This window comes from Phocaeicola massiliensis B84634 = Timone 84634 = DSM 17679 = JCM 13223 (assembly GCF_000382445.1).
Lineage (GTDB): Bacteria > Bacteroidota > Bacteroidia > Bacteroidales > Bacteroidaceae > Phocaeicola > Phocaeicola massiliensis.
Window position 1 is genome coordinate 2,007,697 of the sequence record NZ_KB905472.1, and the last position, 57,671, is coordinate 2,065,367.

Sequence of the window (57,671 nt, forward strand, 5' to 3'; positions counted from 1 at the left end):
CGTTTATTCCCGTATAAAAGAAGTTTACAATCCATAGAACCTTCATCCTTCACGCTACTTGGCTGGTTCAGACTCTCGTCCATTGACCAATATTCCTCACTGCTGCCTCCCGTAGGAGTTTGGACCGTGTCTCAGTTCCAATGTGGGGGACCTTCCTCTCAGAACCCCTATCCATCGAAGACTAGGTGGGCCGTTACCCCGCCTACTATCTAATGGAACGCATCCCCATCTTACACCGGTAAACCTTTAATCATGCGAAAATGCTTACTCATGATAACATCTTGTATTAATCTCCCTTTCAGAAGGCTGTCCAAGAGTGTAAGGCAGGTTGGATACGCGTTACTCACCCGTGCGCCGGTCGCCATCGGCCTTAGCAAGCTAAGACCATGCTGCCCCTCGACTTGCATGTGTTAAGCCTGTAGCTAGCGTTCATCCTGAGCCAGGATCAAACTCTTCATTGTAAAAATATTATTTTTCAACACTTAAGTTGATAATCTGCTCAAGAACCAAATCTATCAATAATCTATAATTGACGGTTTCTGTTTTCCTACACATTATATATTATATAACATGCAGACTTGTACTACTTGTTTGTTTATCTATAATCGTTTCAAAGAACTCTTCTTTATGTGCTTTCGTTTGAAAAGCGGGTGCAAAGGTAAGAGATTTATTTTTAACCACCAAATGTTTTCGAAAGTTTTTTTGAACTTTTTTTTCAGGCGGCTGGTTGCATGCTCCAAAAGGTCTTATCCCTTCTCGCTCCCTTAGCCCGGCTAAGGTAAGATATCGGGTGCAGAATCCTTTATAAGGAAGAAACTCTCCTACGCTTGTCTCACCAAGTCAGTCACACACTGTTTCAGTGCCGCATCTCTCTCGATTGCGGATGCAAAAGTACACGGTTTCAACATAACTGCCAAACATATCATCTGATTTTTCTTACACTTTTTTGAAACTTGTTTGTAACATGCTGATTTACAACAATACAGAATAAAGACTTTTTGAAAACAACAAAACTGGAAGGAAATCGAATATACATTATTATATTAAAAGCGCGTATACGAACACAAGAAAAGTCTTAAATATACTCACGGTTTAATCCTGTTTTATAGAAAGAATAAACTAAAAAAACAGGCACCACACGATAACTTATTATAGTATTTATATTACCTTTGAAACCATAAAACAAATAATCCAATAATATTAATTTAATTATGACCATACATCATCTTGCTATCTGGACCTTTAGGCTAGAAGAGTTAAAAACATTCTATACCACCTATTTTAAAGGGAAAAGTAATGAAAAGTATATTAATCCTCAAAAGGGATTCGAGTCTTATTTTATTTCTTTTAACGGAGGTGCTACTTTGGAGCTGATGAGCCGCACAGATATCCAACATGCCCCTATAGAGGAAAACAGACAAGGGCTAACTCATTTTGCCTTTTCCTTCGACAGCAAAGAAGAAGTACTCCAAACCACGGAATTACTCCGTACCAAAGGATATATCATTGCAAGCGAGCCCCGAACATCGGGTGACGGATATTTTGAAAGTGTAATACTAGACCCGGATGGAAATCGGATAGAATGTGTTTACAAGTAGTAAAAAGAGCATTCTAAAAGTTTTTGGACAGGGAAAGTGTGCCAAAACAAAATCCAACTTACTAATGAATACTATTCAAGCACGGATGATACGAAAAAAGTAAATTTATTCGTATGAATCCATGCCTGAGAATCGTGATTACTTAAAATAATATAGAAAGATTGCAATACCTTCCAATGCCTTTTTAGGCTGGTCTTTAATCTCGATAGTAAATTTGATTTCAGCTTTTGCTACCCCACGCAGGTTCTGCAAAGAGTGCAAGCTTGCTCTCATACGGATACTTTGTCCCGACAAGACAGCCTGGCCGAACTTCATCTTATCCATTCCATAGTTAATCATCATCTTCAAATTATTCACTTCTATAATCTGATTCCACATGTGCGGAAGCAAAGAAAGGGTAAGATAACCATGTACAATCGTGCTATGATAAGGACTTTCCACCTTCGCACGTTCTGTATCCACGTGAATCCACTGATGATCCAATGTTGCATCGGCAAAAAGGTTAATACGTTCTTGAGAAACTTCCACATAGTCAGAAACACCTATTTCCTGTCCCACTAATTTCTCAAAATCTTCATACGAATTAATTATTACTTTATCCATTATTCTTTATTTATAAGGTTAATTCTTTAACATAAGGGCAAAAATAGTAAAAATAACACTACCTTTGTCTTCATTCTTCATTAAAAATAAAATAAAGTGGATAGAATTCAATTTTATGAAATAATATACAGCATTGTCAAGGAGATTCCTGTCGGCTATGTCATGACTTACGGACAAATCGCTTATCTGGCAGGAGAACCCCAATATGCACGCATGGTAGGTTGGGCCATGTTTCATGCCCCCAAAGAATGGTACCTCCCCTGCCATCGTGTTGTTAACAGCCAAGGAAGATTGGTTCCAGGATGGCAAGAACAAAAAGCATTGTTAGAGAAAGAAGGAGTTACTCTCAAAGCCAACGGCTGTGTAAACATGAAACTTCATCAATGGCAACCGGCAGACCATGAATAGTCCTTATTCACAACGGCAATAGGTATTGGCTCCACACCGGCATCTAGGCAAAAGCTGCTCACTCAGTTCATCCCGGTAGAACTCATACAGTTGTCTGTGCATCAAATCATATACTTCAGCCACCTGTTGTTCCACCAAGTCCTCGTCATTATAATAAGCTTGAAAAGGATCATTATACAAAAAATGCTTCCAATTTCTCACCACATTATCAAAATCTTTCCTGCTTTCTTCCGCTTCCCGACAAAGTGTTACCACATAATCCCAAGGCTGATGACAATACAGCTCCACATCCACAGGCTTTTTGTGGGACAAATGATACCCATTTTGTTCCATCACACTGAAAACAGTATCAGGAATACCATTTCCCGGCAACACTCCTGCCGTAAAGACTTTCATTCCTCTTCCAAAAGAAGTCAATATTTCCATAGCCATTCTGCTACGACAAGCATCATTATTACTGACTATCAATATATTCATCATAACACTCTCTACTTTATGCTTACTATTACATATATTATAACAATTCCCGTGCCATAAATGTTCGTACCGTATGTGTCTTCCTGTGAAAGAAATACATTTCGAACGGCCAATAAGTCATATAGCTGTTACCTATAAACACAATTTTCATCTCCATATCCCACTATCTTTTTACCAACTTGCGTGGATCACCACTCCAAGAGCATCCCAAACAAAACACCTCATTCATATCAAAACCTTCTGTCGATACATCCTCATACTTAGGAATAACCTCCCCTTTATCAGATACATAAACCAACAATCTCTCCCCTGTAGCATTCTTCACATACATACCGGATATCTTGCACTGCGGACACAATAATTTCCTCATTCTGTTCATCTTTATTTAACTTTTATACATCACTTCATTACCCACTCGAGCAGGTAATACAAAAATAAACAAAGAAAGGATGCATATTGATTATTCCAATTTAATTTTTGTTATCTCGACACAAATACTCATCTTTGCACCCAAAATAGAAAATAACGAAATACAGATATGCTGCATCATTTCACCCGCTCCATTGCTCACATTGCATTGCCGGACAAGTTTACCTATCCTTTTCATTACACCCCTCACCCCCTGTGTGTGATGGCGGCTGATGAAGTACAAGTCTATTTACAGCATCAGGCTCAATGGCAAGATGAATTGCAGCAAGGCAAAATGTTCGGCGTACTGATTGTGCAAACCACAGAGGGCGAAATCGGTTATCTGGCTGCTTTCTCAGGCATTCTGGCCGGAAAAAATATCCATCCTTATTTTGTTCCTCCCATCTACGATTTACTCCAACCGGACGGATTCTTCAAGAAAGAAGAAGAACATATCTCCGCTATCAACCACCGCATACGTGAGCTGGAAGAGGATACCTCTTATCAGAAATGCCGGCAAGCATTGGAAGAAGAAACAGCACGATGCAGCCGACTCCTTTCACAAGCCAAAGCCAAACTGAAGGCTGCCAAAGAACTGCGCGACTGCCGCCGTCAGACGGAACAACTGAGTGAATCCGAACAGGCTGCCATGATCCGAGAAAGCCAGTTTCAAAAGGCCGAACTGAAGCGTTTGGAACGTAGTTTGAAAGAACACCTATCCTCCTTGCAAAAAGAAACGGACACATACGTTTCTCAAATAGAAGCATTAAAGAATGAACGCAAAAGCCGTTCCGCCACTTTGCAACAGCAATTGTTTGAACAATTCCGCTTGCTGAACGCCCGCGGAGAAGTGAAAGATCTGTGCAGCATCTTTGCGCACACCGTCCATAAGATTCCCCCAGCAGGCGCCGGCGAATGTGCCGCTCCTAAGCTATTGCAATACGCCTATTTCCACCATTACCGCCCTGTGGCTATGGCAGAATTTTGGTGGGGCGATTCCCCAAAAGCGGAGATACGGCATCACGGTCACTATTATCCGGCTTGCAAAGGAAAGTGCGAACCCATCCTGGGTCACATGCTTCAAGGGCTGGAAGTAGAAGAAAATCCATTGCTGGAAGACAATCACCGGACAACGGTGCTCGATATAATCTATGAAGACGATTATCTATTGATAGTCAATAAGCCTGCGGGTATGTTATCCGTGCCCGGAAAAGAAACAGCCGATTCCGTTTACAGTCGCATACGCCACCTGTACCCGGATGCCACCGGTCCGTTGGTAGTCCATCGCTTGGACATGGCCACCTCAGGTCTTCTGCTCATTGCCAAGACGAAAGAGGTACATCAAAATCTGCAAGCCCAGTTCAGCAACCGCAGTATCAAAAAACGCTATACCGCTCTTCTGGAAGGCATAGTGTCTGATGAGGAAGGAACGATTGATCTTCCCTTATGCCTAAATCCTTTAGATCGTCCCCATCAAATAGTGGATAAAGAACATGGAAAGCCTGCCATCACACGTTACCGGGTGCTTGCCCGAACAGAATCGCAAACACTTGTCGCCTTTTACCCACTCACCGGGCGCACTCACCAACTGCGAGTTCATTCGGCACATTCCCTCGGACTACACTGCCCTATCAAAGGCGACGAACTCTACGGCAGCAAGGCCGACAGACTTTATCTGCACGCAGAGTCTCTGGAGTTTACCCATCCTGTCAGCAAGGAAAAAGTAACTATCGAGGTGAAAGCCGACTTTACGCAACAGTGGCTACCCCAACCGAAGGCGGAACAATCCGTTTGATTTTTCCATATACATAGATAAAGGCAGGAATCAAGAACAAGTCGGCAAAAACCCATGCAGTCGGATCACCGAAACAAACAGCAAAATATCCCCATGCCGGTACTGCAAACAGACTGACCAGCGTGCGGGCAATCATTTCCGATACCCCCGAAAGCATGGCAAGATTAGTGTATCCGGCTCCCTGAATGGTATAGCGCAGAATGCAAAGCAGTCCCAATACTGGAAAGAAGATTACCGATATATGCAAAAACAGTTCCGTATCTTTCAGAATCTCCAGTTCGGATGCTTCTACAAATAGCAAGGCAAAGGTCTTTGCTCCCAACAGGAGTACCACAAACACAAAAGCGCAGTAAACCAACATCATCCATCCGCTAGCCTTGATACCCGCCCAGATTCGCTCAGGCTTTCCTGCCCCATAGTTCTGCCCGCTATACGTTGCCATTGCGATACCCAGACTCTCCAACGGACACATACAGAACATCTTGATACGCATGGCCGCCGTGAATGCCGCTACACATGCTGTACCTAATGCATTGTTAGCGCTTTGAAGCATGATGCTGCCAATGGCGGTTATGGAGAACTGCAACCCCATCGGCACACCGATATATAATAAGGTACGAGCCAGTGACGTTTGAAACTTACGTTCGGCAACAGTAGTTTTCAGTATTTCAAACTTACGCATCATATAGAAGTAACACAATCCCGCCGACACTCCTTGTGAAATGACCGTAGCAATGGCAGCACCTGTTACTCCCCAATCCAAAACAAGGATACAAAACAAATCAAGCAACACATTCAGTACTGTGGAAAACAACAGAAACCAAAAAGGTGTTTTACTATCGCCCAATGCCCTGATAATACTGGATAATAAGTTATAAAAGAACGTGCAGGGCACTCCTATAAAAGTCACAAGCAGATAATAATACGCATTTCGGAAAATTGTTTCAGGAGTACGCATCACCTTCAGAATATCTGCACAGAATAGACTGGTAACAATCGCTATCACAACCGACATTACTACGGCTAGTTGCAGACTGACCGACACCAGCCGCCGCATCGTGCCGTAATCCCTCGCACCGAACTTCTGTGCCACCGGAATGCCGAATCCCCCACAGCAGCCGTTGCAAAAGCCAAGAATCAGAAAAACCACCGAAGTACCGGCTCCCACAGCAGCCAAATCATTTATACCCAAAAACTGTCCGACAATCGCAGCATCCACCAATGAATAAGTCTGCTGAAGCAAATTTCCCAATAATAACGGCAGTGCAAAATTAAAAATCAAAGGAAACGGCCGCCCTGATGTCATCTCTTTAGAAGTTGCCATAAAGTATAAGTATTGTAAATCGTGCGTAAAGATAGATGATATTCCACAATTATATGTATTTTTGTAACCACATTTAAACAGACAACCTCAATTACATGACACATATCAAGAGCCGCATCACCCGCGAAAAGAAAATAGTAGAACTGATGATTCGCCTCTATTGCAAAAGGAAGGAAAGAAACCGGGAGTTGTGCCCCGCTTGTCAGGATTTACTAAAATATGCCCATGCCCGTCTGGAGCATTGTCCTTTCGGAGAAAAAAAATCCACCTGCCGTTTATGTACCGTCCACTGCTACAAGCCCGAAATGCGACAACGAATGCAAAGCGTAATGCGTTATGCAGGTCCCCGCATGCTTCTTTATCACCCCATTGCGGCTATCCGACATTTGATGGAAGAAACAGGCCATCTCTTCTTTACTCACACAAACTAGCTCAAGATATTTCATATTAGCAATCATTTTATTAATTTTGCAGCGAAATTAAGTTTACCACAAAAGCAAGACTAGATTTTCTTTATTTGAATGACAGGACGATTGTGGATTTTTTCTACACATGTAGCACCAATTCCACATTTTATTCATCGGCTGTTCAATGCCTAAACCTCTGATTATGAATAAAGAAAAATACTGAGTAGTCCCGTGGCACGCTGCTTGTAGTTCTGTTTGTGGCATCTTAACATTAACAAATTAAGGTATGAGACATTTTTTTACACACAAAGAAATCAAGCTGAAAAAAAAGAGAACAGCAATTGCAGTCATAGGTATTGGACTAGTATTAGGTATTTATTTTATAGTATCGCGTCGGCCGGCGCACCAACAGGAAACCCCGGTAGTAGCCATAGAACCGGTCACACGTGAAGACGTTGAAATCTATGGTGAGTATGTAGGTCGTATACGTGCCCAACAGTTTGTCGAAGTACGTGCCCGTGTAGAAGGTTACCTCGAACAGATGCTTTTTGCCGAAGGAACTTATGTCACAAAAAATCAAGTACTTTTTGTTATTAATCAGGAACAATATCGTGCCAAAGCCGACAAAGCACGTGCTCAGTTGAAGAAGGATGAAGCACAGGCATTGAAAGCCAAACGTGACTTGGAGCGTATCCGCCCGCTATATGAGCAGAACGCTGCCAGCCAGTTGGATTTGGATAATGCCATCGCTGCTTTTGAAACGGCCGAAGCCTCTGTTGCCATGAGTCAGGCAGACCTCGACCAAGCCGAGCAGGAGTTAGGCTATACCATCGTCCGTTCTCCGCTGGCAGGTCACATCAGTGAACGCCATGTCGACCTCGGAACACTGGTCGGTCCGGGTGCCAAATCTCTTTTGGCCACTGTCGTAAAGAGTGACACAGTACTTGTGGATTTCAGCATGACCGCTCTCGACTATCTGAAGAGTAAAGAGCGCAACGTAGAGCTCGGCCGTAAAGACTCTACCCGTTCATGGCAGCCCAATATCACTATCACACTGGCCGACAACACCGTCTATCCTTTCAAGGGACTGGTAGACTTTGCCGAACCGCAGGTAGACCCCCGTACCGGTACATTCTCCGTTCGTGCCGAGATGCCCAACCCCGAACGTGTACTGCTTCCGGGACAGTTTACCAAAGTAAAACTTCTGCTTGACGTAAGAGAAAATGCCGATGTCGTTCCTCTGAAATCTGTTATTATCGAAAAAGGCGGAGCCTATATTTATGTCATGCGCAAAGACTCCACTGTAGAGAGACGTTTTGTCGAACTCGGCCCCGAATTCCAAAACAATGTAGTGGTAGAAAGAGGTATCGCTGCCGGGGAAATGATTGTTACCGAAGGATACCACAAATTAAATCCGGGCATGAAAGTCAAAGTCAGTGATGCCGCAGAAGACAAAAAGCCGGAAGAAACCCTGTAAAAGAAGGGAAGTTACACATTCCAAATAAAAAAACATTATGAAAGTAAGTTTCTTTATAGACAGACCCGTATTCTCGGCTGTCATCTCTATATTGATTGTCATCGTGGGTATCATCGGACTTACGATGCTCCCCATCGACCAATACCCGCAAATCACTCCGCCGGTGGTCAAAATCAGCGCCTCTTATCCGGGTGCAAGCGCCCTGACCGTATCGCAGGCGGTTGCCACTCCCATCGAACAGGAGCTGAACGGTACCCCGGGCATGCTTTACATGGAGTCAAACAGTTCTAACTCGGGAGGTTTCTCGGCTACCGTCACTTTCGATATCTCAGCCGATCCCGACTTGGCAGCCGTAGAAATCCAGAATCGTATCAAGCTGGCCGAATCGCGCCTTCCTGCCGAAGTGATTCAAAACGGCATCTCGGTGGAAAAACAGGCAGCCAGCCAGTTGATGACCATCTGCCTCACCTCGACCGACCCTAAGTTTGACGAAATCTACCTGAGTAACTTCGCTACCCTGAATGTGCTTGACCTGATCCGTCGTATTCCCGGTGTGGGACGTGTATCAAACATCGGTAGCCGTTACTATGCCATGCAGATTTGGGTACAGCCCGACAAGCTGGCTAACTTCGGTCTGACCGTAGCCGACCTGCAAAATGCCTTGAAAGACCAGAACCGCGAATCGGCAGCCGGTGTATTGGGACAACAGCCTGTACAAGGCTTGGATGTTACCATCCCCATCACCACACAAGGTCGTCTGTCCACCGTCAGCCAGTTTGAGGAAATCGTTGTCCGCGCCAATGCCGACGGTTCCATCATCCGTTTGCGCGATGTAGCACGCATCTCGCTCGAAGCACAGTCCTACAACACGGAAAGTGCCATCAACAATGGAAATGCTGCCGTATTAGGCATCTATATGCTGCCGGGAGCCAATGCCATGGAAGTAGCCCAGAAAGTAAAAGAGGCAATGGAAGAAATCAGCAGCAACTTCCCCGAAGGGATGAGCTATGAAATTCCTTTCGATATGACCACCTATATTTCAGAGTCTATCCACGAGGTATACAAGACCTTGTTCGAGGCCCTGATACTGGTTATCGCCGTGGTATTCCTCTCTTTGCAGAACTGGCGTGCAACAGTCATCCCGCTGGTTGCCGTGCCTATCTCGCTGATCGGTACTTTCGGCTTTATGCTGATCTTTGGCTTCTCGCTGAACATACTTACTTTGCTGGGGCTGGTACTTGCCATCGGTATTGTGGTAGACGATGCCATCGTGGTGGTGGAAAACGTGGAACGCATCATGGAAGAAGAGCACCTGTCTCCCTATGAGGCCACCAAGAAAGCAATGGAAGGACTGACAGGCGCCATCATCGCCACTTCACTGGTATTGGCTGCGGTATTCGTCCCGGTCAGCTTCTTGGGAGGTATCACCGGACAGCTCTACCGCCAGTTCACCGTGACCATCGTTGTGTCCGTATTGCTCTCTACCGTAGTGGCGCTGACCCTGAGCCCGGTGATGTGTTCGCTCATCATGAAGGCTAAGGACCCCAACAAGAAACCGAATGTCGTGTTCCGCCGCATCAACCACTGGCTGGCTGTCGGCAACCATAAATATGTGAAAATCATTTCACGCCTTGTGAAGCATCCGCGCCGGGTACTCAGCAGTTTTGGTGTTGTGCTCATCGCCATCCTGCTCATCCACCGCATCATCCCCACCAGCTTCCTCCCCATCGAGGATCAGGGATATTTTAAGATAGAGTTGGAATTACCCGAAGGAGCTACACTGGAGCGCACCCGCATCGTAACGGAACGTGCTGTAGACTACCTGATGCAACAACCTGCCGTAGAATATGTGCAGAGTGTGGCAGGAAGCAGTCCCCGTGTGGGAAGCAGCCAGGCACGCAGCGAACTCACAGTCATCCTGAAACCGTGGGAAGAACGCGGCGAGCAGACCATTGACGAAGTCATGGCACAAGTCAAGAAAAGCCTGAACGAGTATCCCGAGTGCAAGGTTTACCTCTCCACTCCTCCGGTGATTCCCGGTCTGGGTAGCTCGGGCGGTTTCGAGATGCAGCTTGAAGCCCGCGGAGAAGCAACCTTCGAAAATCTGGTAAATGCGGCGGATACGCTGATGTACTACGCTTCCAAGCGCAAAGAGCTGTCGGGATTGTCATCTGCCCTCCAAGCAGATATTCCCCAACTCTACTTCGATGTAGACCGTGATAAAGTGAAATTTTCGGGTGTGCCATTGGCAGATGTATTCTCCACCATGAAGGCATACACAGGTTCTGTATACGTCAATGACTTTAACATGTTCAACCGTATCTACCGTGTGTACATCCAGGCAGAAGCTCCCTACCGCGAGCATAAAGAGAACATCAACCTGTTCTTTGTGCGCGGTGCAGACAATGCCATGATACCGCTGACCTCACTGGGTACTACTTCTTACACCACGGGTCCGGGTAGCATCAAGCGTTTCAATATGTTCAACAGTGCCGTGATTCAGGGCCAGGCTGCCGACGGATACAGTTCCGGTCAGGCTATGGAAATCATGGAACAAATTGCCCGCGAACACCTTCCCGACAATATCGGAGTGGAATGGAGCGGACTTTCCTTCCAGGAAAAACAAGCAGGCGGGCAAACAGGTCTGGTACTGACACTGGTATTCATGTTCGTATTCCTGTTCCTTGCCGCCCTATACGAAAGCTGGATGGTTCCGGTTGCCGTATTGCTCTCCCTTCCGGTAGCTGCCTTGGGCGCTTACCTCGGCGTATGGGGATGCGGACTGGAAAATGATGTTTACTTCCAAATCGGATTGGTGATGCTGGTAGGACTTGCAGCCAAAAACGCCATCCTGATTGTGGAATTTGCCAAGGAACAAGTAGACCGCGGCGTTGATGTGGTTCAGGCAGCCATGCATGCTTCCGAACTCCGTTTCCGCCCTATCCTGATGACTTCACTGGCATTCATCCTCGGTATGTTGCCGATGGTTATCGCCAGCGGTCCGGGTTCTGCCAGCCGCCAAGCCATCGGTACGGGTGTATTCTTCGGAATGATTTGCGCCGTAACAGTGGGTATCTTGCTGGTACCGTTCTTCTTTGTCCTGATTTATAAGATGAAAGCAAAAATGAAACGCTAATAATTGAAGAGTTATGAAATTGAAATCTACATTATTATATATAACTGCGGCAACACTCACATTCAGTTCCTGCCAGATAGGGAAACACTATACGCGTCCCGAACTGAACTTGCCGGAGCAACTGGACTCTACCCAACAAGATACGCTCACCATTGCCGAAATGCAGTGGTGGGAAATCTATACCGATACCACACTCCAAAATCTGATAGACAAGACACTGGAGCACAACAAAGATATCAAGATGGCTGCCGCCCGTGTCAAAGAACTGGCTGCCATGAAACGAATTGACTTTGCCAATCTCTTTCCGCAACTGAACGGAAGTGTGTACACTCAGAAGGAGGCTTCCAATTATGGAGGCGACAAATACAGCAACGACCCCGAGACAGGAGCCAAAGCCACTGTCAGCTGGGAAGTGGACTTGTGGGGTAACCTCCGCTGGGCAAAAGACAAAAGTATGGCTGACTTTTTGGGAAGCATAGAGGCACAGCGTGCACTGAAGATGAGCCTGATAGCAGAAGTAGCTCAGGCTTACTTCGAACTGGTGGCACTCGATAATGAGCTGGCTATTGTCAAGCAAACCTTAAATGCGCGTGAAGAAGGTGTCCGCCTCGCCAAAATCCGTTTTGAAGGCGGTCTCACTTCCGAAACGTCCTACCAGCAGGCACAGGTGGAATATGCCCGTACTGCCACATTGGTCCCCGACCTGGAACGCAAAATCTCCATCAAGGAAAACGACATTGCTTTTCTGGCAGGCGAATATCCCAAACAGATAGAACGTTCCATCATGCCCGATGAAGTGAAGTTGCCTGAAAGTCTTCCCATCGGATTACCGTCCACTTTGCTGGAACGCCGTCCCGATGTGCGTCAGGCAGAGCAAAGGCTGATAGCTGCCAATGCCGCTGTAGGCATCGCCTATACCAATATGTTTCCGAAATTGTCGCTCACTGCTCAATACGGGCTGGAAAGCGGAGAGATGTCCGACTTGCTGAAATCACCCATCCACTACCTGAGTGCCAATCTGCTCGGTCCCATCTTTGCCATGGGTAAGAACCGCGCCATCGTAAAGGCTAAAAAGGCCGCTTATGAACAAGAGTGTTACAATTATGAGAAATCCGTACTGACTGCTTTCAAGGATGCCCGTAATGCGATTGTCGACTTCAACAAGATAAAGGAAATCTATGAATCACGGTTGCAGTTGGAACGCTCTTCCAAAACAAACATGGAACTGGCGCAATTACAATATATCAACGGAGTAATCGGCTATCTGGATGTGCTCGATGCGCAGCGTAGTTATTTTGACGCACAGATTGGCTTGAGCAATGCCGTCAGAGACAAACAAATCACCATGGTGAGACTATATAAAGCTTTGGGAGGAGGATGGCAATAAGCCATCCTTCTTTCATTTTTATGCTGCTTTACAAACAGTTTACCACATCTTTTTCCCGCTCTTTGGGAGTCACCGTCAGCTTCACCAGTTTTTCTCCTCTCCATTCTGCTTCCACGGTGGTCTGCCCCGGAGCATGCAGTTTGAAGTGCACATCCCATCCGCGAGGCCATGCCGGAAAAAGCAAAATCTTTCCATTCACCTCCTGCAACAGCATCTCCTGCATCCCCATCATACCGGCATTCCCTTCATTCAAATCAGGCGTCCACGCGTCATTAGTCTGTCGGAAAGCCGGGAAACGATAAGGACCGTCGGAGAGTCTTTTCAAAGTCAGCTCGGACGCCTGTTCCGTCAGTCCCAGGCAGGCAGCCCACACATTGTCCAGCTTCTCCCCGGTCTGCGCACGACACTTCTGCACATCCCTGTCAAACAGATACGTATTACGGGCTGTTTCCAATCCTTCCCTGCCCACTCCGTATATTCTCCACGGAAAGACAGGGAGCAACTGGGGCGTACCTGCCTCACCTGTCCGTTCCCACACCTCAGCCGGAAGAATCCTCTCTTTTCCTTCCTCCGTCCGCAAAGGAATGGAAGGAATACGCGCCAGCATATCGGGTTTACGTCCGTAGGCCTCCAGCACCGAACAGAGTGCGGCAATGGTCGACGACGGATTATATGCCATCTTATAGGTTGCCCCTGCCGAAGCCGGATACAGAACCAGCTTGCCTTTTCCGTCCAAATCGCTGTATCCCCGGCGGGCAGCCGTGCCGCGATAATAAACATCAAAGAAGTTCAGCGAACTCTCTATCAGGGGAATGTAGCGGCTGATGTCCATACTGTCATAGCTTACAGCGTCCAGCACCATGCGGCACGTCTCCAGCACACCGTCCCATTCATACTCCGAAGAAGGATGATATTCCCTCCCTTTATCAAAGCCTTCGGGACGGTTCAGTCCGTACGCCGCCGGATTCACCAAGCCGAAGTTTTCCGTCTCTTCACTGAAACAAGCCCCGGAATATCCCCAATACACCTGCGAACGGAGTTGCGCCGTGGGCAGCAGACGGCGATAACACTCAAACAGGGGTTTCATCAGGTCGGTATCTCCGTTTTTCAGCATCGGCCAATATACCAGTGCCATCTCGTGTGCCGTCAGCGTACCCGCCCCTCCCCTTCGGTAGTCGGGTGTGAGTTGCGATTCACCTCCCATTGTCGAAGGATCGAACGTAAACAGCCCTCCGTCGGGCTTCGCCGGCCATTGTCCGAATGCATTACAAGCTGCCATATAGCGATACAAATCATAGTTGCGTGCCGCACGAGCCGCTTCTCCTTCCGCCCGCACGAAACTGCGCTGCCAGAACTCATTCCACCATCGGCGGCTCGCCTCTTTGTCCTTTGCCGCATGCAGTTCCTTTTCCGTTTTCTCCAGTCCGGCTTCCCAATCGGACACAACAGGAGTCTGTACCGCATGCAAGGTGATTCTGAAAGACTGTCTGTTGGCAGGTTTCCTGCTTTTATATGTCCATGCCTCATACTCCGTTCCGCAGTAATGCCCCCGGCGTGTGCCGCTGAATATCAAATCACCCGCAATGCGGCCTCCGAATATCAGATTTCTCAACGGGTTATATAAATGAAAAGCCTCGCTTTCCAGGCCTTGCTGCTTTATGACAGCATCGACAACGGTATGCGAGGCATTTCGATGAAAAAAAGTCAGGTTCTCTTCTCCTACCAGGATGGAATCGTGTGTGGTGACCACCGTTCCGGGCCACTCTCCCGCATAAGAACATTGTAGTCCTTCCTCGCGACTCATCACCCGGTCTGCCGTTCTCCAACTTTCATAACTGACACGCATGGAGGTCACTTCCTTGGTTTCCACCTCCACATGCACCACAGGATGGAACACATCCGCCCAAATATGCATCTGCCCCACCGGAGTAGTGACGGACACATATCCGTCTTCCAGATGAAGCGTCTGGCGGAAATCACTCCTGCCGGCAAACGGATTGGGGGTAAGCCGGATACGGAAACGTCCCTGCTTCAGCAGCGTGTTGTTCTCATCAAACGAACCGCTGCGACACAAATAGAAGAAGACATCATCATCCTCTACCCACACATTCATACCGATATCTCCTCCGCCACAAGGCATGGAGCCGGATGAATTCCGGCTCTGACTGTTCCATACCACATCGGCAGGCTGTCCCCACAAGGCCGTACTTCCGAGGAGCCAGACAAACAATAACGTAAAAAAAACCTTCATATCTTATTTTTATTTATCTCCTAGTATACCGCAGAAGCGATAATCTGGATAAAGAGTATCAGCACCACCATGGCAATCGGATATACCGTAGCGTATGCCACACTCGGAATATTGCTGTCCACCATCGAATCGGCGGCGGCAAGTCCCGGTGTACTCGTCATACCGCCCGTAATGGTACCCAACAAGTCCAACAGACTGATGTTAAACACCAATCGTCCCACCAAAACGGCTACCAACATAGGTACAAGGGTAATGGCTGCTCCCACTCCGAACAGCAGCATACCGCTTTCTTCAAACGTAGCCACGAGGTTCTTTCCTGCCGATGTTCCCACTTCTGCCAGGAACAGCAGTAAACCCAATTGGCGCAATAACTGGTTGGCAGGTCCGGACATCGACCACAAGACAGGTCCTGTCTTACCTACGGCACTCAGCACCAATGCCACCATCAACACGCCTCCCGTCAATCCCGGAGAAAAAGAAAGCCCGCCGGGGAAAGAAAGATTCAGTTTGCCGAACAACACGCCCAGCACGATACCCATGGCAATAGGGAAAAAGTCCGTATCGGACAGCTGCTTGGCATTGTTACCAAGCAAGCGTGCCACGCCTCTCAGTCCTTCCTTCTCGCCTACCACCATCAGTTTGTCACCAAACTTCAGTTCCAGTTCGGGCGACGGAGAAAGATCGATACCGCTTCGGCGAATACGAGTTACCGTACAACTGAAATTTCGTTGCAGGTTCAAATCGCCCAACTGCTTGTTTATCATATCTTTCTTAGTCAGTAACAATGACTCTATCTCTTGTGTATGGTCCAGCGGCAACTCCCCTTCCCGGCGTTCGCCCACCAGCACCGCAAACTGCTGCAACGACTCTTCGCTGCCCACCGCCTGCACATAATCTCCTTCCTGCAACAGCGTTCCGGCTGTCGGCATCAGAATTTTTTCTTCATGCTTCACACGTGACACCACTGCCCCTGTCATGGCACGCGCATTGATCTGTGCCAGCGTGCGTCCGAATACGGCACGGTTTGTCACACGGAAGATGCAAGTACCCAGCTCGGGGAAACTGCCGCGACGCTCCGCTTCCAGCCTGCGCGCCTCCTTGTCCAAATCCACATGCATAATCTTCGGCAACAACTTCACAAACAAAATCACACCGATGACACCAAACGGATAAGCGATACCATAGGCAATGGAAGCCAAAGGCGAATTTGTGCTGTCGATAGCCACCGCAAGTCCCGGAGTACTGGTCAATGCCCCCGCTATCAGGCCCACCACACTGGGCGTATCTATGTCAAACGCATATTTCAGTCCCACTGCCGTCAGTCCGGCCGACAGAATAATGAGTACGGTCAGGATAATCAGTGTCTTTCCCTTACTCCTGAAAGAATCGAAAAATCCCGGGCCTGCCTGTATACCAATCGTAAAGATAAACAACACCAGACCGAAGTTTCCTAACTCCTTGGGAATAATCACACCGAAATGTCCGAACAACAACGCGATGAAAATAACGGCCGACACATCCAGCGACAGCCCTTTAATCTTGATTCTTCCCAACATAAAGCCCAACGCCACAATGAGGAAGAGCGAAAAATAAGAGGATTTTAATAGGTCTATTAACATGTTTTTATATGGTTAGTTTCTAATTGCAAAGATAAGTAAAAAAGCAAATGCCTTCCAAGCGTTTATTCATGAATAAATTGAATTTCGATGAAATAAAAACACCGTTCTCTTTTATAATACAAGACTTTTTCTATATTTTTCAAGTACTAAAGAATATTTTTTAATATTATCCAAACATTAACATTTATATAAAAAAACTAAATCAAAAATTTGATTATTGTATTATTAATATGTAATTTTGCCCCCGTAAAGAAAGTTATACCAACGGTAAAGTCAGAATCTCCGAGGCATCTTTCGACAAAAACTATTATCTAACATCATGTAAAAGCCACCCGAACGACCTTCAAGAAACATTACGGAAAAGGATTTTAAAAGAGTGAAATTATGATACAGATTCAAAGATTTAACAAAGCCTTAAAATCGGCAGTCATTATTGGGGATTTAGCTATTCTGAATATCCTTTTCGTCTCATTGTACTTCATATGGACGACACATTCAGAACAAAAAGTATTTGACGGAACATTGCCTCAGATTTTGGTTCTTTTCAGTTTGTGCTATTTTGCCTGCACCATTTCGAGAGGCATCATCCTGCACCGTCGCGGCGTACGTGCCGACCAGGTTGTGCAACACAGCCTGCTCAATATGTTTTATTTCATATTGCTGTCCATGACTACTTTCACGCTGGCAGATTTCGGTCAATACTCCCATTCCTTTTTTATCCTTTTTTATCTGTTGTTCACCCTTTGTCTCATTTGCTACCGGCTGACTTTCCGTTCCTGCGTCAAAATATACAGAAAACACGGAGGCAACTCACGCACGGCAGTCTATATGGGAAGTACAGAAAATATGACGGAACTTTATCATGAGATGACCAACGACCCCACCAGCGGATATCGTGTAATCGGTTATTTCGATTCCGTACCCAACGAAAATTTCCCGGCCTCCTGTCCTTATCTGGGCAAGCCCGAAGAAACCATCGACTACTTGAAACAGCATCATGTGGAGCAGCTTTATTGCAGTCTTCCATCCTCGATGGGCAATTGCATTCTGCCGGTCATCAATTATTGCGAAAACAATCTGGTACATTTCTACAGTGTACCCAATGTGCGCAACTACCTTCACCACCGCATGAGCTTCGGTCTGATAGGCAGTGTGCCTATCCTGCGGTTGCACGAAGAGCCTCTCAGCAGTTTTGAAAACAGGCTGGTAAAGCGCACCTTCGACTTCTTTTTCTCACTCTTATTCCTCTGCACCCTGTTCCCTGTCATTTTCCTGATAGTCAGCGCAGTGATTAAGATTACCTCGCCGGGCCCCATCTTCTTCAAACAAAAAAGAAACGGACTGAACGGCAAAGAATTCTGGTGTTACAAATTCCGTTCGATGAAAGTGAACAAAGATGCGGACAAGATACAGGCTACGCTAAACGACCCCCGCAAGACAAAGTTCGGCAACTTTATGCGCAAGACCAACATTGACGAGCTTCCCCAATTCATCAACGTGCTGCTGGGCGATATGTCCATTGTCGGTCCCCGCCCCCACATGCTGAAACATACGGCAGAATACTCGCAGCTTATCAATAAATATATGGTGCGCCACTTTATCAAACCGGGCATCACAGGCTGGGCACAAGTGACAGGTTTCCGTGGGGAGACCCGCGAACTGAGTCAAATGGAAGGACGTGTAAAAGCAGACATCTGGTACATGGAACACTGGACATTCATGCTCGACCTCTACATCATCTATAAAACCGTGGCAAATGCGCTTCACAAAGACAAACAAGCTTATTAACCAAAAGACAAAATATAAAAAAACGAATAGACAAATGAAAAAAACGAATTATGCCTTGCTGGTTCTTCTTGCCCTCGTATTGGCAAGCTGTTCCGCCTACAAACAAGTTCCATACTTGCAAGCATCCGAGTATCTGGACACTTCCGGCCAGAATCCCCCCCTCTATGATGCCCGCATCATGCCCAAGGACTTGCTGACCATCACAGTCAATACTACGGATCCGGAAACAGCAGCACCATTCAACCTGATCGTAGCCACTACCCTCAGTAATCAAAACAAGAACCTGACAAACCAGCCCGTATTGCAGCAATATCTGGTAGACAACAAAGGCAATATCGACTTCCCCGTACTGGGCATCCTGCACATCGGCGGACTGACCAAAAGCGAAGCCGAGAACCTCATCAGAGAGAAACTGAAAACCTACATCACGGAGGTGCCCATCGTCAATGTACGCATGGCCAACTATAAAATTTCCGTCATGGGAGAAGTGACCAACCCCGGCAGCTTCGTTATCAGCAACGAGAAAGTAAACCTGTTTGAGGCACTCGCCATGGCAGGCGATATGACCATTTACGGACAACGCGATAACGTGAAACTCATCCGTGAAGATGCACAGGGACACCGTGAAATCATCCCCCTGAACCTGAACGACGCAAGCATTATACTGTCTCCTTATTATTACTTGCAGCAGAACGATGTGATTTACGTCACTCCCAATAAGACCAAGGCCAAAAACGCCGGCATCAGTAACAGTACCACCATCTGGTTCTCCGTAGTGGGTACACTCGTGTCGCTTGCCAGCCTTATTGTTACTATTTCCCGATAAAACAACCCGATTTCATTATGAAAGAAAATTTATACGACGAACTTTATACCGAACAAGAAGAACAGGTAGACTACAAAGCCCTCTTCTTCAAATACCTCATCCACTGGAAATGGTTTGTTGCCAGTATTGTGGTATGCCTGATAGGAGGATGGATTTATCTGCACTACACCACACCGGTGTACAGCATTACCGGCTCTGTCATTATCAAAGACAACAAGAAAAACAACAGTGTCAGCACCGGACTGGCCGATTTGGAAGATCTCGGTTTTTACTCGTCTACCAACAACTTCGACAATGAAGTGGAAGTGCTGCACTCACGCACCCTGCTGAAAAAAGTAGTGGAGGAACTGGACCTGTATATCAACTACAGAACCCGTGAGAACCTCCGCCCTGTAGAGCTTTACAAAGACACACCGGTAAAAGTGTGGCTCACCCCCGAAGAGGCAGAAAAACTGCCCAATGGCGCAGCAGTGCTTGAAGTGGTACTGAAACCCGGAGGAAAGCTGAGTGTCAGCACGGAAATAGACGAACAGGAATTCAAACAGGATTTCAACAAACTTCCTGCCCTGCTCACTACCCCTTACGGTACGTTCAGCTTTACTCCCGGCGACTCGGCAATCGTTGAAAAGGAACAGGAAATCACCGTCACCGTGGCAGCTCCGCGCATCATGGCAAACGGATATGCCAATGCGCTTTCCGTGGAACCGACCTCCAAGACCACAACCATTGCCCAAATCACTTTACAGAATACCAGTCCCCAACGCGGCGTAGACTTCATCAACAAGCTGATAGAAATCTATAACCGTGATGCCAACGACGATAAGAACGAAGTGGCAAGCAAGACTGCCGAATTCATCGACGAGCGTATCAAAATCATCAACGGAGAGCTGGGAACCACCGAAAAAGAGCTGGAAACCTTCAAGCGAGATGCCGGACTGACCGACCTGAAGAGTGACGCTCAACTGGCACTCAGCGAAAACTCCGAATACGAAAAGAAACGTGCCGAAAACAGCACCCAGCTCCGTCTGGTGCAATTCCTGTCAGAGTATGCCAATAACCCCGACCATGCCTACGAGGTATTGCCGGTCAACGTGGGTCTGACAGACACCGGCCTGACCGAACTCATCAACCGCTACAACGAAATGCTGCTGGAGCGCAAACGTCTCCTCCGCACCTCATCGGAAAGCAACCCCGTGGTGGTGAACCTGGACGCCAGCATCCGTGCCATGCGCAGCAACGTGCAGACCACCATCCTGAGTGTGCAGAAAGGATTGATGATTACCAAAGCCGACCTTGAACGCCAGGCAGGAAAATACGCCGGACGAATCACCAGCGCACCGGGTCAGGAACGCCAGTTGGTGAGCATCTCGCGCCAACAGGAAATCAAGGCGGGACTGTACCTCATGCTGTTGCAGAAACGCGAAGAGAACGCCATTACGCTGGCTTCTACCGCCAACAACGCCCGTATCGTGGACGAAGCACAGGCAGGGCTGTTCCCCGTCTCTCCCAAAGGCAAACTCATCTACCTGATTGCCTTCGTCTTGGGAATCGCCATCCCGGTGGGCATCATTTATATCATCGAACTGCTGAGATACAAGATAGAAGACCGTTCGGACGTAGAGAAACTGACTACCGTACCCATCATCGGCGATATTCCCGCATCAGACAATATGCCGAAAGAAGGTTCGGTGGTGGTACGCGAAAATCAGAACGATATGATGGCCGAAACCTTCCGCAATGTCCGTACCAACGTGCAGTATATGTTGGGCAGCAATCAGAAGGTGGTGTTAATCACTTCTACCACCAGTGGCGAAGGAAAATCATTTGTGGCTGCCAACCTTGCCATCAGCTTTGCCCTGCTGGGCAAGAAAGTGGTCATCGTGGGGCTGGATATCCGCAAGCCGGAACTGAACAAAGCCTTCCAGATGTCGCATAAGGAAGACGGTATCACCCGTTACCTTGCCGACCCGGAACACACCGACCTGATGTCGTTGCTGCAACAGTCCAATGTCACCCCCAACCTGTACATCCTGCCCGGCGGTGCCATCCCTCCCAACCCGACCGAACTGGTGGCACGCGACTCGCTGGTACAGGCTGTCGACCGGTTGAAAAAGGAATTCGACTATGTGATACTCGATACCGCTCCCATCGGTATGGTGACCGACACCCAACTGATTTCGCGCGTGGCAGACATGAGTATTTACGTATGCCGTGCCGGTTATACACCCAAAGCAGGCTATCTGTTCATCAACGAACTGAGAGACCATAAGAAGTTGCCCAACCTGTGCACCATCATCAATGATGTAAACATCAAAACCGGAAAGTACGGATACGGCACGTATGGCAAATACGGCTATGGTAGAACCTATGGCTACGGTTACGGATACGATGAAAAAAGTAAATAAATAATACTTCATTTTTTAGTTACATAATAGACAACTAGAAATCCCTTCCCCAAAATGTTAATTATTTAACACAAAGGGAAGGGATTTTCATTTATCTACGGATAAATCATATAAATATTTTACTCATACAATTTACTTGTCACCTCAAAACAGGGACATTCCTTCACCCACTCTTCGGGGCTGATGCGTCCGTCGCCGTTGCGGTCGGGACTCAAATCCCGGTGTCCGCACACCCGGCAGCCGGGATAATCCATCAACAACGTTCGGATAAGCACCCTCAAAGAGTGTTTCTGCCATTCGGTACGCGTATCTGCGGGACGATAACGGACATCCAGTCCGCCTTCATAACAAATACCGATGCTGTACGCATTGTAGCCCAGCGCATGTGCTCCCGGCTTCTCTAGGGGGCGCGTATTCTTAATATCCCCATTCTTGCGGATATAGAAATGATAACCCGCCCCATTGAATCCGCGATGCCGATGACACACCTCCAAGTCGTTTTCAGTAAAGTCCCTGTCCGCACGTGTGGCGGAACAGTGGACTACAATCAGGTTAATCTCTCTCATTCTTTCTTCTCTTGGCTCTGAGGAGCAGCATGATGCACTCCAGAATCTTAATAATCAAGTTTTTCATATTTCCTCCTTTTTAAAACAATTAAAACTCTATTCCGAAACTTTTTTTAGGGATGTGCCAAAACGTTTATAATGCTATCATTTCATCGGTAGAGACGAGGTTCGCCTACTCCAAACAGCTTGTTTGTGTATTACTCCCAAGGTCGTGACCGTTGGTAAGGGCAGGCAACCCCTCCCCCTACAGTTGACGATTTGACAGACCGGTTCAGTTTTGACACACCCTCAGAGGTTAGCCCTCGTTTACACCGGAGACTTCCTCTTCAGGCTTCTTCTCCTCCTTCTTAGGCAGCTTGTTCACCTTGCTGAACGACAGCGCCGTCAGCATGCCGCTCAACGCCAGTCCGGGACGGAAATTGATACGCGCCTTGTTAATCATGGAAACATCATACTTGTCTTCCGAATCGGCCCCCTTGCCGCTCACACCAATCTGAAACGTGCCCAAATCCGCCAGACGCACAATCTCGCCTGCACTCAGCGCCTCCACAATCACATCTTCCAACGCCGTGAGCACTGCCGCCACATCAGCACGTGTCACGGTACAGGTTCTCTGAATTCGTTCCGACATCTCGCGGACTGTGACATCGCCGCTGGCCTGAGCCTGGGCATAGAAACGTACTCCCGCTTCGGGTTCCTGCGGGTTTTTACGGGGTACGACCGAATAAGATACTGACTTTGACATAATCTTCTAATTTTTAATGATTTATACTTATAACTTCGAAATCTCAAGCACCGGTTACTCTGTGATTACATGACAAAGATACGACGGTGAGAGAAGCCATTGTCGGGCTTCGTCGGAATTGGTGGAGAAAGGTAACGAATGGTCTTGAAAACTTGCTTTCAGCAAGAGTATTTGAGAAACATCAACCTCACTCTTAAAAAAACAGACTGCACCGAATGCCTTTTCCATATAAATCATTATCTTTGTCCGTTATAGAAACACAGAAAAACATAATGGGAAAGTTTATCAATCCGTTCACCGATTACGGCTTCAAGAAAATATTCGGTCAGGAAGTATCCAAGGAGTTGCTAATCGAGTTCTTAAATGATTTGTTGGAGGGCGAACGGGTGATAACCGACCTTACCTTTCTGAACAATGAGCAGTTGCCGATCTATCCGGAAGAGCGTATTGCCATCTACGACATCTTCTGCACCACGGACACGGGTGAGAAAATAATTGTGGAGATGCAAAACCGCTCCCAGGTTTATTTCAAGGAACGTGCTCTGTATTATCTTTCCCATGCCATTGTCCGTCAGGGCGTGAAGGGAGAGAGTTGGAAGTTCGATATAAAAGCGGTGTACGGAGTCTTCTTCATCAATTTCCTGTTGGACGAGAACCATAAGTTGCGCACCGATGTTATATTGACAGACCGTGAGACCGGAAAATTGTTTTCGGATAAACTGAGGCAAATCTTTATCGCATTACCCCTGTTTAATAAGACAGAAACAGAGTGCGAAACGGATTTTGAACGTTGGATATTTGTATTAAATAACATGGAAACATTGAATCGTATGCCTTTTAAAGCTCAGAAAGCCGTATTTGAGAAGTTGGAAGAGATTGTTGATGTTCATTCTCTCTCCGAAGAAGACCGTGTGCGCTATGAAAACAGTGTAAACGCCTATCGTGATTATTTGGCTACCATCGACTATGCAGCAAAGAAAGGAAGTGAAGAAGGGTTTGAAGAAGGGTTTGAGAAAGGAATTGAAAAAGGGATTGAAAAAGGAATCGAGAAAGGGATCGAGAAAGGAATCGAGAAAGGGATTGAGAAAGGAATTGAGAAAGGGATTGAGAAAGGACGTCGAGAAGAAAAATTTGAAACGGCTCGCAACCTGAAATCCTTGGGAATGACCTCTGAGCAAATCATGCAAGTCACCGGCCTTTCCCTTACAGAAATCGAATCTCTGTAACCTACTTTCTTCATCTTCCATGAGAAAGACTTAAAAAACAGAGACCATTCGGAGTTCCGCCGGAGAAGATTCCATCTACTCCACAAGGAACTCCTCCCCCTCAAAAAAAGAACGGAGCATGTCGAAACAAACTTCATTAATCATTTGATAATCAGAGATTTTATTGTTATATTTACATTAAAGAACAATAAATAATCATAGTAAGAATAATGAAGAAAGAAGAAGAAACATTCGCCATCCGCACTTACGACAAGGCGGAACTGGCGTCGCTCTATTGCCCCGGACGCGAACCAGGAGCCGCCCTGCAGAACCTTTATCGATGGATACGGCGTATCCCCCGCCTGACGGAAGAACTCAATGCCACAGGCTACAACAAATACCGCCATTGCTACCTGAAACAGGAGGTGGAAATCATTGTGAAATACCTGGGAGAGCCTTAACGGAAAAGAGAGTTGCGAAAGAAAAACAGCACAAAAACGCACTAAAGTGTTTCCGGAAAACTCTTCCGTCTTTCAGGAAAAGACTATTATGTTTGGGAAAAAGACCTTGATGTTTTTCGAGAACATCAAGGTCTTTTTTCAGGGTGAATGCTATCGGGCGGACACACGGGTCTGCCCTGAATTCCACACATACACCATAGAAATCCACCCACTCAAACCAACAAAAAAACGGTGCAGCGGAGGCTTTCACAGGTGCCCTCCCGGTGGTTGCGGTTATTTCCAATATGATTCACAATCAACATACTGATTATCAATATAATGACATCTAACTTTGGGACCACTGGGACCAGGGCCCACCTTTATGAGTTTCCGGACCAGGATTTACAGAGTTTATGATACATACCATCCTCTTTTTCAATGATTTGCATCTCAAGCAAACGGACAAGGTATCTTTTAAGCGAACTGGAAGGTATTCCATGTTCCACGGCCCCCTCCTTCAACTGCGTATAAGTGAAGCTTTCGGGAAGCTTTGCCAATACCGAACGTATGCGATAAAACTTCTTCATCGGCTTGGGTTCCTTGCCCGACTCCACGGCAGACACGGTGGTAGACAACAGCAAGCTGTGCTCCAACAACACTTTCACCATATCCATTGCCGTATGAAAATCCTCATCCGTACACCGACACTGCTGCACATTCCACATCGGCTCACACTTGCGCAACGCCGTCAGCACCATGGCTATGCGGGCCGCTATCAACCCGTGACGAAACACAATCGCCCCATGCGAATCATCATCTTCACTCACCACTTCCTGAAGAACGTTGCTGAAACGCTGCGTATGCTCCTCCCACTGCCCGGGAGTGAAACACACCTCGGTGGGCGAACCGGACAAAAAGACAAACATACGAAGCACCTCTTCACTCAATTTCCTGAACAGCTTCACATGGTCGGTGCTGCCCTCCACGGGAGCTGCCGAAATCCATTTCCACCGTCCCTCACCGATATAAAAAGCCATACGACTGTACATACCGTTCTCCAACGACGAAATGAAACGGTGAAGCTGAGAAGGAGTGCCCGTAAGACACAATGCCAGATGAGGAACATGCGCCACCACCATGCGCTTATCCGTCTTATAATAAGACGATGCCTCCTCGTGGTGAAAAGCGGCACGAAGCACATCATCATGCTTTCCGCAGTCCTGCTTCATGGCATTGGTAAGCATATCCAGCTCCGAAGCATTAATCACCACCCCTTGCGCACCGGCCTCCTCAAGCGCAATAATCAACTGACTCTTCGAGATATTGGGCGAAATCTTGAGCATGCGCTTCACCGGAGGCTCGGGACGCTTGTCGATGTCGGGCACACGCTTCTCCTGAATGGCCAAACGCTCTTCCAGCGCCCATGCCAACTGCTTCTTGTCATACTCCGACTGCACCGTCTTGTTCTTGTCTTCCAGATAGCGCTGAACGGCATCGGGCAGAATAGAGCCGAGCGTCACAATCCCCTTGCCGCGCCCCGCACCGGCAAGGCTCATCGCATAAAAATGAGGAGTGTAGCACATGTCGGCATAATTCATCCACACACCGGGAAGACAAGCACTCAGATTGGCAAGCATCCCCAGCAGCAGACGGTCTTTTTCACGGCTGCTTCGAGCTGCTTCCAAGCCACGGACAAGAAGGTCGGGAAGAGCGTCGTACACCGACTTCGGAAAGCGGGGAGCGTTCTTGTGGAGCTTGTCCGCTTCAAGCTTCTCATTCTCAGCCTTTTCAGCCTCTCCCACGGGACCGGGAAAGCATAAAGATGGTCCCTGGTCCTTGTGGTCCCAACCATTAACATTATTACGCTGATAATCAGACAATTTAGTTTTATCCACATAACGATATCCGGCATCCATTTTCGGGATGATATCTTCGGGCGGACACCCGGCATCGCTCAGACGCTCCACAGCCAACGCTTCCAGTTGTCTCAACTCACTATCAGACAGTCCTTTATATCGGGCTATACGACCCAATTTGAGCAAGAAATCATTCTTTGCTCCGGGAATGAAAGCGTTGTGGGCCAGAAAGTCATTAAAAAAGGTGCGCAGGATGCCCGACGGGGGTTCCGAGACAGGCTCCGAAGCAGATTCCGAAGCGGTTCCTGTCGTGCTGTCCGGTGCGGCAGGTTCCACCTTCAGTTCCTCCATGATCTGTGCCGCTTTATCGGGATGCTCCTTGAGGAATTCCCGCCAAGGGAAAAGCTCGAAAGCGGGCTTGCAGAAGGCTTCCTCGTCATACGACGCATAACACGGACGAGTGGGATTCTTGCAACTCATGTCACACGGAAAATCAATCACGCGGCCGATATGCCACGCCACCACCGCATAAGCCTGCACATACTCTTCGACTGTTGCAGCCTCGATACGCACCACCACTTTCAGACCATCGTACGATACACTTCGCCAACCTGCCCCGACCCACGGCACCGCCTTCAGCTTCTGCAGGAACTCCTGTGTACGTCCCTGCGTATGGTCGACATCAAACATGGCATTCCCACTCCACGTGCGGCGGTTCTTCAATGCATGGCTTCCCTCGCAATACCCCGCCACCACCAGGCCGGGCAGTTTGTTCTTCAACTCTTTGGCTTTACTCTTATCGCCCTCAGCCATTAGGCGGTGATACATCTCGACCGTCGATTTCCATCGTCCGTTGCAGATGTAATTTACAAACTCTTCCAGTGACATTTCAATGCAACGCTGTTCGCGCACGTTAAAATAGAAAGAGCACAAATCATTAAAATCCATGTTAAAATGGGGTTTTAATTTAAGATAGGGAAAAAACGTTGCCCTTCGCCTGCAATTCAAAATTGCAATGTGCGAAAGTACGACATCTAAAACTGACGAAATATTACACTTTACGCCAAATCACCCACCGTTTACCTACTGTTTATCAGCATCCTAACAAACAGCCGGCAGAACTAAAGTGTACAATTGGCATTCTTCTTTTTATTTATTCTTTTTAACAGTAAGGACAATATTCCAAGGGAACCTTTCCAAATTGTTCCCAATCTGTATTCTTTTAAATCCATAATACTTCGTTTTTATACCCCAACGGTATAAGAAGCCCCAGAAGGACAGCCATACAGACTCACGGAGACGCTTACATACATCCTCCGTTATCACTCCTCCCCTTCCTTCTTTTAGGTCAATCGATCTTCTTCCTGCCTCTTTTTCTTTTGCCGGTCAATCTTCCCCTTTCTTCTTCTTTTCTTGTTGATTGGAGAATATTTTATAGCCCCTCCTACACATCCGCTTCAGTTCCGCCAGCTGTCGGAACGATACATTCTCAATGTCTCGCTCCAGCTCCTCCAACTCTTTTTCCACACTTCTCACCTTGTTCCATCTGTCCTGATTTGTTTCCAAATCTTCTTTTTATTCATATTCTTAAAATATTTAAAAATTAAAAAGGAGCAAAAATATAAAAATCCGCAATTACAATGTTAAATATTTGAGTTTTTATGAACAAAATATTGTAATTCGTAAATTAATGTCTAATTTTGCAGAGAATAACAAGGAGGGATCGGCAGTGAGATTACACTGACGACCGCGTAGCGCACCTTATCCCCTCCTTCCCACTCCCCCCTTGACTGATATAGAATGAAAAAATGGTATGTAGCCTACGTGCTTTCCCGTCACGAGAAAAAGACTGCCGAGCGTCTCACGAAAATGGGAATCGAGAACTTCCTGCCCGTGCAGGAGGAGATTCGCCAATGGACGCACCGTCGTCAGAAGGTGACACGCGTGGTGATTCCGATGATGATTTTTGTGCACGCCACACCGCAGGAACGTGCGGAAGTGCTGACACTCTCGTCGGTGAGCCGCTACATGGTGCTGAGGGGCGAACATACACCTGCCGTGATTCCCGACCTGCAGATGGAGCGTTTCAAGTTTATGCTGGACTATAGCGAAGAGGCGGTGGAAATGTGCAGCACACCACTGGCTCCCGGTGAAATGGTGAGGGTAATCAAAGGCCCTCTGGCGGGAATGGAAGGAGAGCTGGTGAACGTGGACGGACGCAGCAAGGTGGTAGTGCGACTGGAAATGCTAGGATATGCCGGAGTGGATATGCCGGTGGGGTTTGTGGAAGCAGTGAAATAAAAAAAGAATTTATCAGAGCAATAAAGCTATTCTCCTTCCCCTGTAAAAAGAGAAAATAGACTGCTTACAGGTACGGCATCAAACCCTTGGGTATTTTCGCCACATTTGCCTGAAACCAACAAGACAAGGCAAGTAATTCAGACATTCTCGTCACTCTTCAAGAGTCTGATTTCTTCACATTGGAAGAATAAAAGAAAAGCTGAAGCAACTTATTTACTTCAAACTTAGCATCACCAATCTCAGAAACCCTTTTCGGAAGTCTCTTGCTGCCTTCCCTATCATAAGCCGGATAAATCGTCAAGTCCGGCAAGCAAAACAGACTCTAAAAAATATTCAGATACATTTTATTTTCCTTTTCAGAGAAGCACCTTTTGCAGACACTCTTCCTGAAAGGTATGTCGCATAAAAAAATATACACATTCATACAAATCAACCATCTACATCTATCCCATATAAATTCTAATAACATATCACCAATGATAAAAACATTTCTAAACAAGATCTTAAACAGTAAAAACTCAAGAACCAAAGCGATCAAGCAGAACATAGCCGGTTCCCTGCTCGTAAAAGGAATCAGCATTGCCACATCCTTGATTCTCGTCCCTCTAACTTTAGGGTATGTATCTAGTGAAATATACGGAATATGGCTTACCATATCCTCCATTCTTTATTGGCTTACTTATATGGATGTGGGATTCACCTTAGGATTGAAAAACCGACTAGCAGAAGCTATTGCACAAAAGGATTTTGACAGAGGACGCAGTCTTGTCTCTACCACCTACTTTATAATGACAGTAATATTTGTTCCGCTAACCGTAGTATTGCTGTTGATAAGTCCGCACATAGATTGGTGTGCATTTCTTAATGTAGACATTGCCTACCAAGCAGAAGTAACGAAAACGATACAGATACTTTTTGTATTTGTGGCCTTGCAGATGATTTCCAATGTTTTCATAGCTGTAGTCGCTGCATTCCAAAAAGTCGCACTGTCTTCTCTTTTCAATGTAATAGGGCAACTGTTTGCACTTATCATCATTTTCATCATGACCAGGTGTATTCCTCCTGCCCTTCCCAATCTAGCTATCGCCTACTCCATGATGCCCATACTAGTGGTTATCGTTGCTTCAGTCATCTTCTTCAAAGGCAAGTTCAGACAAGTGTCTCCAACCATAAAAAATATCAATATTAAGTATACCAAAGACTTGGGAGGACTAGGAGTCAAGTTCTTCATCATACAGATACAAATGATTGTACTTTATCAGGCAACCAACATTTTGATTTCGCACATAGACGGACCGAATGCCGTAACCCAGTACAACATTGCATACAAGGTATTGAACGTAATTGTAATGGTATACAGCATTTTCCTGTCTCCTCTATGGCCTGCATTTACCGATGCTTATACACAAAAAGACTTTGTCTGGATGAACAGCATCTACCGCAAAATGACATATGTATTTTACTTTTTATGTATCGCAGTAACCTGCACCGTGTTTGCATCTCCCATCCTATACAAAATCTGGATTGGAGACAAAGTAGACATCCCCTTTGTCTTGACTTGCTCTATCGCCCTATATACCATTATCCATTGTTGGGATTCACTGCAAGTCATGCTTATCAACGGGGTGGGAAGTGTAAAACTACAAACCTACGTAGTATTGATTGGACTCGTATTACATATTCCACTCTCACTGTTTTTAGGACATTTTGTAGGCATATTAGGAGTAATTCTATCTATGTGCATCATCAACCTGATATATTCAACATTCTTCACCATACAAATACGGAAAATACTCTCACAAAAAGCTACCGGGATCTGGATTAAATAAATTGAATCATGAAAAAAAACAAAATTACTTGGCTGAAAAAATGCAAAAAAGCATTAGTGTGGATATGGAACAGTTTTCCTCTTCCACAAGAACTAGGCTATTGCGGAAAAAACACCATTTTGCTTTATCCTTTACGAATCTATTCACCAGCTTCTGTCTACATCGAAGAGAATGTCAAGATAACCCATGGACTGACAATCATCAACTCCCCAACTGAAAAAGTCGTTATAAAAAAATATGCCGTATTAGCTGCCAACTGTACCATCATTACCAACAATCACAGAAAAACGGTAAGCATACCGCAGTTCCTGCTTGGTGCTTCCCATATCAACGACAAATCAGCAGATGTCATCATAGAAGAAGACGCATGGATAGCAGCAGGAGTAACCATTATGGCAGGAGTACACATAGGAAGAGGAAGCATTATCGGAACAAACAGTCTTGTTACCAAAGATGTACCCCCCTATGCCGTTGTATCCGGCAGTCCGGCAAGTATAAAGAAGCGAGTTTTTTCCACTGCTCAAATCATCGAACATGAAAAACACTTATATAAAAAAGAAGAACGCATGTCTATCAAGCAATTGGAAGAACTGGAGCAAAAATACTTCCAAAACATCTCGGTATACGGTACAAGCAACGGAGTGGATGAAAACATAGAAAAACTGCAACAAATGAAATCCGCACTGCACTACATTGAACCAGAATTGAATAATTAGCCCTTACTTATCATGTTAAAGTCCATTACGTTAGAAAAGATTTACCTCTTCTATGTCATCTTACTTGCAGCACGAGCCACTCTATTCACCAGCGACATGGATTTCCGTTCGAATCCTGTCGGAGTAGGATTATTGTTAGTGCTATGTATACATACTTTTATAAAACACAAAATATCCTTACAAAATAAGAACTTAGTCATCCTATACGCTATCTTGACCATATGGACTGTGCTACACTATCTCACAGACATAGAATTCAAGATTATGCCCTATCTCATCTTGTATATCAACATTACGGTAGGATATAGTTTAGTCAAAATATTCGGCAATAAGCTTTATGAGAAAACCACCCAATACATTACGTACCTAACAGGCATCAGTCTGATATTATGGATGATAATGCATGTTATCGGTATAGGATTCTTCGAGTCCATTGGCTTCATGCAGCCCGCATCAAGCACCAGTGTGGCCTCCCTACTCATCTTCAATGTACCCAACATTCATATCTATGAAGGGAAAGGAATAGGACCGTTTATGCGAAACTGCGGATTCGCCTGGGAACCTGGACTTTTTGCTTCATTCATCTGTTTCGCCATCTATTTTAACCTGCTTATAAAAAAACGGATAAAAAGAAACCGTAGTTTCTATATCTTGACACTGGGATTATTCAGCACATTCTCTACAACTGGATATTCTGCTTTCCTCCTGATAATAGCAAATTATTTCATTCTACAAAATAGCAAGAAATCAACTCAAATACTGTATATTATTGTGGGCATACCAACATTTCTGTATATCATGAACTTACCTTTCATGGCAGACAAAATAAAAAAAGAAGATGAAAGTGAAAATTTTCTATACAATAATAACCAACTTACCAGTGAAATAGAATCAGAAAAAAGAACAATGACAGTAAGACGCTGGGAAGGAATAATAATGGACTATCTCAATATACAAGACAGACCCATTTTAGGATATGGTACCATAAACAATTCTTATGTAAACACGCACATATCCTCTTATCTGCTTAGCAGCAACGGAATAGTCAGTACATTCGCTCGATTCGGCATTGTGTTAGGACTATTAATAAATATAGTCTTCATCCGTAACACAAATTACATTGATAAATTATTCAGGCAGAAATACTGTATGTTTTACATTCTGTATATGACACTTTCCATCAGTTATTCTTTTACTACATTGGCTTTGATGATAGCCTTATGCAGTAGCAATTTATGGATAAGCAAATCTCAAAAATATATCAAATGAACCATACTCCACTTTTCTCAATCGTTACAGTCTGCTACAATAGTGAAAAAACTATTGCCCGAACGTTAGAATCTGTCCTTGTGCAAGAGTTTAAAGACTATGAGTACATCATTGTAGATGGCAACTCCAAGGACAATACATTAAACATCTTACATGAATATGAGTCCAAATTCGAAGGACGCATGAAAATAAAAAGCGAACCGGACAAAGGTATCTACGATGCTTTCAACAAAGGAATCCAACGTTCGAATGGTATTTATATATGGATAGTAAACAGTGATGACTATATTGAACCGCAAGCACTGAAAGAATTAGCACAATTGATAGAATCATTTCCAAAAGACTATTTACCTATCATCGCTTCGTCCATGCGTTTTATTCACCAAAGTCCAATCCCCCCAACTATTTATACTCCCAATGAAGAATTATGCAGGAAAAGTTACAAATCATTAGGTATGGGAATATTACACCCTGCCACATTGATTCCCCGAAGTATCTATCATCAAATAGGTATTTACGATGATAGGTTTTCCATTTCAGCAGATATAGATTGGTTTATAAGAGCTTGTGATGCACGACAGCCCATATACTTTTCTTCTATTGTTTCAATTAATATGTACTACGGAGGAATTTCAACGATTTCACATTTCTCAAAGTTCTATCATGATAAAACTATATTCTTCAATAAACATTCACACAACTTAATTCAAGAAAAATTCTATTTATTTCGATGGACTATAAAATACTTCCGTAACTACTTAATATCCAAAATAAAAAAACTAAAACATGAACAACATACAAAATACTAAAAATTGCTATGGTTGCGGTGTATGTGCAATGGTATGCGGAAAAAAAATTATTTCCATCGTACTGAACAAAGACGGCTTTTACGAACCAACCATCTCTGATTCTTCCCGATGCACTGGATGTGGATTATGTGTAGAAGTATGTGCATTTGCTCACGATACACTTGCCACTCCCAATATGCCACAAGTCAGTTATGCAGCATGGAGTAAAGATGCAAGGATAAGGACAATATGCTCTTCAGGAGGTGTCGGATTTGAAATTGCCAAAGACTTGCTGGCAGAAGGATATAAAGTATGTGGTGTCCGATACAATACTGAAAACAAAAGGGCAGAACATTATATAGCCACCGAATTAAAGGAACTTATCCCATCTACCGGAAGCAAGTACATACAAAGCTACACTGTAGAAGCTTTTAAAAAGATAAACAGAAAAGAGAAATACTTGATTACCGGAACTCCCTGTCAAATAGATTCATTTCGTAGATATATCAAAAAAATCAAGGCAGAAGACAACTTTATACTGATGGATTTCTTTTGTCATGGTACTCCATCTATATATACATGGAAGAGATACGAACAAATGGTAGAAAAGCAAGTCGGCCCTATAACCTATGTTTCATGGAGAAATAAGCTTTCAGGACAGCCGAACTCATGGAACATGAACATAGACAGCGAAAAGCATAGCGACAGGATAAACTGGCACGACTCTTTAAATATGTTAATAAAAGGAGAAAAACACTTTTATAATTCCAAAGCCAGCCAAGGAGATATTTTCTATCAATTATTCTTCAGAAATGCCTGTTTGGGAAAAGCTTGTTACTCCCGTTGCAAATACAAGTACAATCACTCATCGGCTGATATACGAATCGGTGATTTATGGGGAAAAACTTATGAAAGCAATCAGAAAGGAGTCAGTGCCTTAATTGCCTTTAGTCAACGAGGAAGAAATGTCATACAAAAGCTAAAAAGCACCGAACTGGTAAAACATCCGTTTGAGACAGTGGCCGAAGGGCAAATATCCCATCGTCTGAATGAGCCTCAAACAGCCCGAATAGTTGTACTATCACTTCTAAGACAAAAAATGATTCCACTGAAGCTAATAGTTTTAATAATGAAAGTACTACTGAAATTAACCAAGAAAAACTTATGAAAAAAATCGGACTTATCACTATTTATTCCGTCCCCAATTATGGTTCTGTATTACAAGCATATGCTACTCAAGAAGTATTTAAAAAAATGGGTACTGATTGCTATATCATTAACTATACATACCCTAACCAATGGCACTACAGTATAGGATTTAAAAAGCCCAATCTAAAAAACAAAGTTGCACAGTTTTTGGGAGTACGAGCTATACATCGCAAACAGAAGAAACTGCAAGCATTCAAAAAAAAATATTTTCATTTTACCAAAGAATATCCAACATTAGATGCTCTACGACAAGAAAACTGGAACGAATATGATGTCATCGCTACTGGAAGTGACCAAATATGGAATGCTAAGTATCTAAAAGGAGATTCCACTTTCATGCTTTCTTATCTCCCAGACAATATAAAACGAATTTCCATCGCTTCAAGTTTTGCCTTAAAATCACTTCCTCCACAATATATAGATAAATACAAAAAACATTTATCCAAATTCAATGCACTTTCTGTACGCGAACAAAACGGAATCAACATAATCAACAATGAATTGTCTATAGACAAAGAAGTCAAAATCATTTTAGATCCTACCCTGCTTTTGTCAAAAGAAGAATGGCTAAACCTTATTCCACGTTCAAACTTCCATAAGACAAGTAAATATATTCTTTTTTACATGTTGGACTATGCTTTTAACCCCAAGCCATACATTTTTGAAGTAACTGCATATTTAGCTACCAAATACGGCTACAAAGTTATTGCATTAGAAGGGTATAAAAAGAAAGAAGAAGCCTGTGGAATTGAAATGACAGACAAAACCGATGCTTCCATTTATGAATTTATAGACTTGTTTGCCAATGCCGACATGGTGATAACTTCTTCTTTTCACGGAACTGCTTTTGCTCTCAACTTCGGAAAACCTCTTGTTTCTATCATACCTAACGATAAAGGAGATGACAGACAATCAACACTGCTGACAACCTTAGGGTTAGAACAATGTGTTATTCCCATTGGTACTGATTTGCAACGCATTTTCCCTATCTACGATACAAGTTCAGAACAATGCAAATTAAACATGAAACGAGTAAAGTCCATTAATTGGATAAAACAAGCCATATCCCAATAACTTAAAAAATAAAAGAAAACATTTTCATGCCACAATTCTATACACTTAAAATAAAATTCAATGATAAAGAAAATAATCCACTTTATTAAAAATCAAAAACATTATCTTTCTTCTGACAGATACATAGCTTTTTTACGATCAAAAGAAATTACAATCGGAGAAAATTGTATTATTAGATTCCCAAGAAGTACATTTATCGACCTTACTCGCCCACATCTTATCTCAATAGGAAACAGGGTAGATATGAACATCAATTTCAAAATATATACTCATGACTGGGTTTCGCATGTATTCATTGGAAAATACAACCAAATGGTTAACTCGTCTGGAAGTAAGTGTTACTATAGGAAATAATATTTATTTTGGAGCAGATTGCACGGTACTGAAAGGTGTATCCATAGGAGATAACTGCATTATAGGAGCCGGGAGCGTTGTTACCAAATCAATTCCTCCCAACAGTGTAGCCGTAGGTAATCCTTGTAAAGTAATTTATTCTTTAGATGAGTATTTTGCTAAACGCCTGAAAGAAGCTCCCTTGGAAGCCAAAGAAAATGTAATTGCTTTCTACAATAAATACGGACGCTATCCCAATGAAAACGAATTAACTGAAGAAGCTATATATTATAGTGATAGCCAGCGATTTACGCCTCATAATTTTAAATTCAGTTCTTACCAAGAGTTCTTAGATTGGTGTAAAAACGACAATTGATATGAAAAAAATATTATTCATCGACCGCTATCAGTTTGGCTATACAACTGATACGCTAAAATATTGTGAACATCTAAATCAACAGTATAAAATCAGATACGTATCTTTCGATTTGGGATGGAAAAAAATTAAAATTCCCAATGTAAATACCATCTATGTACCAAGATATGGAAATATTGTCATAAGAGCAGTGCTCTTCCTTATTTATGCTATTGTCAACTGTTTATTCTTTGATGGGGCTATATTCATTCTTTATTTTCCTAAATGTTCTCTATTAAAGCGCATACTTTTTTGGAAAAAAATGCACATTGATATTAGAACATTGGCAGTAAATACCAATCTGGAAGAAAGAGCAAGCATAAACAAACAAATACAAAAGGATATTGCAGTATTTGATTCTGCTTCTTTTATCACGCAAGGAGTAAAAGAACAAATATCATGGTCTGGCAAAAAGTATTTCATTCTTCCTTTAGGAGCTGATATTCTGTCACACACAAATAAAACTTTCGATGAACTTAACCTATTATATGTAGGCACACTTGCCAACAGAAACATTATAGATACAGTAAAAGGATATGAAAATTTCACCAAACTACATCCGGAAATCAAATCTCACTACGATATCATAGGTGACAGTTCAGGCAATGAATTGCAAGAATTAAGACAATATGTAAACGAAAAAGGATTAAATGAACATATCACATTACATGGTCGTCTTCCCTACACTGCACTATCTACTTTTTTCGATTCTCATAATATCGGTATATCCTATGTGCCTATTACAGATTATTATGACCACCAACCTCCTACTAAAACGTACGAATACATTTTGTCCGGTTTAGTATGTGTAGCAACCTCTACCTACTCCAATAAAAAAATCATTACTCCTACAAACGGAATATTACATCAAGACAACGCTGCATCTTTTCAAAATGCATTAGAAACGATGCTGAAAAACAAAGAACAATATGATAGTCAACTCATCAGAGAATCATTACATAAATATCAATGGGAAAACATTATAAAAGAATCTTTTCTACCTATTATAAACAGTATATAAATAAACCATTATGAGAAATATATACCTACTTTTATACTATGGATTTGCACGATACCTACCAAGCTCTTACGCCCCTGTTGTAGGTAAACCTAGCAACGCGATACGTATTTTTTTGGTTAAACGAATCTTTAAATCATGTGGCAAGATTTCCACCATAGACCGCCTGGCGTACTTCGGAAACGGAAAAGACCTTGAAATTGGAGATTATAGTGGAATCGGAGAAAGATGCGTAGTACCTAAAAATACAATTATAGGGAAATATGTGATGATGGCCTCCGATGTACATATCGTCCAAAACAACCATAATTATCATGATACATCAGTCCCTATGTGCTTTCAGGGTTCTTCCTCAAAAGTTCCTCAAACAATTATAGAAGATGATTGCTGGATAGGTACACGTGTTATCATGACTCCAGGAAGACACATCAAGAAAGGCTCTATCATTGCAGCCGGTACAGTACTCACTAAAGATTTTGAAGAATATAGTATAGTGGGAGGAAATCCTGCCCACTTAATAAAAAAAAGAAATAAATTATGACACAAAAAATAGCTATCATAACCCAGTCGTATAAAAATGATTATAATGAATGTAAACTGCTGTGCGAAAGCATAGACCGTTTTTCTCCCGAGTTAGATCACTTTATATTTGTAAATGACGAGGATATAAAGTTGTTCCAATCCTTAAAATATGGGAAACACAAAGTCTATAAGAAATCAACCATCTTACCTTGGTTTATGGTCAGAGTTCCTTTTAAAATATTGGGACATCATTTTCATATCAGCCCTATCACAATTCCAGTCCGAGAATGGATAATTCAGCAAATCTGCAAACTTGGAGTATTTGAAGTGATAGGAGACAAATATGAAGCAGTATTCAACATAGATTCAGAAACAGTATTCATGAAGCCGTTTAATATAAGTAGATGGAAAAAAAACGGTAAATATATCATGTACCGAGTAAACCATGTCAATGAACCAAGCCATGATGAATATTGTCAAGCAGCAAAAAAACTATTAAAACTTCCCCAAACTTTGACCGACATCGGCAAATATAACTATATGAATACTCCTGTATGCTTTGTAAAAGAAAATACAAACTTACTACTTCAACGTATTAAAAAAAACTCCATTTGGCGTAACTGGAAAATAGCATTATGCAACACATACAGATTTAGTGAGTATTATACATACGGAATTTTTACTGACAAGGAATTGAAGTTAAAGAATCATTCTATCATTAACAAGCATTTATTTCCTCAAATAGATATTTCCGAATGTCCTGACACAAAATCCTTTGTATCGGCTATAAAAGAATCCTTATCAGACCCTGAAACAATGGGATTGTGGTTACAAAAGAAAAACAGAAAATTATTGTCTGATAAGTATCTTGACTTCAACAAAATTAATGAAGCTATACACCAATATTGGGAAAATCATGAATAAATACATCAACAAGGCACTTTCACGAAAAGTCCTTTTCATGGGAGTTTCCATGAAAACCAAAGGAGGTATGACTGCCGTACTCGTATCGTATGATAAATACATCGAAAACATGCAGTTCATACCAACGTGGAAATTAGGAAACAAACTCGTAAAATCCGGATACGCATTACAGGCTATAATCCGAATGTGGATAAAATGCCTTATTGACAAGAATATCGAAATAGTACATATACACGGGGCAGCCAATGCTTCTTTCTACAGATGCAAGATATTTATCAATTTGGCCAAAAGGCTGAACAAAAAAGTAATTCTCCACGAACATGCTGCGGACTTTGTAGAGTTTTATCAAAACAGCAATGACCAAGTTAACATAAGGGAAACTTTGAATAAATGCGATTGTCTGATTGTCTTGTCGGATTCATGGAAAAAATATTTCAGTTCGATAGGAGTAGACAAAAGTAAGATATCCGTGTTAAACAATATTGTACCTCCCCCTAATTTTAGAGATTCTCCACGGAAAGACAACAAATTACATCTTATGTTTATGGGAGAAATAAGTATGCGCAAGGGAGGATTTGACTTGCTGCAAGCCATCAGCGACAACAAAGAGTATTTTAAAGACAAACTGCTACTGAGAATGGGAGGTAACGAGGTAGACGGAGACATAAAAACTTTCATAAGAAATCACCAATTGGAAGATTTTGTCAGCTATGAAGGATGGATTTCCGGAGAGAAAAAAACAGAATGTCTGAACTGGGAGGATGTATATATACTACCCTCTTACAATGAAGGGCTTCCCATTGCAATTCTCGAAGCGATGAGCTATAAACATCCTGTTATATCCACTCCTGTCGGTGGGATTCCTGAAGTCATTCAAACAAAAGAAAACGGTATGTTAGTTCAACCCGGAAATAAAGAAGAAATAGCAAAAGCCATTGCACACTACATAGAACACCCGGAAGATATCAAACAGCACGGTGAAAAAGCTTACCAAACTATTCAAGATTTCTTTCCACAAAAAGTATTTACTGATTTGAGACACTTATATCAATCTCTGATGAAATGATAACAACGCCATTTTTAAATACCAATATTCAGATAATCACTCGAAATGAATTACTGAATAACCTGACTAAAGGAGTACTTATCACTCCTAATGTAGATCACTTGGTAAAACTGCAAAAGGATAAAGAATTTTATGATGTATACCAGCAGGCGGAATGGGTAATCTGTGACAGCAAAATCCTATATCTTCTCTCCAAGCTACTGAAACATCCGTTACCGGAAGCCATACCGGGTTCCAGCTTTTTTACCGCTTTTTATGAATACCACAAGAACGACCCAAACTGCAAGATATTTTTATTAGGAGCAGCCGAAGGTATCGCAGTCAAGGCTATGAAAAAAATCAACCAAAAGGTAGGGAGAAACATTGTAGTAGGTGCGCATTCACCTTCCTATGGCTTTGAAAAAAAAGCAGAAGAATGTGAAGAGCTAATACGCATTGTAAATGAAAGCGGTGCCAATGTGTTATTGGTAGGTGTAGGTGCCCCCAAACAGGAAAAATGGATAATGAAATACCGTAACCGAATGCCGGGTGTGGATATATTCATGGGACTGGGTGCTACCATTGACTTTGAAGCCGGCACGTTGAAACGCGCTCCTGCCATTTGGCAGAAAATAGGTATGGAATGGCTATATCGCTGCATGAAAGAACCCAAACGTTTATTCAAGCGCTATTTCATAGACGACATGCAATTCTTTTATTACTTTATCTTGCAATTGCTTGGAATATACAGAAATCCCTTCGACAAAAAATAAATTATTTGCGGAAGAGTCTGCAGAACAATGCGAAAAGCACTAATAGCAATGCCAACAAATAAGAAAAAATCGAGCGCAATACAAGCCCTATCCGATATAAAAACTTTCTCAACCTCTTCATACGTGCAAAGTTCAGAGTATAGGTAATATAAATCGAAAAACGACAAGCAGTTATAACTTAATCATCGTATTTTATGGAAAATCATATTGTCATCATGGCAGGGGGAATCGGAAGTCGCTTATGGCCTATGAGTACACCGGAATATCCCAAACAGTTTGTGGACGTAATAGGATGTGGTAAATCACTTATTCAACTGACTGTGGAACGTTTTCTTCCGCTTTGTCCCATTCAGCACATGTGGGTAGTTACCAGTGAAAGGTATACGGACATCGTAAAGGAACAGTTGCCGGAACTACCGGAAAGCCAGATATTGGCAGAGCCGGAGGCACGGAACACTGCTCCCTGTATCGCGTATGCCTGCTGGAAAATAAAGAAAGAACATCCTCATGCAAACATTGTAGTAACTCCATCAGATGCACTGGTGATAAATACTACCGAATTTGCCCGTTGTATTGCTATGGCACTGAATAAAACGGCCGATTCAAACGCGATTGTCACATTGGGAATAAAACCAAGCAGACCGGAAACAGGATACGGATACATAGCAGCTAAAGTCTATACCGATGCTTCGGGTATGTGCGAAGTGGAAGCATTTAAGGAGAAACCCGATAAGGAAACAGCACAAAGGTATGTGAAAGCCGGGAATTTCTTCTGGAATGCAGGCATCTTTGTATGGAACGTAGAAACGATCACTACTGCCATCCGAGATTATGCTCCTCAAATAGCAGAAGTAATGGATAGGCTGGAACAGGCTTTGTTTACGAAAAGAGAACACGAAGAGCTGAAGCGTCTTTTCCCTATGTGTGAAAAAATTTCTATCGATTATGCCGTAATGGAGCAGGCAGAAAATATCTTTGTCGTTCCGGCTGAATTCGGATGGAGTGATTTAGGCAGTTGGGGAGCATTGCACACACTGCTTCCACAAGACCATAACGGCAATGCCAAAGTAGGTACACAAATCGAACTGCATAATTGTCGGAACTGCATGGTACATACTACGGAAGAAAAGCGGGTGGTGCTGGAAGGACTGGAAAACTATATCGTAACAGAAAGAAAAGGCCAACTGTTGGTATGCCGTATGAGTGAGGAACAGCGCATTAAAGAGTTTAGTACATCAAAAAAGTAATTTCTGATATAAAACCGGACATTAAATACATACTGAAAAGTAAAGGTAACCAACTGGATGAAGCCGGCAAGTACGAATCGGATAATACCCAATATATCAATGATTACACAACATTATTTTTCAATCAATTTTAAATAGCTTTTAAAATGTCTTTGAAATCTGTTTTTTTATTGGCTTTTTCAATAAATGCATTTACTTGTTTGTCTGCACAGGAACAGAAAGCATCTACTCCGTTTTCTTATCGGGTGGAAACTTCTGTCTCGGTTGCCGACGGAAGGTACGCTCCGTTGTGGTTCACCGCCAATCGTTACGGACTGTCTTCGCAAGAGCCCAAAAGTGCTTACCTGCGTGCCGGTGTGCAATGGCAGAAGGAATGGCAACACGGATGGAGGGTGCAGGCGGGTGCAGACCTGGCAGGAGGAAAGAATCTGACTGCGGATTTCTTTGTGCAACAGGCTTATATGGATGTTGCATGGAAGGCGATAAAGATGAGCATCGGGAGTAAGGAGAGAAACGGATTCCCGTTGGAAAAGGATGTGAGGCTGAGCAGCGGCATGATGGTGGAAGGTGCGAATGCAAGGCCTATTCCGCAGGTGAGGGTGGGATTGCCGGAGTATCTGACGGTGCCGTTTACAGGTAATTGGCTGGCACTGAAAGGGCATATCGCTTACGGACTGTGCACGGATGGCAATTGGCAGGAAGAGTTTGCCGGAGCGGACGAACCGTTTCTGAAGGATGTGTTGTATCACAGCAAATCACTGATGCTGCGGTTCGGCAACAGAGAAAAGCTGCCTCTGGAGCTGGAAATAGGATTGTTGGACATTGCACAGTTCGGGGGAAAGAGGTATGTGAAGAATGCGGACGGAAGTATCAAGCTGCTAAAGAAGTATCCGGCCGGTCTGAAGAGTTTCTTCAAGGCGCTGGTGCCTGCTCAGGAGAGTACGTTGCAGAATGTGGAGGGAAACCATAGCGGAAGCTGGAACGCGGCACTTTCTTATTATGCCGGTGAGTGGAAGATAAGGGCTTACATGGAGCATTTCTTCGAGGACCATTCGCAGATGTTCATGGAGTATGGTATGTGGAAAGACGGACAGTTGGGACTGGAAGTGACATTGCCCCGGAACCGGTGGGTGAACCGGGTGCTGTGGGAAGGTCTCGGTACGAAGGATCAGACGGGACCGATTCTGTATGACGGGATAGCCGGCTCGTTTCCCGAATTCCAGATAAGCGGTGGTGACAATTATTTCAATAACGGCCAATATCTGGCATGGCAGCATTGGGGAATGGGTATGGGCAACGGACTGATTCCGGGACCTGTATATAACGACGACGGAACGATGCTGTTTAAGAGTACCCGTGTAAAAGCGCATCATATAGGCTTCTGCGGAGAACCGGACAGTGAATGGAACTACCGCGTGCTGGCATCGTATGTGCGGCATTGGGGCACCTATCCGATGCCGCTGGACAAAGTGAGAAAGCAGTTCAGCAGTATGGTGGAAGTAAGTTACTGCCCACGGAAGTGGACGGGCTGGAGCGCTACTCTTGCCTTTGCCATGGATAGGGGAAATTATTTGGGTAACAGCATGGGGGCCATGTTGACAGTGAGAAAAACAGGAGGATTCGGAAAATGAAAAATACACGCAGATTAAAGTTTTTATCGGGAGTGGCGGTTGTTCTCTTTTTGGGCTTCATCATGGGAGGATGCCAGAAGGAGGCTATCGACAGTGACATGGAAGGGCACTGGGAATTGCTGGAGTTTACAACGGCAGCCGATGGCAAGGTGCATGTGTGCGAGCGGATTTATTACAGCATCCGGTTATGGGTGGTGGAGATAGCAGCCAAGCAGAGCGGCACTACGCTCAAACCGGTCATAGGCCGGTTTGAGCATGAGGAGAACGGAAACGTGCGGATGAGAGACTTCAAAGGGAGAAAAGGCACAAGCGATGATAAAAAGGATGTCACGGTGGAGGAGCTTCTCCCTTACGGCATCAATGCATTGGATACGGAGTTTGAAGTGGTGAAAGCCAACGGTAAAGAGTTGATATTGAAATCCGATTATGCCACACTGATGCTGAAAAGGTTTTAGTATAAACGAATAATTTCATATGTACACTTACAATATCAGATAAAGAAATGCCTGAAAATCAATATATAGCACAGTGAATATATGGATTTATTGCCAAAGATGAGAACCACGATAAGGAAAGAATCATTTATTTAAGAATCTCATAAAAACTAAGAAATGTCTCGTAAAAATAGGGACTTTTTCAGAGAAAAGCTGGAATTTTCAGGAGACATCTCTTTCTGTTTATAGACATCGCAAGAGGGGGTTAACCGAATACTTACTATTTAACAGAGAATATTCAATTAAAAGTTCATCAAATCATTCAACGCTTCACTCATACTGGGGTGTGTAAAGACGAAATCGCGAAGGAATGTATAAGGCTGATCGGTCTTCATTGCCATGGCCACACTGTTGATTACCTCGCCGGATTCAGGGCCAAACAGAGTGCATCCCACAATCTGATCGGTATCTACATCTACCACCACCTTAAACAGGCCGACTGTATTTCCCAAAGTCCGTGCACGAGGAATAGCCGCTACAGGAAGTTTGTTGACTTTAATATTCAACCCCTTCCGCACGGCTTCCTCTTCACTCAATCCGATACGCGACAAAGGAGGGTCAATAAAGACAGAATAGCTCACCGGTTCACGGTCGTTCAGATTCCGTCCGCCATTGCCGAATAAATCTTCACGGATAATACGGTAATCGTCCAATGAGATATAAGTGAACTGCAAACCGCCCTTCACATCCCCTATCGCACGTATATTGGGATTGGTTGTCCTTAAATGCCCGTCTACAATGATAGCGCCACGCTCGTTTACCTTCACTCCAGCCACCTGTAAATTCAATCCGGCCGTATTCGGTTTTCTCCCTGTCGCCAACAATACGGCGTCAGCCTCCAATGAATGCAGTTCACTGCTAACCGCATCCCGATAGACTACTTTCCCTTCACGGATTGATTGCACTTTGGCATTCAGACAGAATACGATGCCTTTCTTTTCCAAAGTTTCCTTCACAGCGGATGCGATATCCCTGTCTTCTCTGGAGATTAACTCGGAATTGCCTTCCAGCACCACTACCTGCGAACCGAACGAAGCAAACATACTCGCAAACTCCAGACCGATATAACCGCCACCCACAATAATCAGCTTTTCGGGCAAATCCTTCAGTTCCATAATGGAAGTACTGGTATATACCAACGGATTATCCTTCACTCCATCGATAGGCGGAATAATAGTCTCCGCACCTGTATTGATATAAATCCGGGGAGCCTGCAATTGCAAGATCTCATCATGCATCACCACTTCCACCACATCTGTGCTTACAAAAGAACCAATACCTGTATAAACCGTAATATGGGGATTGTCTGCCAGATTATGATAATTTTTCTGACGCAAAAAAGAGGTTACCTCTTCTTTTTCAGCGATAGCCTGAGCATAATAGGCTTTCTTTTCTTCCCACGACGCCTTTACCGGAGCCAGCTTTGCCTGATGAACCAATGTTTTTGTAGGAATGCATCCAATATTGATGCAGGTACCTCCATACATCTCATCGGAACGCTCAATAACAGCCACCTTTTCATTTCTTTTGGCCAACTCAGCAGCCAGTGTTTTACCGCCTTTGCCAAAGCCTATTATTATTGCATCATACTGCTTCATAATCTTACTTGTTTTTAGTGGGGGATTATCCTTTATTTTGTTGTTTTAATATTGACCGGGCCGAATCCGAGAGTACCACCAATGCACCTGCCAGGATAGCCACATCTTTAATAACCAAACGACCGGCACCTGTCAGCAAGGGAAAACCATGTTCACCGCTTCCCAAATCGGGAACCCATACTTCGGGAGTCGTTACCAGAAAGGACAACGTTCCCAATGTCATTATAATAGCCAAACCTGCACCTATCAAACCGATTTTCGGAGAGAAAATACCCAAGAAGGTAAGAATGCCAATGGTCATAATCAAAATGCCCAATCCATGAGAAAAGCCATAGGTGTTATTCTCTTCATGCCACTGATGCTTGGCCTCATCAAACTCACCTTCTTTTAATTTATACTCTTTATATTCGGGAGCACTCTTAGTATAAAAGAAACTCATAAAAGGACTGTTGGCAACGAAAGGCACAATACCCTCGGCCTCATAGTTCCAGAATTTCAAACCACCAATCCACACGAATATCACCAGAATTGCCACGCGAATCAGGTTAATACCTAACTTTTGAGTGGAAGCTGCAATTGTCAGAAATGCAGTAAACAGGGAATTTAATCTTGCCATCATTTGCTTTAATTTTTAAGGGTTTAACTTACATTGCAAAGGTCGGCAGATTTTCCTCCCTGTGAAATGGCAATTATACCGTTTTAGTTTGCCATTATTCCTTCTTTCTCTTTTTTCCGGTATTCAGAAATACTTTCCTTTGCCATTTTTCGAAAGAAACGGCTGAAAGCAGCCAAGTCTTCAAAGCCTAATATCTCACCTATTTCTTTCGCACTCTTATTGGTGTAAAGCAACAAACGCTTGGCTTCGGCTTCTATCCTCTCATGTATGATACGCAACGGAGAAGGCAACCCATAGGCGGCAAACAGATTGGACAAGGTTTTGGGAGAGCGGTAGAGCATTTCGGCATAGTCCTGCACTTGTTTCTTTTCTTTATAATGATTGTCTACCAACACATAATACCGACGGATAATGTCAAAGCTCTTTTCTTTATCTTGTCCCACGTCTAATTTTTCACGGGCAATGCGGGTATAAGTGATTATAAAACGTTTCAGAATAATGCGGAGCATCTCTTCCTGCAAATTGTCTTTTATGCCGAATTCACCTGCAAATATATCAATGATGCTTTTCAATTGTTCCGACTGGGCCGCAGAGAGCTGCAAACGCATGATGTGGGACGAACCATGAAACAGGAAACCATTACATGACACTTCTTTGTCATGTCCGTAAATGCAATAAAAATTGCTGTTGAACAAGAAAGTGAGGTACTCACCTTCCACTCTTTTTACCTCAACATGATGCAAAGGAGTCAGCGATATTATTTCATCTTTTTCAAGGTGCATTACCACATGGTCTACTTCTATATCCAGCGTGCCACTTTGTACCCATACGAATTTATACAAGCTTTTATCACGCCGGAGAGCAGCATCCTCATGATAATGATACGTCATCGCTATATTGCCATTGAGCGGTGTATTAAAACGATATTCCATAATTCATAGTTTATTGTCGGTATAAATATACGCATACTTATTTAAATAAAAAAGAAGACAGGGCAAAAGATTTATGCCCTATCTTCTCCACTTGTTTACGAGAACATTTATTTAGAGTTTAATAAAGTGTCGTCAATCATCTTTTTCAGTTCAGGTTTCGGTAATGCTCCCTGTGTTACAGTCGGTTTTCCACTCTGAGGAATCCATAACAAAGTCGGTATGCTTCGTATGCCGAATGCACCGGCCAATTCTTCTTCCTTGTCTACATCTATCTTATAAATATAAACCTTTCCGGCATATTCTTTTGCCAACTCTTCCAATACGGGTGCCAATGCCTTGCAAGGGCCGCACCATGTAGCATAGAAATCAACAATAGCCGGTTTGTCACCTTCATATTTCCAGTCATTGGGATTGGCTTCATAGTTATATACCTTCTTCAAGAACTCTGCTTTGGTTAAATGAACAATTTCCATATTTTCTCCTTTCATGTTTTGGTTTTTACTTTCTTTATTGCCTGCACAAGCGGTTACTGTGAATAACAAGCCAAGGGCGGTAATGGTTGATTTTATTAATTTCATATTTATCTGTTTTTTATCTTTTTCTGATATTGCAAAGTTAATCGCTTTTCATCGCCTGAAAAATAGCAATTTCACCGTATAAGTTAGCCAAACTTCCCATTCTGCTCAAAATATCATAAAAAATCTTCTTCTGTGAGAACTTACTCGTGAAATTAATATTTGTTAATAAGGGAGTTTTTATACATAACTGTCTGATATTGTTTTACTTTTGTAAGAAGTCTGATAAAGAGTATAACATAAAGAGTCTATTTTCTGCTATGAATAATAAACACACAGCCACATCAAGGCAATTCTTTCAAACACTGACAATCTGCATTTGTCTGCTTTTTGCCGGTACATATTCTGCCAAAGCCTCTGACAGGGATCATAGGCAATATGATTATGTACTCATCTTAAACAGTTATAACGAATCCGCCCCCTGGAGTAACAGTATCACCTCTCCTATCATGCATAAAATATCCGAACTAAAAGATATTGATGCATACATTGAGCACCTAAATCTTTTTATGGTAAACGATTCTGTTATGGTAGACAGGTTTCCACAAATGCTTTTAAACAAGTATGGCAAAACTCCTCCCAAGCTGTTGGTCCTGCTGGGAAGTATGAGTATGATTTTCAGAGAAGAGATAAAGGAAATGTGGGGAGACGTGTCTATTTTAGTATGCGATTCCGACCCATACATATATACAGAAGAATATTACAGAAAACAAGATGTGACAACTCCTGAAAATAAAATTCATGTAGACAGTTTGAGAGATGATTACAATATCACCTTCATGCATACTCCGGCCTATCTGAAAGAAAGCGTAAAACTAATGACGCGCATGATTCCCAATATGAAAAAACTTATTTTTTTGGGAGACGGCATTTATCCTAACCCTGAATACAACAAGCAGTTAAAGAATATTATAGCCCGGGATTTTCCATATCTCCAATATCAATTTATCTCCTCTTATAATTATACGCTACCCGAATTGTATAATGCCTTAAGAAATGCCGACAAAGAAACCGGAGTTTTAGTATCCACATGGTTTGCGGAAACCTTAACCTCACAACAAATGTTGATAAACGCATACCGAAGCCTTTCCAGCATTTCTTCTCCCCTGTTCTCTATCCGCTATGCCGGTATGGACGACGGAGGCATGGTGGGCGGATATATGTATAATGAAAAGATATTTATCAATGAACTGCTCCGGAATGTCTCACAAATACTTAATGGAAAGCCGGCAAGGGAAATTCCTTTCTTTGTTCCTGCAGATGCTCATCCCACATTTAATTATACGACGCTGGTCAATAAAGGACTCAACCCTAAATTATGCCCTCAAAACAGCATATTTTATGATAAGCCGGAAAATTTCCTGAAGAAATATATATGGGTTATCACAGGAATATTCATCACACTTTTGCTGATAGCCCTTATCCAACAAAAACGCATACAAATGTTGAAAGAACTAAGAAGGGTTCAAAAGCAAGAATTCGAAAACCAAATCAAATATACAAACCTTATCGACAATATGCCTATTCTCTATATGAAAGAGAAAGTGATTAGAAATGAAAACGGGAATATTGTTGAAACAATTTTTTGTGACGTTAACCGTTTCTTTGAAACTTGTTTCAGGAAAAAAGAAAATATAATCGGGAAAAAGGGTTCCGAGCTATTTCCTGAATCCATGACAGAATTTACCCATTTTATGGAAACAGCTTTAAGAGAAAAGCGCTCCATCACATTCCCTTATTACTTTAAAGACGTAGACACTTTCTATGATATCGTGCTCAGCCCGTCTTTAGAAGAAGACACGATTGACATGTTCTGTCTTGACAGCACGGAGTTGCATAATGCACAACAAATGCTGAGTTCGACTAACCATAAATTATCTTTGGCACTGGAAATAGCCAATATCATACCCTGGAAATGGAATCTTAAAGAACACTCCATTCTATGCGACATCAATCGTCCAATCATTATGACTGCCATGCCGGGAGAAATCAAGGAAGAACAGTTGAGTGTATCGGATGAACAATACTTCTCTAAAATAATCAAAGAAGACCGTCCAAGGGTTATGCAGGCTTTTCACGATCTAATAGAAGGAAAAATCAATAAAGTCAAAGAAGAATACCGTGTACTGAACAAAGGAAAGAACGGAAGAAAAATTGATTGGGTGGAAGCACAGGCTACAATAGAGACAAGAGACGAGCAGAACAGGCCACTCACCCTGGTCGGCTCATCCTTAGTTATTACAGACAGGAAAAGGATGGAAGAGGAACTGATGTCGGCTAAAGACCGGGCAGAAGAATCCAACCGACTCAAATCTGCTTTCCTGGCCAATATGAGCCATGAAATCCGTACTCCTCTGAATGCCATTATCGGATTCTCCAATATTCTTGCCTCAACGGAAGAGGAACAGGAAAAACAGGAATATATCAATATTATTGAGAGTAATAATACACTGTTATTACAGCTTATCAGTGATATATTAGATTTATCCAAAATTGAAGCCGGAACTTTGGAGTTCAGTTACTCAAATATAGACCTCAATGATATGATAAAGGAAGTGGAGAACATCACCAAATGCCGGATGGAAGGAAGTGGGGTACAGCTCATTGCGGAAACTCCCCTCTCCTCATGTTTCATCCGTACGGAAAAAAACCGGCTCATGCAGGTTATCAATAACTTCCTCACAAACGCCATCAAGTTTACTCAAAAAGGAAGCATCACATTCGGATACGAGATACGCGATAAAATGCTATACTTCCATGTCACAGATACGGGATGCGGCATTCCTGCCAATAAAAAAGATTCTATATTCGGACGCTTCGTCAAATTGAACTCTTTTGCACAAGGCACAGGACTGGGGCTTTCCATCTGCCGGACAATCATAGAGCACATGAATGGAACGATAGGAGTGGAATCCGAGGAAGGGAAGGGTTCTACATTCTGGTTTACCATTCCTTATCAACCGGCCCGATTGAGCGAAAAAAAGGCTGAAGAATTCCAACCGATTACCGTTCAAAAAGACAAACTGACTATTTTGATAGCCGAAGATAACGAAAGTAACTATCGGTTGTTCCAGTCTATCCTACGGAAAGAATATTCTCTTATTCATGCCTGGGACGGTCAGGAAGCAATAGAAAAGTTTAAGGAACACCGGCCCCAAATCATCTTAATGGATATCAATATGCCGAGAATGGACGGTTACGAAGCAACAAAAGAAATAAGAAAGTTATCTGCTGATGTGCCTATCATTGCCATAACCGCTTTTGCTTATGCATCGGACGAACAAAGAGTACTGGAAAACGGGTTCGACGGATATATGTCCAAACCTATCAATGCACCGCTGCTAAAACAACAAATAGCATCCATCCTGCAAAAGAGAATCATATTCTTATAACCGATTCTCCCCGGACCGGCTTGTCTGCTTGTCCGGGGATGTTTTTTCCGCTTCTTCCTCAAAGATATTTCTTCTCAGGTAATATCTATTTTTGCAATTAAGCTTGCACAACAACTGTTTTTTTGTATCTTAGCCACAACAAAAGTTGCCATTAAAGTAACTTTCATAATGAGCGTTCTATTATTCGAGTATTAACCCTAAAAACAAATCACACTGCTTATGAAACAAAAGAATAAGATGTTATCCCACAAAGATGTAAAAACTCTATTCGAAACAAGATTAACCCAACTCACTTCATTGGCTGCGGAAAGCCGGAATGAGACTATTTTCAAGAATAAACTAAATGATTATTTATTATCTGCACACATTAAAAACCCTATTGCCGCTAAAAACATTGCAAGACTGATTGAAAATGACAGCAAAACGATATATGAATTATCTACAGAAAAAGAAATAGAGATAAAAACCATCTCACTGCTTTGGCAATTCTTGACAAACCGTATCACCGATGAAGAGACTTCCGTTGATTTATGGTTGGATTTATACCAACAGTTCCTACGCCTCTATCATGTTCCCAACAACATTCCGAATGAAAAACAGATACGTCAATGGATGAAACGTTGGCCCGGTGGCCTGAACGAAGATGTGCGTGCCATACGCAATGCAAACAAAGAACGAATCATCTCATTGCTCATTAAAAAGATAGAAAACCGTCATGCCCCCTCCAGCCGGTATGTGTTTCCCGAAGGAATCAATGATGAAGAAAAACGCCAATGGGTCAACCAATGGTGGAACGAAGCACGCTTCCATCTAGCCCTCGCCATCAAAAGCCCCACGGAACTGAACAAGATGTTGGGCAACTCCCTTTCGGAAGAAACAATGCAATTGTATCAGCAGGCACGTAAAAAAAGAATGCCTTTTTTCATCACCCCTTACTATCTTTCTTTATTAAACCCGACCGGCAAAGGGTATGATGATGCTGCCATACGCAGCTATATCCTATATTCACCACAATTAATCAACACCTATGGGAAAATTCATGCATGGGAAAAAGAGGATGTGGTGGAAGCCGGCAAACCAAATGCCGCCGGATGGCTGGTGCCCGACGGACATAACATTCATCGCCGTTATCCCGAAGTAGCCATCCTGATTCCCGATTCTATGGGACGCGCTTGCGGAGGACTATGTGCGTCTTGCCAACGTATGTATGATTTTCAAAGCGAACGCCTGAACTTTAATTTTGAGGAACTGAAGCCCAAGGAAAGTTGGGACAAACGCTTGCGGAAACTGATGGAATATTTTGAAAACGACACCCAACTGAGAGATATTCTGATTACGGGAGGCGATGCACTGATGAGCCAAAACAAGACATTACGCAACATATTGGAGGCTGTATATAAAATGGCGGTACGCAAAAGGAATGCCAACCTCAAACGTCCTGAAGGAGAAAAGTATGCAGAATTGCAACGTGTCCGTCTCGGTTCCCGCCTGCCCGTCTATCTGCCCATGCGCATCAATGAAGAGCTGATGGATATTCTGAAAGAATTCAAAACCAAAGCATCCGCCATAGGCATCAAGCAATTCTTGATACAGACTCATTTCCAGACACCTCTGGAAGTAACCCCCGAAGCCCAAGAAGCCATCCGCAAGATTCTGGCTGCCGGATGGACCATTACCAATCAATTGGTGTACAATGTGGCAGCATCACGCCGGGGGCATACAGCCAAGTTGCGCAAAGTATTGAATGAACTGGGAGTTATCTGCTACTATACATTCTCCGTCAAAGGATTTGAAGAAAATCATGCTGTCTTCACTCCCAACAGCCGTTCGTTGCAGGAACAGCACGAAGAGAAAATCTTGGGAAAGCTTAACAAGGAAGATGAGACTGAGTTTCTGACTCTGCTGAGAAGTAACAATGACCGGGCAACAGCCGTCAAAAAGTTCTACACGGAGAAAAACATACCTTTCGTAGCAACAGACCGGAGTGTGCTCAATCTGCCCGGAATAGGCAAAAGCATGACTTTTGTGATGGTAGGCATTACACCGGACGGCAAACGTATTCTGGAGTTTGACCATGACCACACACGTAAACACAGTCCCATTATTCATCAAATGGAAAAGGTTTTCATCAAAGAAAACAAATCCATCTACCAATATATGTTGCAACTTCGGGAAATGGGTGAAAATCCGGAAGAATATAACAGCATATGGAATTACACGGAAGGGGAAACTGAGCCGCGCTTCCCTCTGTACAATTACCCGGATGCAGAATTCAAGATAACCGAGACATACAGCAATCTGGGTATGGAACAAGAGTAATCCATGACTGCTGCCGGCAAATAACAAACGGAAGATGCCAAAACATTGATAACAGATTGCATCAGAAACGTTTTGGCATCCCCGTCTTTTCCTGCCCAAGTATCAACCGGACAGTCCTTCTTCTAGTTCGTAATCTTCACTCCTATGAAATAAGTCCGTGGCTGTGTGGGACCATAGAAATAACCGGAATCACGGAAACCTCCCTTATCCAAATCTTTTTGAAAAGCATTGAACAGATTCTGAACACCGCCATTCAACTGTAATTTGATATGATCATTCAGTACGAAAGTATAGTTCAGTTTCAGATTTAAATCAAAAAAATCGGGAGTATGCACCAACTCGTCTTTTCGGATATAACTGTATTCATAATTTTCGGGTATCACACTAAAGTCAGGAGCCAAATGAGGAACATGCATACGCCCCGTATATACACCCGACACCGACATATCAAAGTTCTTGAAGGGAGCACTGGTCAAAGTAAAATAACCATAATAATCGGGAGTACGTGGCATGAACTTGGTCGGCTCCACATTTTCGTCCTCACTCCAATTCTCGTATTTGGTATAACGGCTGCGCTGAACCGTAAAGCCCACTTGCAAAGCCACATCCCGTCCGTGAGCAAGTTTTCCGTCCAAGTTGACACCATATACACGGGCTCCATTACCATTACGACGCTCTTTAACGGTGTTCCCCTGTTCATCCTGTCCTATCTTTTCCAGCACAAACACATCGTCGAGCCCTGTATAGAAAGCTTCCAGCAAAAGGTTAGTCTGCCAATGCCCGATATTGGCCGTCCAATCCACAGAGCCGCTGAAGCTATTGGAATGTTCGGGCTTTAATCCATCCGCCAACTTTATCAGTACGCCTTCGCCTCCCACTGCGGTCACATGCAAATCTTCATCGTATGCCTGCGGAGCACGAAAACCGGTAGACCAGGTCAAACGAGCCTGAAACTTATCCGTCGGCTTATATAAAAGATTCACACGCGGACTGAAAATAGGATTGTCAATCAGGTTATGACTGTCCACACGGAAGCCTGCCAACAGAATAAAGCGGTTCATCTTCCATTCGTTCTGCACAAATCCGCCGGCAATACGCACGTCTTGTTTCATATCGCGGTGATAGCCCAACATGATGTCGTGCAAAGAGTTGTTTTGATATTCCATACCGGCGGTAAAGGTGGCCGGTGAGAAGAGAACTTTCTCAAAGTTACCGACATACATACCTCCGACAACCCAAGTCAGGTCTTTTGTCTTGCCGTATGCATCGGGATTCTGCTGTGCACCATAATAACTGTTACGGTCAGTATGCTGAACAGACGAGTAGAAGGACAGTTTATGTTTGTACTCCTTCCAGAAAATATCGTAACTCAGACCTCCGCTGTTAATTACATGCTTGGTCTGTTCTGTGATATCCGTTTCAAAAGGCTCCAAATCAAATTTGTTTCCTCCCCGGCGAAATTCATTCGTCGTGTGATATTCCAAACTGATTCTGCTGAACTGAGTAGGACGGTAATAAGTACGCAAGCCAAAGGTATTCATATTCAGCTTCCCCAATTCGGAGAATCCGTCTCCATCCGCATCATAGGGGTTGCGGTTGCGATATGACTGATAAAGGGCAATGCCGTAGGTGTTATCTTTAGATACTAACGAAGCATTGGCCCCCATATATTGTTCCCACACTTTGCCATTCATGTTCGACAGAGTGGAAGATACCTGGAATGAATTGCTTACCGGATCTTTCGTGATGATATTGATAGTGCCGCCCACAGCATTCGCACCAAACAAGGCAGAACCTCCCCCGCGCACCACTTCTACACGGTCAATCATATTCACCGGAATCTGCTCCAGCCCATACACACCCGACAATGCACTCACCACCGGACGACTATTAATCAGAATTTGAGAGTAAGGTCCTTCCAGTCCGTTGATACGCACTTGAGGGAAGCCGCAGTTCTGACAGTTGTTTTCCACACGAAGTCCCGACTGGTAATTCAGTGACTTGGCCAAGTCCGTAGAGTTTACGGTTTCAAAAAGTTTGGAGTTCATCACATTTACCACCACAGGCGCCACACGGCGGCTCACCTCATTCCGATTGGCAGAAACCACCACCTCATCGGTCAAAATACTGTCATCATTCATCAGAAAATGAATATCCACCGTAAAATCATTGCTTACGGTTACTTTCTTCTCCTGAGTCTCGTAGCCCAACAATTGCACGCGCAGCGTATATTTTCCTGCCGGGATTTTCTTAAAAACAAACTCTCCATTCTCGTCCGACACAGTTCCCTGCCCTGTTTCTACAATCAAAATAGTGGCATAAGGCAAACTCGCTTCCGTTCCTTTCTCTATTATGTGGCCGGAAATTACATTACCAACTTTCACAGGATTTACATCTTCAGCATGTACAGTCATACCCGCACCCATCACCATGAGTACGAGCAATAAAATATATTGTTTCATTATTAAGTTGTCTTATTGTTAAATTATAAATAAAAGGATTCCATAAGCTCCCTATATCGCTTATTAAAAAACTTCAGGAGCTTTTCAAAAAGCTTCAGGGACTTTTCAAAAAAGACCTTGACCTTTTTAGAAAACTTCAAGTTCTTTCAGACGAAAGACTTCGAACTTTCTGAAAAAGGCAATTGTCTTTTTCATACCAAATTTTAATATTTCAACAATAAGCAGGAGGGGCATGCAGGTGAACGCAATGCGTGTGAGGCGCAACAGCGCGGAAAGTATTCGTATTCAGCCCCAAGACATACAGCAAAGGACACTCCACAGTCACATTGCTTACCCCTGCCTCCGGTTCCGGCGTTTGATAGGAGCCTATGTGGGCGATGGTAATCACCTGTCCCGCAGTATGTGTATGGTGGTCGTCCGACGAAGGGTGAGAGTGTACAATCATCACACCGTTAATGATATGTACGTGAGTAAACATAGTAATGCTTACCTGGTACGTCAGAAACAGTGCCAGCAGAAACAACGGAGCCAATATGTACCTTCTCTTACTCAATTTCTCGGATGAAAAAATAATTGTTCTTCCATTTTATATTCCTGCAAAATCACTCTTTATCTTCTCCGAAGAGCAACTTGTAATCTCTTTTTGCCGCCGGAACAGTCCATTCTTCAGGGATGAATTTCCACTGATGCATGGCATGCGGATGCAAGCTCTTTTGCTGTTCGATATACTGCATCAGATAGTAGCGCAAATCTTTATCCGTTGCAAAAACAATGCGCTCAGACAAGTCCTCTTTTGCAATTCCGGCTCCTATGGTAAGTAAATCACCGCCACCATTACCACGATAAGAATTTAAAGCCACCTTATACCTCTTGTCCATATCGAACGGAGTACCGTCTGCCATGCTCAGGATATTTACCTTCTCGCCCCGGGGCTTTGTCACATCTACCGTATAATTAATGCCGGCAGCAGAATCAAAGTTGAAACTGTAATACTCAAAGTTAGCACGCTTACCCTCTTCTATCGGTTGCTTAAACAGCAACAAATGGTCATCAGCGCTTTTCATTTGATTGGTCCACATGGCATACGACATCTCCAAAAATCCTTTAATTTCTTTGCCGCTCAGTTCCATCACGTAGAGCATATTCTCATACTTATACAGATTGAACATATCACTCACCATAATTTCCCCTTCGGGAATTTCAGCCTTAAAAGAGAGTGGAGCACATAAAGAAATATCCGCTCCCGATATATCCAACTGCAATTTATGAATCAAATCTATAAACGGTGAAGAGCCGAAGTAGGCATCTTTGGTAGAAATCGTTCTGGAAATCGTTCCTATTTTCTGCGATACAAAATCATTAACAGCCTTATATTGCGGAGCGAAATGTGCCATAAACTCTTGACTGACCGGATACTTGTTCATATCCTCCAGCTTTCCATCAACCGATTTAGACACCACCTTCCCGT

Annotated in this window: 48 protein-coding genes (1 of these 48 running past the window's edge); 30 read left to right on the plus strand and 18 right to left on the minus strand. The window is 43.6% G+C overall.

Going from position 1 to position 57,671, the window contains the following annotated elements; all coding sequences use genetic code 11:
* Positions 1 to 1,211: 1,211 nt before the first annotated feature.
* The gene (locus HMPREF1534_RS10550; protein ID WP_005939659.1) at positions 1,212 to 1,598 is read left to right on the plus strand and encodes a VOC family protein; all 387 of its coding nucleotides are present in this window, start codon (positions 1,212 to 1,214) and stop codon (positions 1,596 to 1,598) included.
* A gap of 138 nt (positions 1,599 to 1,736) precedes the next feature.
* Here the strand turns inward: HMPREF1534_RS10550 and HMPREF1534_RS10545 are convergent, their stop codons facing one another.
* Entirely contained in the window at positions 1,737 to 2,201 is a 465-nt protein-coding gene (locus tag HMPREF1534_RS10545; RefSeq protein WP_005939663.1) for a MaoC family dehydratase, read from the minus strand.
* A gap of 96 nt (positions 2,202 to 2,297) precedes the next feature.
* Between HMPREF1534_RS10545 and HMPREF1534_RS10540 the strand changes: the two genes are divergently transcribed.
* A complete protein-coding gene (locus tag HMPREF1534_RS10540; protein WP_005939666.1) occupies positions 2,298 to 2,609 on the plus strand; it encodes an MGMT family protein in 312 nt (103 codons plus the stop codon).
* A 3-nt stretch (positions 2,610 to 2,612) separates the two neighbouring features.
* Here the strand turns inward: HMPREF1534_RS10540 and HMPREF1534_RS10535 are convergent, their stop codons facing one another.
* Together HMPREF1534_RS10535 and HMPREF1534_RS10530 are read right to left on the minus strand one after the other, a co-directional pair.
* Positions 2,613 to 3,086 (minus strand): arsenate-mycothiol transferase ArsC, encoded by a 474-nt coding sequence (locus tag HMPREF1534_RS10535; protein WP_025066757.1) that lies wholly within the window; start codon positions 3,084 to 3,086, stop codon positions 2,613 to 2,615.
* 163 nt (positions 3,087 to 3,249) lie between these two features.
* Positions 3,250 to 3,456, minus strand: coding sequence for a hypothetical protein (locus HMPREF1534_RS10530; RefSeq protein WP_025066756.1), 207 nt, complete (start codon positions 3,454 to 3,456; stop codon positions 3,250 to 3,252).
* A gap of 168 nt (positions 3,457 to 3,624) precedes the next feature.
* Between HMPREF1534_RS10530 and HMPREF1534_RS10525 the strand changes: the two genes are divergently transcribed.
* Entirely contained in the window at positions 3,625 to 5,289 is a 1,665-nt protein-coding gene (locus tag HMPREF1534_RS10525; RefSeq protein ID WP_005939678.1) for an RluA family pseudouridine synthase, read from the plus strand.
* Here the strand turns inward: HMPREF1534_RS10525 and HMPREF1534_RS10520 are convergent.
* A complete protein-coding gene (locus HMPREF1534_RS10520; RefSeq protein ID WP_005939681.1) occupies positions 5,243 to 6,613 on the minus strand; it encodes an MATE family efflux transporter in 1,371 nt (456 codons plus the stop codon). The two genes, HMPREF1534_RS10525 and HMPREF1534_RS10520, sit on opposite strands and share 47 nt — an antisense overlap.
* A 95-nt stretch (positions 6,614 to 6,708) precedes the next feature.
* Between HMPREF1534_RS10520 and HMPREF1534_RS0118955 the strand changes: the two genes are divergently transcribed.
* The 4 genes from HMPREF1534_RS0118955 to HMPREF1534_RS10505 all read left to right on the plus strand — a co-directional run bounded on the left by HMPREF1534_RS0118955 (position 6,709) and on the right by HMPREF1534_RS10505 (position 13,020).
* The gene (locus HMPREF1534_RS0118955) at positions 6,709 to 7,044 is read left to right on the plus strand and encodes a nitrous oxide-stimulated promoter family protein (RefSeq protein WP_018452500.1); all 336 of its coding nucleotides are present in this window, start codon (positions 6,709 to 6,711) and stop codon (positions 7,042 to 7,044) included.
* A 262-nt stretch (positions 7,045 to 7,306) separates the two neighbouring features.
* Entirely contained in the window at positions 7,307 to 8,497 is a 1,191-nt protein-coding gene (locus tag HMPREF1534_RS10515; RefSeq protein ID WP_005939687.1) for an efflux RND transporter periplasmic adaptor subunit, read from the plus strand.
* A gap of 37 nt (positions 8,498 to 8,534) precedes the next feature.
* Positions 8,535 to 11,633, plus strand: coding sequence for an efflux RND transporter permease subunit (locus tag HMPREF1534_RS10510; RefSeq protein ID WP_005939691.1), 3,099 nt, complete (start codon positions 8,535 to 8,537; stop codon positions 11,631 to 11,633).
* A gap of 13 nt (positions 11,634 to 11,646) precedes the next feature.
* Positions 11,647 to 13,020 (plus strand): efflux transporter outer membrane subunit, encoded by a 1,374-nt coding sequence (locus HMPREF1534_RS10505; RefSeq protein WP_005939695.1) that lies wholly within the window; start codon positions 11,647 to 11,649, stop codon positions 13,018 to 13,020.
* Between the two features lie 28 nt (positions 13,021 to 13,048).
* On the opposite strand, the gene HMPREF1534_RS10500 is transcribed toward HMPREF1534_RS10505, so the two are convergent.
* Positions 13,049 to 15,271, minus strand: coding sequence for a DUF5703 domain-containing protein (locus HMPREF1534_RS10500; protein ID WP_005939698.1), 2,223 nt, complete (start codon positions 15,269 to 15,271; stop codon positions 13,049 to 13,051).
* Between the two features lie 20 nt (positions 15,272 to 15,291).
* Entirely contained in the window at positions 15,292 to 16,890 is a 1,599-nt protein-coding gene (locus HMPREF1534_RS10495; protein ID WP_005939701.1) for an aspartate:alanine exchanger family transporter, read from the minus strand.
* Positions 16,891 to 17,274: 384 nt separating this feature from the next.
* On the opposite strand from HMPREF1534_RS10495, the gene HMPREF1534_RS10490 reads away from it, so the two are divergent.
* The 3 genes from HMPREF1534_RS10490 to HMPREF1534_RS10480 are packed head-to-tail and all read left to right on the plus strand — an operon-like array spanning position 17,275 to position 21,909.
* The gene (locus tag HMPREF1534_RS10490; RefSeq protein ID WP_005939707.1) at positions 17,275 to 18,678 is read left to right on the plus strand and encodes an undecaprenyl-phosphate glucose phosphotransferase; all 1,404 of its coding nucleotides are present in this window, start codon (positions 17,275 to 17,277) and stop codon (positions 18,676 to 18,678) included.
* 34 nt (positions 18,679 to 18,712) lie between these two features.
* The gene (locus tag HMPREF1534_RS10485; protein WP_005939710.1) at positions 18,713 to 19,504 is read left to right on the plus strand and encodes a polysaccharide biosynthesis/export family protein; all 792 of its coding nucleotides are present in this window, start codon (positions 18,713 to 18,715) and stop codon (positions 19,502 to 19,504) included.
* Between the two features lie 17 nt (positions 19,505 to 19,521).
* A complete protein-coding gene (locus tag HMPREF1534_RS10480) occupies positions 19,522 to 21,909 on the plus strand; it encodes a GumC family protein (RefSeq protein WP_005939713.1) in 2,388 nt (795 codons plus the stop codon).
* A 119-nt stretch (positions 21,910 to 22,028) separates the two neighbouring features.
* Here the strand turns inward: HMPREF1534_RS10480 and HMPREF1534_RS10475 are convergent, their stop codons facing one another.
* From HMPREF1534_RS10475 to HMPREF1534_RS20325, 3 genes are all read right to left on the minus strand, one after another.
* Complete coding sequence (locus tag HMPREF1534_RS10475) at positions 22,029 to 22,475, minus strand: N-acetylmuramoyl-L-alanine amidase (RefSeq protein WP_005939715.1); 447 nt, start codon at positions 22,473 to 22,475, stop codon at positions 22,029 to 22,031.
* A gap of 295 nt (positions 22,476 to 22,770) precedes the next feature.
* Positions 22,771 to 23,220, minus strand: coding sequence for an HU family DNA-binding protein (locus HMPREF1534_RS10470; RefSeq protein WP_005939718.1), 450 nt, complete (start codon positions 23,218 to 23,220; stop codon positions 22,771 to 22,773).
* Between the two features lie 54 nt (positions 23,221 to 23,274).
* Positions 23,275 to 23,448 (minus strand): hypothetical protein, encoded by a 174-nt coding sequence (locus HMPREF1534_RS20325; protein WP_154653394.1) that lies wholly within the window; start codon positions 23,446 to 23,448, stop codon positions 23,275 to 23,277.
* Between the two features lie 44 nt (positions 23,449 to 23,492).
* On the opposite strand from HMPREF1534_RS20325, the gene HMPREF1534_RS10465 reads away from it, so the two are divergent.
* The gene (locus tag HMPREF1534_RS10465; RefSeq protein ID WP_005939724.1) at positions 23,493 to 24,446 is read left to right on the plus strand and encodes an Rpn family recombination-promoting nuclease/putative transposase; all 954 of its coding nucleotides are present in this window, start codon (positions 23,493 to 23,495) and stop codon (positions 24,444 to 24,446) included.
* 209 nt (positions 24,447 to 24,655) lie between these two features.
* Positions 24,656 to 24,886, plus strand: a complete 231-nt coding sequence (locus tag HMPREF1534_RS10460; protein WP_005939726.1) for a DUF4248 domain-containing protein — start codon at positions 24,656 to 24,658, stop codon at positions 24,884 to 24,886.
* Positions 24,887 to 25,245: 359 nt separating this feature from the next.
* Here the strand turns inward: HMPREF1534_RS10460 and HMPREF1534_RS10455 are convergent, their stop codons facing one another.
* On the minus strand, positions 25,246 to 27,669 hold the full coding sequence (locus HMPREF1534_RS10455) for a DUF3987 domain-containing protein (protein ID WP_005939728.1): 2,424 nt from the start codon (positions 27,667 to 27,669) through the stop codon (positions 25,246 to 25,248).
* A 438-nt stretch (positions 27,670 to 28,107) separates the two neighbouring features.
* Positions 28,108 to 28,287 (minus strand): hypothetical protein, encoded by a 180-nt coding sequence (locus HMPREF1534_RS0118960; RefSeq protein WP_018452502.1) that lies wholly within the window; start codon positions 28,285 to 28,287, stop codon positions 28,108 to 28,110.
* Between the two features lie 234 nt (positions 28,288 to 28,521).
* Here HMPREF1534_RS0118960 and HMPREF1534_RS10450 point away from each other — a divergent pair, with 234 nt between their 5' ends.
* The 16 genes from HMPREF1534_RS10450 to HMPREF1534_RS10380 all read left to right on the plus strand — a co-directional run bounded on the left by HMPREF1534_RS10450 (position 28,522) and on the right by HMPREF1534_RS10380 (position 44,270).
* Positions 28,522 to 29,022: a UpxY family transcription antiterminator gene (locus HMPREF1534_RS10450; RefSeq protein WP_005939730.1), complete on the plus strand. Its 501-nt coding sequence runs from the start codon at positions 28,522 to 28,524 to the stop codon at positions 29,020 to 29,022.
* A gap of 476 nt (positions 29,023 to 29,498) precedes the next feature.
* Entirely contained in the window at positions 29,499 to 30,851 is a 1,353-nt protein-coding gene (locus tag HMPREF1534_RS10445) for a lipopolysaccharide biosynthesis protein (protein WP_005939732.1), read from the plus strand.
* Positions 30,852 to 30,859: 8 nt separating this feature from the next.
* The gene (locus HMPREF1534_RS10440; protein ID WP_005939734.1) at positions 30,860 to 31,567 is read left to right on the plus strand and encodes a hypothetical protein; all 708 of its coding nucleotides are present in this window, start codon (positions 30,860 to 30,862) and stop codon (positions 31,565 to 31,567) included.
* Between the two features lie 264 nt (positions 31,568 to 31,831).
* Positions 31,832 to 32,836 (plus strand): hypothetical protein, encoded by a 1,005-nt coding sequence (locus tag HMPREF1534_RS10435; protein WP_018452505.1) that lies wholly within the window; start codon positions 31,832 to 31,834, stop codon positions 32,834 to 32,836.
* The gene (locus HMPREF1534_RS10430) at positions 32,803 to 33,645 is read left to right on the plus strand and encodes a glycosyltransferase family 2 protein (protein WP_018452506.1); all 843 of its coding nucleotides are present in this window, start codon (positions 32,803 to 32,805) and stop codon (positions 33,643 to 33,645) included. The genes HMPREF1534_RS10435 and HMPREF1534_RS10430 overlap by 34 nt, the downstream gene beginning before the upstream one ends.
* The gene (locus HMPREF1534_RS10425; protein ID WP_005939743.1) at positions 33,623 to 34,792 is read left to right on the plus strand and encodes a Coenzyme F420 hydrogenase/dehydrogenase, beta subunit C-terminal domain; all 1,170 of its coding nucleotides are present in this window, start codon (positions 33,623 to 33,625) and stop codon (positions 34,790 to 34,792) included. Before HMPREF1534_RS10430 ends, HMPREF1534_RS10425 begins: the two co-directional genes overlap by 23 nt.
* Entirely contained in the window at positions 34,789 to 35,907 is a 1,119-nt protein-coding gene (locus HMPREF1534_RS10420; protein WP_005939746.1) for a polysaccharide pyruvyl transferase family protein, read from the plus strand. The genes HMPREF1534_RS10425 and HMPREF1534_RS10420 overlap by 4 nt, the downstream gene beginning before the upstream one ends.
* Positions 35,908 to 36,178: 271 nt before the next feature.
* Positions 36,179 to 36,616: a DapH/DapD/GlmU-related protein gene (locus HMPREF1534_RS0118965; protein ID WP_005939749.1), complete on the plus strand. Its 438-nt coding sequence runs from the start codon at positions 36,179 to 36,181 to the stop codon at positions 36,614 to 36,616.
* 1 nt (position 36,617) lies between these two features.
* Positions 36,618 to 37,676 (plus strand): glycosyltransferase, encoded by a 1,059-nt coding sequence (locus tag HMPREF1534_RS10415; protein WP_005939753.1) that lies wholly within the window; start codon positions 36,618 to 36,620, stop codon positions 37,674 to 37,676.
* Positions 37,677 to 37,788: 112 nt separating this feature from the next.
* Positions 37,789 to 38,214: an acyltransferase gene (locus HMPREF1534_RS10410; RefSeq protein ID WP_233513251.1), complete on the plus strand. Its 426-nt coding sequence runs from the start codon at positions 37,789 to 37,791 to the stop codon at positions 38,212 to 38,214.
* On the plus strand, positions 38,211 to 39,119 hold the full coding sequence (locus tag HMPREF1534_RS10405) for a DUF6492 family protein (protein WP_005939759.1): 909 nt from the start codon (positions 38,211 to 38,213) through the stop codon (positions 39,117 to 39,119). The genes HMPREF1534_RS10410 and HMPREF1534_RS10405 overlap by 4 nt, the downstream gene beginning before the upstream one ends.
* Positions 39,112 to 40,185, plus strand: a complete 1,074-nt coding sequence (locus tag HMPREF1534_RS10400) for a glycosyltransferase family 4 protein (protein WP_032932404.1) — start codon at positions 39,112 to 39,114, stop codon at positions 40,183 to 40,185. The genes HMPREF1534_RS10405 and HMPREF1534_RS10400 overlap by 8 nt, the downstream gene beginning before the upstream one ends.
* Complete coding sequence (locus HMPREF1534_RS10395; protein ID WP_005939764.1) at positions 40,182 to 40,937, plus strand: WecB/TagA/CpsF family glycosyltransferase; 756 nt, start codon at positions 40,182 to 40,184, stop codon at positions 40,935 to 40,937. The genes HMPREF1534_RS10400 and HMPREF1534_RS10395 overlap by 4 nt, the downstream gene beginning before the upstream one ends.
* A gap of 194 nt (positions 40,938 to 41,131) precedes the next feature.
* Complete coding sequence (locus HMPREF1534_RS10390; protein WP_005939768.1) at positions 41,132 to 42,184, plus strand: mannose-1-phosphate guanylyltransferase; 1,053 nt, start codon at positions 41,132 to 41,134, stop codon at positions 42,182 to 42,184.
* Positions 42,185 to 42,330: 146 nt separating this feature from the next.
* Complete coding sequence (locus HMPREF1534_RS10385; protein WP_005939771.1) at positions 42,331 to 43,815, plus strand: capsule assembly Wzi family protein; 1,485 nt, start codon at positions 42,331 to 42,333, stop codon at positions 43,813 to 43,815.
* Positions 43,812 to 44,270, plus strand: a complete 459-nt coding sequence (locus HMPREF1534_RS10380; RefSeq protein ID WP_005939773.1) for a lipocalin-like domain-containing protein — start codon at positions 43,812 to 43,814, stop codon at positions 44,268 to 44,270. The genes HMPREF1534_RS10385 and HMPREF1534_RS10380 overlap by 4 nt, the downstream gene beginning before the upstream one ends.
* A gap of 281 nt (positions 44,271 to 44,551) precedes the next feature.
* Here the strand turns inward: HMPREF1534_RS10380 and HMPREF1534_RS10375 are convergent, their stop codons facing one another.
* The 4 genes from HMPREF1534_RS10375 to trxA all read right to left on the minus strand — a co-directional run bounded on the left by HMPREF1534_RS10375 (position 44,552) and on the right by trxA (position 48,033).
* Positions 44,552 to 45,907 carry an FAD-dependent oxidoreductase gene (locus HMPREF1534_RS10375; protein WP_005939776.1) on the minus strand — a complete coding sequence of 452 codons (1,356 nt, stop codon included), beginning with the start codon at positions 45,905 to 45,907 and terminating at the stop codon, positions 44,552 to 44,554.
* A 25-nt stretch (positions 45,908 to 45,932) separates the two neighbouring features.
* Entirely contained in the window at positions 45,933 to 46,526 is a 594-nt protein-coding gene (locus tag HMPREF1534_RS10370) for a DUF417 family protein (RefSeq protein WP_018452507.1), read from the minus strand.
* 80 nt (positions 46,527 to 46,606) lie between these two features.
* Positions 46,607 to 47,455, minus strand: coding sequence for an AraC family transcriptional regulator (locus HMPREF1534_RS10365; protein WP_005939781.1), 849 nt, complete (start codon positions 47,453 to 47,455; stop codon positions 46,607 to 46,609).
* A 107-nt stretch (positions 47,456 to 47,562) separates the two neighbouring features.
* Positions 47,563 to 48,033: a thioredoxin gene (gene trxA / locus HMPREF1534_RS10360; RefSeq protein ID WP_005939785.1), complete on the minus strand. Its 471-nt coding sequence runs from the start codon at positions 48,031 to 48,033 to the stop codon at positions 47,563 to 47,565.
* A gap of 257 nt (positions 48,034 to 48,290) precedes the next feature.
* Here trxA and HMPREF1534_RS10355 point away from each other — a divergent pair, with 257 nt between their 5' ends.
* Positions 48,291 to 51,422, plus strand: a complete 3,132-nt coding sequence (locus HMPREF1534_RS10355) for an ATP-binding protein (protein ID WP_005939788.1) — start codon at positions 48,291 to 48,293, stop codon at positions 51,420 to 51,422.
* Positions 51,423 to 51,641: 219 nt separating this feature from the next.
* Positions 51,642 to 53,741, plus strand: coding sequence for a KamA family radical SAM protein (locus tag HMPREF1534_RS10350; protein ID WP_005939791.1), 2,100 nt, complete (start codon positions 51,642 to 51,644; stop codon positions 53,739 to 53,741).
* A 122-nt stretch (positions 53,742 to 53,863) separates the two neighbouring features.
* Here HMPREF1534_RS10350 and HMPREF1534_RS10345 read toward each other — a convergent pair whose 3' ends face one another.
* The 3 genes from HMPREF1534_RS10345 to HMPREF1534_RS10340 form a co-directional block, all read right to left on the minus strand.
* Positions 53,864 to 56,203, minus strand: coding sequence for a TonB-dependent receptor (locus HMPREF1534_RS10345; protein ID WP_005939794.1), 2,340 nt, complete (start codon positions 56,201 to 56,203; stop codon positions 53,864 to 53,866).
* A gap of 211 nt (positions 56,204 to 56,414) precedes the next feature.
* Positions 56,415 to 56,756 (minus strand): hypothetical protein, encoded by a 342-nt coding sequence (locus tag HMPREF1534_RS0118970; protein ID WP_026231490.1) that lies wholly within the window; start codon positions 56,754 to 56,756, stop codon positions 56,415 to 56,417.
* A 49-nt stretch (positions 56,757 to 56,805) separates the two neighbouring features.
* Positions 56,806 to 57,671: the 3' portion of a bifunctional metallophosphatase/5'-nucleotidase gene (locus HMPREF1534_RS10340; protein WP_005939800.1), read on the minus strand. The gene runs 874 nt beyond the window's last position; the window shows 866 of its 1,740 coding nt (coding positions 875-1,740); the start codon falls outside the window, past its right edge; its stop codon occupies positions 56,806 to 56,808.

What these genes read in the sequence shown, in the direction of transcription:
- HMPREF1534_RS10550 (WP_005939659.1), top strand. Translation starts at nt 1,212, where the DNA reads ATGACCATACATCATCTTGCTATCTGGACCTTTAGGCTAGAAGAGTTA.
- HMPREF1534_RS10545 (WP_005939663.1), bottom strand. Translation starts at nt 2,201, where the DNA reads ATGGATAAAGTAATAATTAATTCGTATGAAGATTTTGAGAAATTAGTG.
- HMPREF1534_RS10535 (WP_025066757.1), bottom strand. Translation starts at nt 3,086, where the DNA reads ATGAATATATTGATAGTCAGTAATAATGATGCTTGTCGTAGCAGAATG.
- HMPREF1534_RS10530 (WP_025066756.1), bottom strand. Translation starts at nt 3,456, where the DNA reads ATGAGGAAATTATTGTGTCCGCAGTGCAAGATATCCGGTATGTATGTG.
- HMPREF1534_RS10525 (WP_005939678.1), top strand. Translation starts at nt 3,625, where the DNA reads ATGCTGCATCATTTCACCCGCTCCATTGCTCACATTGCATTGCCGGAC.
- HMPREF1534_RS10520 (WP_005939681.1), bottom strand. Translation starts at nt 6,613, where the DNA reads ATGGCAACTTCTAAAGAGATGACATCAGGGCGGCCGTTTCCTTTGATT.
- HMPREF1534_RS0118955 (WP_018452500.1), top strand. Translation starts at nt 6,709, where the DNA reads ATGACACATATCAAGAGCCGCATCACCCGCGAAAAGAAAATAGTAGAA.
- HMPREF1534_RS10515 (WP_005939687.1), top strand. Translation starts at nt 7,307, where the DNA reads ATGAGACATTTTTTTACACACAAAGAAATCAAGCTGAAAAAAAAGAGA.
- HMPREF1534_RS10510 (WP_005939691.1), top strand. Translation starts at nt 8,535, where the DNA reads ATGAAAGTAAGTTTCTTTATAGACAGACCCGTATTCTCGGCTGTCATC.
- HMPREF1534_RS10505 (WP_005939695.1), top strand. Translation starts at nt 11,647, where the DNA reads ATGAAATTGAAATCTACATTATTATATATAACTGCGGCAACACTCACA.
- HMPREF1534_RS10500 (WP_005939698.1), bottom strand. Translation starts at nt 15,271, where the DNA reads ATGAAGGTTTTTTTTACGTTATTGTTTGTCTGGCTCCTCGGAAGTACG.
- HMPREF1534_RS10495 (WP_005939701.1), bottom strand. Translation starts at nt 16,890, where the DNA reads ATGTTAATAGACCTATTAAAATCCTCTTATTTTTCGCTCTTCCTCATT.
- HMPREF1534_RS10490 (WP_005939707.1), top strand. Translation starts at nt 17,275, where the DNA reads ATGATACAGATTCAAAGATTTAACAAAGCCTTAAAATCGGCAGTCATT.
- HMPREF1534_RS10485 (WP_005939710.1), top strand. Translation starts at nt 18,713, where the DNA reads ATGAAAAAAACGAATTATGCCTTGCTGGTTCTTCTTGCCCTCGTATTG.
- HMPREF1534_RS10480 (WP_005939713.1), top strand. Translation starts at nt 19,522, where the DNA reads ATGAAAGAAAATTTATACGACGAACTTTATACCGAACAAGAAGAACAG.
- HMPREF1534_RS10475 (WP_005939715.1), bottom strand. Translation starts at nt 22,475, where the DNA reads ATGAGAGAGATTAACCTGATTGTAGTCCACTGTTCCGCCACACGTGCG.
- HMPREF1534_RS10470 (WP_005939718.1), bottom strand. Translation starts at nt 23,220, where the DNA reads ATGTCAAAGTCAGTATCTTATTCGGTCGTACCCCGTAAAAACCCGCAG.
- HMPREF1534_RS20325 (WP_154653394.1), bottom strand. Translation starts at nt 23,448, where the DNA reads ATGGAAAAGGCATTCGGTGCAGTCTGTTTTTTTAAGAGTGAGGTTGAT.
- HMPREF1534_RS10465 (WP_005939724.1), top strand. Translation starts at nt 23,493, where the DNA reads ATGGGAAAGTTTATCAATCCGTTCACCGATTACGGCTTCAAGAAAATA.
- HMPREF1534_RS10460 (WP_005939726.1), top strand. Translation starts at nt 24,656, where the DNA reads ATGAAGAAAGAAGAAGAAACATTCGCCATCCGCACTTACGACAAGGCG.
- HMPREF1534_RS10455 (WP_005939728.1), bottom strand. Translation starts at nt 27,669, where the DNA reads ATGGATTTTAATGATTTGTGCTCTTTCTATTTTAACGTGCGCGAACAG.
- HMPREF1534_RS10450 (WP_005939730.1), top strand. Translation starts at nt 28,522, where the DNA reads ATGAAAAAATGGTATGTAGCCTACGTGCTTTCCCGTCACGAGAAAAAG.
- HMPREF1534_RS10445 (WP_005939732.1), top strand. Translation starts at nt 29,499, where the DNA reads ATGATAAAAACATTTCTAAACAAGATCTTAAACAGTAAAAACTCAAGA.
- HMPREF1534_RS10440 (WP_005939734.1), top strand. Translation starts at nt 30,860, where the DNA reads ATGAAAAAAAACAAAATTACTTGGCTGAAAAAATGCAAAAAAGCATTA.
- HMPREF1534_RS10435 (WP_018452505.1), top strand. Translation starts at nt 31,832, where the DNA reads ATGCCCTATCTCATCTTGTATATCAACATTACGGTAGGATATAGTTTA.
- HMPREF1534_RS10430 (WP_018452506.1), top strand. Translation starts at nt 32,803, where the DNA reads ATGGATAAGCAAATCTCAAAAATATATCAAATGAACCATACTCCACTT.
- HMPREF1534_RS10425 (WP_005939743.1), top strand. Translation starts at nt 33,623, where the DNA reads ATGAACAACATACAAAATACTAAAAATTGCTATGGTTGCGGTGTATGT.
- HMPREF1534_RS10420 (WP_005939746.1), top strand. Translation starts at nt 34,789, where the DNA reads ATGAAAAAAATCGGACTTATCACTATTTATTCCGTCCCCAATTATGGT.
- HMPREF1534_RS0118965 (WP_005939749.1), top strand. Translation starts at nt 36,179, where the DNA reads ATGACTGGGTTTCGCATGTATTCATTGGAAAATACAACCAAATGGTTA.
- HMPREF1534_RS10415 (WP_005939753.1), top strand. Translation starts at nt 36,618, where the DNA reads ATGAAAAAAATATTATTCATCGACCGCTATCAGTTTGGCTATACAACT.
- HMPREF1534_RS10405 (WP_005939759.1), top strand. Translation starts at nt 38,211, where the DNA reads ATGACACAAAAAATAGCTATCATAACCCAGTCGTATAAAAATGATTAT.
- HMPREF1534_RS10400 (WP_032932404.1), top strand. Translation starts at nt 39,112, where the DNA reads ATGAATAAATACATCAACAAGGCACTTTCACGAAAAGTCCTTTTCATG.
- HMPREF1534_RS10395 (WP_005939764.1), top strand. Translation starts at nt 40,182, where the DNA reads ATGATAACAACGCCATTTTTAAATACCAATATTCAGATAATCACTCGA.
- HMPREF1534_RS10390 (WP_005939768.1), top strand. Translation starts at nt 41,132, where the DNA reads ATGGAAAATCATATTGTCATCATGGCAGGGGGAATCGGAAGTCGCTTA.
- HMPREF1534_RS10385 (WP_005939771.1), top strand. Translation starts at nt 42,331, where the DNA reads ATGTCTTTGAAATCTGTTTTTTTATTGGCTTTTTCAATAAATGCATTT.
- HMPREF1534_RS10380 (WP_005939773.1), top strand. Translation starts at nt 43,812, where the DNA reads ATGAAAAATACACGCAGATTAAAGTTTTTATCGGGAGTGGCGGTTGTT.
- HMPREF1534_RS10375 (WP_005939776.1), bottom strand. Translation starts at nt 45,907, where the DNA reads ATGAAGCAGTATGATGCAATAATAATAGGCTTTGGCAAAGGCGGTAAA.
- HMPREF1534_RS10370 (WP_018452507.1), bottom strand. Translation starts at nt 46,526, where the DNA reads ATGATGGCAAGATTAAATTCCCTGTTTACTGCATTTCTGACAATTGCA.
- HMPREF1534_RS10365 (WP_005939781.1), bottom strand. Translation starts at nt 47,455, where the DNA reads ATGGAATATCGTTTTAATACACCGCTCAATGGCAATATAGCGATGACG.
- trxA (WP_005939785.1), bottom strand. Translation starts at nt 48,033, where the DNA reads ATGAAATTAATAAAATCAACCATTACCGCCCTTGGCTTGTTATTCACA.
- HMPREF1534_RS10355 (WP_005939788.1), top strand. Translation starts at nt 48,291, where the DNA reads ATGAATAATAAACACACAGCCACATCAAGGCAATTCTTTCAAACACTG.
- HMPREF1534_RS10350 (WP_005939791.1), top strand. Translation starts at nt 51,642, where the DNA reads ATGAAACAAAAGAATAAGATGTTATCCCACAAAGATGTAAAAACTCTA.
- HMPREF1534_RS10345 (WP_005939794.1), bottom strand. Translation starts at nt 56,203, where the DNA reads ATGAAACAATATATTTTATTGCTCGTACTCATGGTGATGGGTGCGGGT.